Origin of the sequence: Polaromonas sp. CG_9.7, assembly GCF_015752205.1 — a bacterium.
Classification (GTDB): Bacteria; Pseudomonadota; Gammaproteobacteria; order Burkholderiales; family Burkholderiaceae_C; genus Polaromonas.
In genome coordinates, this window is sequence record NZ_JADOVG010000010.1 from 115344 (window position 1) to 172801 (window position 57458).

At 60.7% G+C, this 57458-nt stretch carries 51 protein-coding genes (2 of these 51 cut by a window edge); 24 read left to right on the top strand and 27 right to left on the bottom strand.

The window, feature by feature from the left end; genetic code table 11:
- Positions 1 to 843: the 5' portion of a tartrate dehydrogenase gene (locus IWX87_RS11950; protein WP_196863741.1), read on the bottom strand. 252 nt of this gene lie to the left of the window's left edge; only the first 843 of its 1095 coding nucleotides appear in the window; the start codon lies at positions 841 to 843; its stop codon lies off the left edge, out of view.
- 16 nt (positions 844 to 859) lie between these two features.
- Positions 860 to 1738 carry an alpha/beta fold hydrolase gene (locus IWX87_RS11955; RefSeq protein WP_196863742.1) on the bottom strand — a complete coding sequence of 293 codons (879 nt, stop codon included), beginning with the start codon at positions 1736 to 1738 and terminating at the stop codon, positions 860 to 862.
- A 116-nt stretch (positions 1739 to 1854) separates the two neighbouring features.
- Here IWX87_RS11955 and IWX87_RS11960 point away from each other — a divergent pair, with 116 nt between their 5' ends.
- On the top strand, positions 1855 to 2817 hold the full coding sequence (locus IWX87_RS11960) for a LysR family transcriptional regulator (RefSeq protein WP_196863743.1): 963 nt from the start codon (positions 1855 to 1857) through the stop codon (positions 2815 to 2817).
- Here the strand turns inward: IWX87_RS11960 and IWX87_RS11965 are convergent.
- From IWX87_RS11965 to uvrC, 3 genes are all read right to left on the bottom strand, one after another.
- Positions 2777 to 3658: a DMT family transporter gene (locus IWX87_RS11965; protein ID WP_196863794.1), complete on the bottom strand. Its 882-nt coding sequence runs from the start codon at positions 3656 to 3658 to the stop codon at positions 2777 to 2779. The genes IWX87_RS11960 and IWX87_RS11965 overlap by 41 nt on opposite strands.
- 62 nt (positions 3659 to 3720) lie before the next feature.
- Positions 3721 to 4287, bottom strand: coding sequence for a CDP-diacylglycerol--glycerol-3-phosphate 3-phosphatidyltransferase (gene pgsA / locus IWX87_RS11970; RefSeq protein WP_196863744.1), 567 nt, complete (start codon positions 4285 to 4287; stop codon positions 3721 to 3723).
- A gap of 85 nt (positions 4288 to 4372) precedes the next feature.
- The gene (uvrC, locus tag IWX87_RS11975; protein WP_196863745.1) at positions 4373 to 6322 is read right to left on the bottom strand and encodes an excinuclease ABC subunit UvrC; all 1950 of its coding nucleotides are present in this window, start codon (positions 6320 to 6322) and stop codon (positions 4373 to 4375) included.
- A gap of 43 nt (positions 6323 to 6365) precedes the next feature.
- Here uvrC and earP point away from each other — a divergent pair, with 43 nt between their 5' ends.
- The 3 genes from earP to IWX87_RS11990 all read left to right on the top strand — a co-directional run bounded on the left by earP (position 6366) and on the right by IWX87_RS11990 (position 9268).
- Positions 6366 to 7493, top strand: coding sequence for an elongation factor P maturation arginine rhamnosyltransferase EarP (gene earP / locus IWX87_RS11980; RefSeq protein ID WP_196863746.1), 1128 nt, complete (start codon positions 6366 to 6368; stop codon positions 7491 to 7493).
- Positions 7494 to 7669: 176 nt separating this feature from the next.
- Complete coding sequence (gene efp, locus IWX87_RS11985; protein WP_196863747.1) at positions 7670 to 8224, top strand: elongation factor P; 555 nt, start codon at positions 7670 to 7672, stop codon at positions 8222 to 8224.
- A 180-nt stretch (positions 8225 to 8404) separates the two neighbouring features.
- A complete protein-coding gene (locus IWX87_RS11990; protein WP_196863748.1) occupies positions 8405 to 9268 on the top strand; it encodes a TIGR00730 family Rossman fold protein in 864 nt (287 codons plus the stop codon).
- 44 nt (positions 9269 to 9312) lie between these two features.
- Here IWX87_RS11990 and IWX87_RS11995 read toward each other — a convergent pair whose 3' ends face one another.
- From IWX87_RS11995 to IWX87_RS12050, 12 genes are all read right to left on the bottom strand, one after another.
- Positions 9313 to 10509 (bottom strand): MFS transporter, encoded by a 1197-nt coding sequence (locus IWX87_RS11995; protein WP_196863749.1) that lies wholly within the window; start codon positions 10507 to 10509, stop codon positions 9313 to 9315.
- 13 nt (positions 10510 to 10522) lie between these two features.
- A complete protein-coding gene (gene rmuC / locus IWX87_RS12000) occupies positions 10523 to 11893 on the bottom strand; it encodes a DNA recombination protein RmuC (protein WP_196863750.1) in 1371 nt (456 codons plus the stop codon).
- Positions 11894 to 11896: 3 nt separating this feature from the next.
- A complete protein-coding gene (locus tag IWX87_RS12005; RefSeq protein ID WP_196863751.1) occupies positions 11897 to 12883 on the bottom strand; it encodes a D-glycerate dehydrogenase in 987 nt (328 codons plus the stop codon).
- Between the two features lie 18 nt (positions 12884 to 12901).
- Positions 12902 to 14314: a sodium:proton antiporter gene (locus tag IWX87_RS12010; protein ID WP_196863752.1), complete on the bottom strand. Its 1413-nt coding sequence runs from the start codon at positions 14312 to 14314 to the stop codon at positions 12902 to 12904.
- A 57-nt stretch (positions 14315 to 14371) separates the two neighbouring features.
- A complete protein-coding gene (gene pncB, locus IWX87_RS12015) occupies positions 14372 to 15568 on the bottom strand; it encodes a nicotinate phosphoribosyltransferase (RefSeq protein WP_196863753.1) in 1197 nt (398 codons plus the stop codon).
- An 89-nt stretch (positions 15569 to 15657) separates the two neighbouring features.
- Positions 15658 to 16011 (bottom strand): FKBP-type peptidyl-prolyl cis-trans isomerase, encoded by a 354-nt coding sequence (locus IWX87_RS12020; protein WP_196863754.1) that lies wholly within the window; start codon positions 16009 to 16011, stop codon positions 15658 to 15660.
- Between the two features lie 60 nt (positions 16012 to 16071).
- The gene (locus IWX87_RS12025; RefSeq protein ID WP_196863755.1) at positions 16072 to 16713 is read right to left on the bottom strand and encodes an ABC transporter ATP-binding protein; all 642 of its coding nucleotides are present in this window, start codon (positions 16711 to 16713) and stop codon (positions 16072 to 16074) included.
- Complete coding sequence (locus IWX87_RS12030) at positions 16706 to 17497, bottom strand: ABC transporter ATP-binding protein (protein WP_196863756.1); 792 nt, start codon at positions 17495 to 17497, stop codon at positions 16706 to 16708. Before IWX87_RS12030 ends, IWX87_RS12025 begins: the two co-directional genes overlap by 8 nt.
- A complete protein-coding gene (locus IWX87_RS12035) occupies positions 17497 to 19368 on the bottom strand; it encodes an ABC transporter permease (protein ID WP_196863757.1) in 1872 nt (623 codons plus the stop codon). Before IWX87_RS12035 ends, IWX87_RS12030 begins: the two co-directional genes overlap by 1 nt.
- A gap of 178 nt (positions 19369 to 19546) precedes the next feature.
- Positions 19547 to 20323, bottom strand: a complete 777-nt coding sequence (locus IWX87_RS12040; RefSeq protein ID WP_196863758.1) for a nitroreductase — start codon at positions 20321 to 20323, stop codon at positions 19547 to 19549.
- The gene (locus IWX87_RS12045) at positions 20320 to 20766 is read right to left on the bottom strand and encodes a thioesterase family protein (RefSeq protein WP_196863759.1); all 447 of its coding nucleotides are present in this window, start codon (positions 20764 to 20766) and stop codon (positions 20320 to 20322) included. Before IWX87_RS12045 ends, IWX87_RS12040 begins: the two co-directional genes overlap by 4 nt.
- A gap of 23 nt (positions 20767 to 20789) precedes the next feature.
- Positions 20790 to 21746 carry a histone deacetylase gene (locus tag IWX87_RS12050; RefSeq protein WP_196863760.1) on the bottom strand — a complete coding sequence of 319 codons (957 nt, stop codon included), beginning with the start codon at positions 21744 to 21746 and terminating at the stop codon, positions 20790 to 20792.
- A gap of 174 nt (positions 21747 to 21920) precedes the next feature.
- On the opposite strand from IWX87_RS12050, the gene IWX87_RS12055 reads away from it, so the two are divergent.
- Entirely contained in the window at positions 21921 to 22463 is a 543-nt protein-coding gene (locus IWX87_RS12055) for a phasin family protein (RefSeq protein WP_196863761.1), read from the top strand.
- Positions 22464 to 22707: 244 nt separating this feature from the next.
- Here IWX87_RS12055 and IWX87_RS12060 read toward each other — a convergent pair whose 3' ends face one another.
- Complete coding sequence (locus IWX87_RS12060; protein WP_196863762.1) at positions 22708 to 23709, bottom strand: patatin-like phospholipase family protein; 1002 nt, start codon at positions 23707 to 23709, stop codon at positions 22708 to 22710.
- Positions 23710 to 23739: 30 nt separating this feature from the next.
- On the opposite strand from IWX87_RS12060, the gene IWX87_RS12065 reads away from it, so the two are divergent.
- From IWX87_RS12065 to IWX87_RS12075, 3 genes are all read left to right on the top strand, one after another.
- Complete coding sequence (locus IWX87_RS12065; RefSeq protein ID WP_196863763.1) at positions 23740 to 24798, top strand: extracellular solute-binding protein; 1059 nt, start codon at positions 23740 to 23742, stop codon at positions 24796 to 24798.
- Positions 24799 to 24969: 171 nt separating this feature from the next.
- A complete protein-coding gene (locus tag IWX87_RS12070; protein ID WP_196863764.1) occupies positions 24970 to 25737 on the top strand; it encodes a 3-hydroxyacyl-CoA dehydrogenase in 768 nt (255 codons plus the stop codon).
- A gap of 183 nt (positions 25738 to 25920) precedes the next feature.
- A complete protein-coding gene (locus IWX87_RS12075; protein WP_196863765.1) occupies positions 25921 to 27807 on the top strand; it encodes a gamma-glutamyltransferase family protein in 1887 nt (628 codons plus the stop codon).
- A 537-nt stretch (positions 27808 to 28344) separates the two neighbouring features.
- Here IWX87_RS12075 and IWX87_RS12080 read toward each other — a convergent pair.
- The 4 genes from IWX87_RS12080 to IWX87_RS12095 all read right to left on the bottom strand — a co-directional run bounded on the left by IWX87_RS12080 (position 28345) and on the right by IWX87_RS12095 (position 31745).
- Complete coding sequence (locus IWX87_RS12080; protein WP_196863766.1) at positions 28345 to 28665, bottom strand: cupin domain-containing protein; 321 nt, start codon at positions 28663 to 28665, stop codon at positions 28345 to 28347.
- 28 nt (positions 28666 to 28693) lie between these two features.
- The gene (locus tag IWX87_RS12085; RefSeq protein ID WP_196863767.1) at positions 28694 to 29281 is read right to left on the bottom strand and encodes a YigZ family protein; all 588 of its coding nucleotides are present in this window, start codon (positions 29279 to 29281) and stop codon (positions 28694 to 28696) included.
- A gap of 10 nt (positions 29282 to 29291) precedes the next feature.
- The gene (locus tag IWX87_RS12090) at positions 29292 to 30578 is read right to left on the bottom strand and encodes a mechanosensitive ion channel family protein (RefSeq protein WP_231374755.1); all 1287 of its coding nucleotides are present in this window, start codon (positions 30576 to 30578) and stop codon (positions 29292 to 29294) included.
- 270 nt (positions 30579 to 30848) lie between these two features.
- The gene (locus IWX87_RS12095) at positions 30849 to 31745 is read right to left on the bottom strand and encodes a YihY/virulence factor BrkB family protein (protein WP_196863768.1); all 897 of its coding nucleotides are present in this window, start codon (positions 31743 to 31745) and stop codon (positions 30849 to 30851) included.
- Positions 31746 to 31881: 136 nt separating this feature from the next.
- On the opposite strand from IWX87_RS12095, the gene dnaG reads away from it, so the two are divergent.
- Together dnaG and rpoD are read left to right on the top strand one after the other, a co-directional pair.
- The gene (gene dnaG, locus IWX87_RS12100) at positions 31882 to 33909 is read left to right on the top strand and encodes a DNA primase (protein WP_196863769.1); all 2028 of its coding nucleotides are present in this window, start codon (positions 31882 to 31884) and stop codon (positions 33907 to 33909) included.
- Positions 33910 to 34263: 354 nt separating this feature from the next.
- Complete coding sequence (gene rpoD, locus IWX87_RS12105; RefSeq protein ID WP_370583878.1) at positions 34264 to 36510, top strand: RNA polymerase sigma factor RpoD; 2247 nt, start codon at positions 34264 to 34266, stop codon at positions 36508 to 36510.
- Between the two features lie 124 nt (positions 36511 to 36634).
- Here rpoD and IWX87_RS12110 read toward each other — a convergent pair whose 3' ends face one another.
- Positions 36635 to 36892, bottom strand: coding sequence for a hypothetical protein (locus tag IWX87_RS12110; RefSeq protein ID WP_196863770.1), 258 nt, complete (start codon positions 36890 to 36892; stop codon positions 36635 to 36637).
- A 78-nt stretch (positions 36893 to 36970) separates the two neighbouring features.
- Here IWX87_RS12110 and IWX87_RS12115 point away from each other — a divergent pair, with 78 nt between their 5' ends.
- Both IWX87_RS12115 and IWX87_RS12120 read left to right on the top strand, forming a co-directional pair.
- The gene (locus IWX87_RS12115; RefSeq protein ID WP_196863771.1) at positions 36971 to 37567 is read left to right on the top strand and encodes a 3'-5' exonuclease; all 597 of its coding nucleotides are present in this window, start codon (positions 36971 to 36973) and stop codon (positions 37565 to 37567) included.
- An 84-nt stretch (positions 37568 to 37651) separates the two neighbouring features.
- Complete coding sequence (locus IWX87_RS12120) at positions 37652 to 38068, top strand: RcnB family protein (RefSeq protein ID WP_196863772.1); 417 nt, start codon at positions 37652 to 37654, stop codon at positions 38066 to 38068.
- A gap of 6 nt (positions 38069 to 38074) precedes the next feature.
- Here the strand turns inward: IWX87_RS12120 and IWX87_RS12125 are convergent, their stop codons facing one another.
- Positions 38075 to 38713 carry a DUF6806 family protein gene (locus IWX87_RS12125; protein ID WP_196863773.1) on the bottom strand — a complete coding sequence of 213 codons (639 nt, stop codon included), beginning with the start codon at positions 38711 to 38713 and terminating at the stop codon, positions 38075 to 38077.
- A 334-nt stretch (positions 38714 to 39047) separates the two neighbouring features.
- On the opposite strand from IWX87_RS12125, the gene egtD reads away from it, so the two are divergent.
- A complete protein-coding gene (gene egtD, locus IWX87_RS12130; protein ID WP_370583879.1) occupies positions 39048 to 40073 on the top strand; it encodes an L-histidine N(alpha)-methyltransferase in 1026 nt (341 codons plus the stop codon).
- Between the two features lie 299 nt (positions 40074 to 40372).
- Here egtD and IWX87_RS12135 read toward each other — a convergent pair whose 3' ends face one another.
- The 3 genes from IWX87_RS12135 to IWX87_RS12145 form a co-directional block, all read right to left on the bottom strand.
- Positions 40373 to 40825, bottom strand: coding sequence for an SH3 domain-containing protein (locus tag IWX87_RS12135; protein WP_196863774.1), 453 nt, complete (start codon positions 40823 to 40825; stop codon positions 40373 to 40375).
- 300 nt (positions 40826 to 41125) lie between these two features.
- Entirely contained in the window at positions 41126 to 43750 is a 2625-nt protein-coding gene (gene alaS / locus IWX87_RS12140) for an alanine--tRNA ligase (RefSeq protein WP_196863775.1), read from the bottom strand.
- 72 nt (positions 43751 to 43822) lie between these two features.
- Positions 43823 to 45214 (bottom strand): PLP-dependent aminotransferase family protein, encoded by a 1392-nt coding sequence (locus IWX87_RS12145; RefSeq protein WP_196863776.1) that lies wholly within the window; start codon positions 45212 to 45214, stop codon positions 43823 to 43825.
- Between the two features lie 183 nt (positions 45215 to 45397).
- On the opposite strand from IWX87_RS12145, the gene gabT reads away from it, so the two are divergent.
- The 11 genes from gabT to betB all read left to right on the top strand — a co-directional run.
- Entirely contained in the window at positions 45398 to 46690 is a 1293-nt protein-coding gene (gene gabT / locus IWX87_RS12150) for a 4-aminobutyrate--2-oxoglutarate transaminase (RefSeq protein WP_196863777.1), read from the top strand.
- 122 nt (positions 46691 to 46812) lie between these two features.
- Positions 46813 to 47889, top strand: a complete 1077-nt coding sequence (locus IWX87_RS12155) for an ABC transporter ATP-binding protein (protein ID WP_196863778.1) — start codon at positions 46813 to 46815, stop codon at positions 47887 to 47889.
- A gap of 68 nt (positions 47890 to 47957) precedes the next feature.
- On the top strand, positions 47958 to 48989 hold the full coding sequence (locus IWX87_RS12160; protein ID WP_196863779.1) for an ABC transporter substrate-binding protein: 1032 nt from the start codon (positions 47958 to 47960) through the stop codon (positions 48987 to 48989).
- 30 nt (positions 48990 to 49019) lie between these two features.
- The gene (locus IWX87_RS12165) at positions 49020 to 50297 is read left to right on the top strand and encodes an ABC transporter permease (protein WP_370583875.1); all 1278 of its coding nucleotides are present in this window, start codon (positions 49020 to 49022) and stop codon (positions 50295 to 50297) included.
- 7 nt (positions 50298 to 50304) lie between these two features.
- Positions 50305 to 51132: an ABC transporter permease gene (locus IWX87_RS12170; protein ID WP_196863780.1), complete on the top strand. Its 828-nt coding sequence runs from the start codon at positions 50305 to 50307 to the stop codon at positions 51130 to 51132.
- A gap of 159 nt (positions 51133 to 51291) precedes the next feature.
- Positions 51292 to 52236, top strand: coding sequence for an agmatinase (gene speB / locus IWX87_RS12175; RefSeq protein WP_196863781.1), 945 nt, complete (start codon positions 51292 to 51294; stop codon positions 52234 to 52236).
- A 107-nt stretch (positions 52237 to 52343) separates the two neighbouring features.
- The gene (locus IWX87_RS12180) at positions 52344 to 53816 is read left to right on the top strand and encodes an NAD-dependent succinate-semialdehyde dehydrogenase (protein WP_280757534.1); all 1473 of its coding nucleotides are present in this window, start codon (positions 52344 to 52346) and stop codon (positions 53814 to 53816) included.
- Between the two features lie 382 nt (positions 53817 to 54198).
- Positions 54199 to 55140 (top strand): choline ABC transporter substrate-binding protein, encoded by a 942-nt coding sequence (locus IWX87_RS12185; protein ID WP_196863783.1) that lies wholly within the window; start codon positions 54199 to 54201, stop codon positions 55138 to 55140.
- Between the two features lie 101 nt (positions 55141 to 55241).
- Entirely contained in the window at positions 55242 to 56084 is an 843-nt protein-coding gene (gene choW, locus IWX87_RS12190; protein ID WP_196863784.1) for a choline ABC transporter permease subunit, read from the top strand.
- Positions 56081 to 57262, top strand: a complete 1182-nt coding sequence (gene choV / locus IWX87_RS12195) for a choline ABC transporter ATP-binding protein (protein WP_196863785.1) — start codon at positions 56081 to 56083, stop codon at positions 57260 to 57262. Before choW ends, choV begins: the two co-directional genes overlap by 4 nt.
- An 81-nt stretch (positions 57263 to 57343) precedes the next feature.
- A protein-coding gene (betB, locus tag IWX87_RS12200; protein ID WP_196863786.1) for a betaine-aldehyde dehydrogenase crosses the window boundary here: on the top strand, positions 57344 to 57458 show its start. Its footprint extends 1355 nt past the window's final position; 115 of the gene's 1470 nt are visible here — the first part of the coding sequence; the start codon lies at positions 57344 to 57346; its stop codon lies off the right edge, out of view.

A 57458-nucleotide genomic window follows, 5' to 3' on the forward strand; every position in this document is an offset into this window, starting at 1 on the left:
CGACGGAAATTTGCGCTCCGGATTGAGGTTGGCACTGGGCGCAATGCCAATGGTGCCTGTGCAAGCAGGGCCCAGATCGCTCAGGATGTCTCCAAACAGATTGCTGGCCACGACCACGTCGAAAAAGTCTGGTCGTTGTACAAAATGCGCCGTCAGGATGTCGATGTGAAACTTGTCGAGCTGAATTGCCGGATAGTTTTTGGCCATTTCAGCGACACGTTCATCCCAATAAGGCATCGAAATTGAAATACCGTTGGATTTGGTTGCGCTCGTCAGGTGTTTTTTGGGTCGGGTTTGAGCCAACTCAAAGGCAAACTTCAGTACCCGATCAACGCCGATGCGTGTAAATACCGACTCTTGCAGCACAAACTCCCGTTCGGTTCCGGGAAATGCCCTGCCGCCGATGCTGGAATATTCGCCTTCGGTGTTTTCGCGGACGATGTAGAAATCAATCTCTCCGGGCTGACGCGGGCTGCCATCGCGCCGCACGACCGGCGCAATGATGCCGGGCATCAGACGTGCAGGCCGCAGGTTGATGTACTGGTCAAATTCGCGCCGAAACATCAGCAGCGAACCCCAGAGCGACACATGGTCGGCAATCTTGTCGGGCCAGCCCACCGCGCCAAAATAAACGGCATCGTGTCCGCCAATCTGGTCTTTCCAGTCGTCGGGCAGCATTTTTCCGTGCTTTTCAAAATAGTCCCAGCTGGAAAAATCGAAGTGGTCGAACTGCAGGTCAATGCCGTACTTGACCGCTGCGGCTTCCAACACGCGAATGCCTTCAGGCATCACTTCCTTGCCGATGCCGTCCCCTGCGATGACGGCGATTCTTTTTTTACCCATGGTGATTTCCTTTGATTCAGTTTTCGAAAAACTCAAGCGCCTGCGCCAGCACTTGTTCAGGCGCCTCTTCCGCGATGTAGTGCCCGCTCGCAATGCTTGCTCCGGATACATCACTGGCACGTTCCCGCCACAGATGCATGACGTCAAAATACCGGCCAACCGCGCCATGCTCGGCCCAGAGAACGCGAAGCGGCTGCCTCAATTTCAGGCCTGCAGCCACGTCGGCACGGTCATGCACGAGGTCAATCGTCGCCGCAGCGCGGTAGTCTTCGCAAATGCTCAGGCCTGTGCCCGGAATCTTCGCGCAGCGCTCGTATTCAGCCCATGCGCCAGGCGCAAAAGCTGCGAGTCCCGCATGCCGCTGGCCCATCACGCTGCGGAGATAGCGAACAGGATCCGAATCGATCAGCGCCTCGGGCAATGGCGACGGCTGGATCAGGAAAAACCAGTGCCAGTAAGCGCGGGCAAAAGCGTCTGAAGTGTTGTCATACATTCCCAAGGTGGGCGCAACATCGAGTAACATCAACCGTAGAACCGCCTCAGGATGGTCTGCCGCCAGTCGGTGCGCCACCCGGGCGCCCCGGTCATGGGCCAGCACCTGGAATTGCATAAATCCGTGGTGATGCATCACAGCCATGGCATCAAGCGCCATAGCGCGCTTGGAATACGCCTTGTGTTCCGCATCGGCAGGCGCGCGAACCGAATCGCCGTAGCCGCGCAAATCCATCAACACCACGGTGAATTTCTTTGCCAGCGCATCGGCCACGGCATGCCACATCACATGCGTTTGCGGATGCCCGTGCATCAGCAGTAGCGGAGCACCGGACCCACCCCGCAACGTGTGCAGGATTCCGGCTGGCCCAACTATGTCACTGGCAACGAAATCTTCAAACATCGATCGACCTCAAGTTTTAACCGTCTGCATATGCAACAACCAGAATGAATTTTGTCGCAATCAAAGAGATGATTCAAGCAATAATTTGGCAATCAATTATTTCTACCAAGGCAACAATGGAGCGCAGCGATCTTGAACTGGTGGTGGCGGTACGAAACCAAGGCAGCATGGCAGCAGCCGCGCGCAGTCTGGATCTGGCGGCGCCTGTCGTCACCAAACGACTCGCGGCACTTGAAGCACGGTTGGGGCAGCGATTGTTCCAGCGGACCACCCGGCGTATCAGCACCACAGCGGAGGGCGAAACCGTTTATGAACGGGCGTTGGTATTGCTGCAGGGCTTCGACGCGCTTGAGGCCGAGCTTCAAGAGCGCAAGGCCGAGCCTTGCGGTCTGATACGGCTGGCCGCGACTTTTGGCTTTGGACGCCTGTGGCTGGGACCGGCGCTGGCGCTGTTTCAGGAACGCTATCCACGAATTGACATTCAGCTGCAGCTCACCGAGCAATTGCCGGACCTTGGCAGCGAAGGCTTTGACGGCGCCATCTGGCTGTGGCAAGTGCGCGGCAGGCAGGCTGCCCAATGGGTGTCACGCCGGCTGGGGCCCAACCGGCGCGTGCTGGCAGCGTCGCCCGACTACCTGCGGCTGCACGGTGAACCGTTGACGTTGAGCGCCCTGCGCGACCATGACTGCCTGATCGTGCGCGAAAACGCTCCCGCACAGAGTCAGAGCTTCGATACCTGGACGCTGCACAAAAGCGACAGCAAGACACCCGAGCAAGTCAGGGTGCGGGGTCCGCTGTCGAGCAACTCCGGTGAACTCGTGCGTGACTGGTGCCTGGATAGCCGCGGCATCATGCTCCGCAGCCTGTGGGATATTGAGCCCTGGCTGGCTTCTGGCCAGTTGGTCCAGGTGCTCCGGGACTATGCCATGCCGGATGCCGACATTCACTGGCTGGCGCCTTACCGCACGGATTCGCCGCGCCGCATTCGGCTGCTGATCGATTTTCTGGTCGCGCAGTTCCAAGACGAGCCCTGGAAAACTACACGGCCTGCGGCTTCGCGGGCCGCACCACCAGGCTGACGCCCAGCGCTGTGAGTGCCGTACCGGCGACAGTCGCCAGCGTGATGGCTTCTCCAAACAGCAGCCAGGCCATCACGGCCGTGGTGGGCGGCACCAGGTAAAGGAGGCTGGTGACTGCCGTGGCCGCGCCGCGCTGTATCAGCAGGTACAGCAGCGAACTGCCGCCCAGCGTCAACGCCAGCACTGACCAGGCCATGGCGCCGATAAAATCAGTGTTCCAGACAATCGCCTCGGTTTCCAGGAAGGAAAAAGGCAGCGTCACCAGCAAGGCAGCGGCCAGCTGTATAGCATTGGCCGTGCGCACGTCGGTTGGCTGGACAAAGTGTTTCTGGTACAGGGTGCCCACGGTGATGCAACCCAAGGCAAAGACGGTGCAACCCAGGGTGAGCGCGGTCACTTCGCTGCCGCTGCCGAATTTGCGCGCCACCACCAGCAGCAGGCCGCCCAGTCCCAGGGCCAGCCCGGCCCACTGGCGGGGCGTGACCTGCGTTTTTGTCGCGGTGGAAGAACCAGATGCGCCGGCCCATGAAAGCCACAGGGCAGTCAGCACTGGCTGCAGCCCAACGATCAATGCTGTCAAGCCAGAGCCCATACCGCTTTTCACCGCGACCCAGACGCCGCCAAGGTAACCGGCATGCATCAGCACCCCGGTCAGGGCCAGGTGCAGCCACTGCTGGCGCACGCGCGGCCAGCGGGCGCGGCTGAAACCGATCCAGATCAAAAAGCAGGCAATGGAAAACACATAGCGCAGCACCAGAAAGGTCAGCGGCGGCGCGTAGGGCAGGCCGAACTTGGCCACGATAAAGCCGGTGCTCCAGATCAGCACAAACACGGCGGGCATGGCCCGGATCAGAGGGCTGGAGGGCTGCGAAAGGCTCACGACCGGCTTGCGTCAGGAAACATTCATTTGGCCCGAGCGCGGATTTCGGGAATCGCTTTTTGCAGGTAATAGACCATTGACCAGACCGTCAAAATGGCCGAAATCCAGATCAGCCAGGTTCCCCAGACCGGGGTGTTGATGATGCCAAACAGGCGGCCGTCATACAGCAGGAAAGGAATGGCGATCATTTGTACCGTCGTTTTGACCTTACCGAGCATGTGAACCGCCACACTGCGCGAGGCGCCAATTTGCGCCATCCATTCGCGCAATGCCGAAATGGCAATCTCGCGGCCAATGATGATGAGGGCTACGAACACATCGGCCCGTTGCAGATGCACCAGTACCAGCAGCGAGGCGCAAACCAGGAACTTGTCGGCCACCGGGTCAAGAAAAGCGCCAAAGGACGATGTCTGGTTCAGCTTGCGTGCCAGATAACCGTCAAGCCAGTCGGTCGCGGCAAACACGACGAACATCACCGTGGCGATCAGGTTGCGTTCAACCGCAGGAATGTCCAGGTAGAAGACTCCCACGATCAGCGGAATCGCGATGATGCGAGTCCAGGTCATTAGGGTGGGTATCGTCAGGAACATGGCACCGATTTTGGCATGAGCGGCAAGCAATCTGCGTAAGCCATGCAGCCGTCCTGTGCGCTGCAAGCTGCGCTGCGATGCGCCGTCAATGCAGCGCCCGGTAAATTTCCTCGGCCAGTTCGGTTGAAATGCCATCGACCATGGCGATGTCCTCGACGCTGGCCGACGCAATGCCGCGCACGCCGCCAAAGCGCTGCAGCAGGCTGGCACGCTTTTTCGGGCCAATGCCGGCAATGTCTTCGAGCCGGCTACCGCCCACACGCACCTTGGCCCGCTTGGCGCGCATGCCGGTGATGGCGAAGCGGTGCGCCTCATCGCGAATCTGGGCAATCAGCATCAACGCAGCCGAATCGCGGCCCAGGTAGACCTTGTCCCGGCCGTCCGCAAACACCAGTTCTTCCAGCCCCACCTTGCGGCCCTCGCCTTTTTCAACGCCGGCAATCAGCCCCAGGTCCAGCCCGAGTTCGACAAACACCTCGCGCGCCATCGACACCTGGCCCTTGCCGCCATCGACCAGCACCAGGTCGGGCAATGTGGCCTCGCCATTGCGCGCGGCCTCGGCCAGCTTGCTGTAGCGCCGCGTCAGCACCTGGCGCATGGCGGCATAGTCGTCGCCCGGGGTGATGCCTTCGATGTTGTAGCGGCGGTATTCGCTGTTCTGCATCTTGTGTTCCTTGAACACCACGCACGACGCCTGGGTCGCCTCGCCCGCGGTGTGCGAAATGTCGAAGCACTCGATGCGCAGCGTGTCCAGGTTGTCCATCGGCAGTTCCAGCGCTTCGGCCAGTGCCCGCGTGCGCGCCTGTTGCGAGCCCTGCTCGGCCAGCAGGCGCGCCAGTTGCAGACCGGCATTTTTCTGCGCCATTTCCAGCCAGACGCGGCGCTGCTCGCGCGGCTGGTGGACGGCAGTGACGCGGCTGCCGGTTTGCTCTGCCAGCGCAGACATCAGATCCTTGTCGACCGGCTCGCTGACCACCAGCGTGGGCGGCACCGGCACGTCGATGTAATGCTGGGCAATAAAGGCTTCAAGCACCAGCGCCTCCAGCGACTTTTCCTTCAGCGCAACGGCTGGCGACTCGAGCTCGGCGTCCAGCGCGGCCACGTCGGCGGCATGCTCCACATGCGTTGGAAAGTACGGCCGGTCGCCCAGGTGCCGGCCGCCCCGCACCATGGCCAGGTTGACGCAGGCCTTGCCGCCCTGCACTTTCACCGCCAGGATATCCACGTCCACATCGCCGTTCTTGCCGCCAATTTCCATCGACTGCTGGTGCAGGATTTTCGACAGCGCCGACATCTGGTTGCGCAACTCGGCCGCCTGCTCAAACTCCAGCCGCTCTGAATGCGCGAGCATTTTCTTTTCCAGCTCACCCAGAATTTCCTGTGTCTGGCCTTGCAGGAAGCGCTCGGCGTTCGCCGTGTCCAGCGCATATTGCTCGGGCGACACATGGCCCACGCACGGCGCGGAGCAGCGCTTGATCTGGTACAGCAAGCAGGGCCGCGTGCGGTTGTTGAAGACCGTGTCTTCGCAGGTGCGCAGCCTGAACACCTTTTGCAGCAAAAGAATAGTGTCCTTCACTGCCCAGGCGCTGGGGTACGGGCCGAAATAACGGTGCTTTTTCTCGACCGCGCCCCGGTAATAGGCAATGCGTGGAAAGGCGATGGCCGCCAGCGCGTCGCCCTCGGGCCGGGACTGGGCGGCGGTCAGCTTGAGATAAGGGTAGCTCTTGTCGTCCCGGAACAGGATGTTGTACTTCGGATGGAGCGTCTTGATCAGGTTGTTTTCCAGCAGCAGCGCCTCGGCCTCGGAGCGCACCACCGTGGTTTCCAAACGCACGATCTTGGTGATCATGTGGCCGATCCGGGTGCCGCCATGGTTTTTCTGGAAATAGCTGGTGACGCGCTTTTTCAGGTTGCGCGCCTTGCCGACATAGAGCACGCCGCCCTGTTCGTCGTAGTAGCGGTAAACACCGGGCAAGGGCGGCAATGCCGCCACTTCGCTGAGCAGTTGGGGATCGAATTCGTGGGTTGGTGTCATGGTGTCAAGGTTGCGCAATGGCCGTATTGTGGACAATCCTTTCATGAATCACCGCCTGCAATGGGACATTTTTTGCAAAGTCATCGACAACTACGGGGACATTGGCGTGTGCTGGCGCCTGGCCGCCGACCTGGCGACGCGCGGTCATCGCGTGCGCCTGTGGGTGGATGACGCTTGCGCGCTGCAGTGGATGGCGCCTGGGGGTTGCGACAATGTCCGGGTCATCGCCTGGACACCGCCGCTCGCCCTGCAGGCAGCCGACTTTGCCTTGCAACCGTGCGATGTACTGGTCGAAGCCTTCGGCTGTGATGCAGCGCCTGAATTCATAGCTGCTTGTGCAGACCAGCAAAGCGCAAACGGCCTGAAACCCGTATGGATCAACCTCGAATACCTGTCTGCCGAGGCGTATGTCGAGCGTTGCCATGCCCTGCCCTCACGGGTCCAGCGGGGCCCGGCGGCGGGCTGGGAAAAATGGTTTTTCTACCCCGGCTTCACGGCAGCCACCGGCGGCTTGTTGCGCGAACCCGGGCTGGCCGACCGGCAGTCTCGCTTTGACGCTCCAGCCTGGCTGGCCGCGCAGGGCATCACATTCAGCAGGGAAAAGCGGGTGTCACTGTTTTGCTACGAACCCGGCGCGCTGCCAGGCCTGCTGAAACAACTGGCGCAGCATGGACTTGACGGCGAGGCGGTGCGCCTGTTTGTGGCAGCGGGCCGGGCCAGCCATGCCGTTAAAGCCGTTTTTAATGATGAAAAATGCCTTTTGCGCAATACCAGCGGGCGAAGTCAGCTATCAATATCATATTTACCGCTGTTGACCCAGAATGGGTTTGACCAGCTGCTCTGGGCCTGCGATCTGAATTTCGTGCGCGGCGAGGACTCGCTGGTGCGTGCGCTATGGGCCGGCAAACCATTGGTCTGGCAAATCTACCCGCAGGATGATGCGGCGCACCTGGACAAGCTGGCCGCCTTTCTCGACATGCTCGAAGCCCCGGCTTCGCTGCGCCACTTTCACCAGGCGTGGAACCGCGCGGGCACAGGCCATGAAGCACCTTTGGTACTGCAGCGCGACCTGCAAGACTGGCAAACCTGCTTGGGCAATGCCCGAGAGCGCTTGATGCGCCAGAACGACCTGTGCACCAGCCTGCTTAGCTTTGTGGCAAAAAACCGCTAAAATCGTGGGCTTTGCGATCCAGCCTGTTGAGGCAAGACGCATGAATGGCCTGGAAACCGGCCCTGTCACTGGCGCCATCACTGGCCCCGTGACCGGTCCTGGTCTGGCCCTATAACCCGCCGCAGAACCTGCACCACAACTGCAAAGGGTCAGCGGTTCACCACACTGAAATTGCTATGAAAATCGCTCAAGAAATCCGCGTCGGTAACGTCATCATGCACGGCAAGGACCCGATGGTCGTGCTGAAAACCGAATACAGCCGGGGCGGGCGCAACTCTGCCACCGTGCGCATGAAGCTCAAAAGCCTGATTGCCACGTTCAACACCGAGCAGGTCTTCAAGGCCGACGACAAGCTTGACCAGGTTTTCCTGGACAAGAAGGAATGCACCTACTCCTACTTTGCCGACCCGATGTACGTCTGCATGGACGCCGACTTCAACCAGTATGAAGTCGAAGCCGAAAACATGGGCGACTCGCTGAACTACCTCCAGGACGGCATGGAACTTGAAGTCGTCTTCTATGACGGCAAGGCCATTTCGGTCGAGGTGCCGACCAGTGTGCAGCGCGAGATCACCTGGACCGAGCCCGCCGTCAAGGGCGACACGTCCGGCAAGGTGCTCAAGCCAGCCAAGCTGGCCACCGGTTTTGAAATCGGCGTGCCAATCTTCGTGGCGCAGGGCGACGTGGTCGAAATCGACACGCGTACTGGCGAATACCGCAAGCGTGTCTGATCCGGCACTGCCCTGCCCCGTCAAAAGGCTCCCGTTGGGAGCCTTTTTTATTTTCCCGCAGCAAGCCGGACACAAACCGTCTTTATGATGATTCCGTTACCGGTTGCTTGCCTTGCGCGAGAGCGAGTGGTCAAACACCGGTTTCATGCCTCACCCAAACATAAGCCCAAGCCCCAGCCCATGAAACAAACACAAGACTTATCCGAAGACCGGCTGGCCCATGCCTGGTCTGAGCTGCATGCCCTGTCCAGTGACAGCACGCCACTGCGGCCCGATGCCAACCGGCTGGCTTTTGCCGATCCGGAATTCCTGCTGCGGCGCGAAACCCGCGCCATCCGCATCCAGCTTGAAATGCTCAAGCCCGAAATTGACCAACAGGCCCAAGGCATTGAAAACACCATCGTGGTGTTTGGCAGCGCCCGCTTTCCGGCGCCCGAGCAGGCCCAGGCAGCGCTCGTCCTGGCCGAGCAAGGCGATGACGAAGCCGCACTGACGCTGGCCCAGCGTCATATGCGCAATGCCAGGTATTACGACCAGGCGCGCCTCTTCGCCCGCATCGTGGCGGGCTACAGCAACCCGCGTCCGTCGGCCGAGCAGTTGTTCATCTGCACCGGCGGCGGCCCGGGCATCATGGAAGCGGCCAACCGCGGCGCGCAGGAAATGGGCGCGCTGACCGTCGGCCTGAACATTGTGCTGCCGCACGAGCAAGGCTCGAACCCCTATGTATCACCGTCGCTGAACTTCAAGTTCCATTACTTTGCCTTGCGCAAAATGCATTTCATGATGCGTGCCAAGGCCTTGGTGGCCTTCCCGGGCGGCTTCGGAACGCTCGACGAGTTGTTCGAGGTCATCACGCTGGTGCAAACCAAGAAGGCCAAACCCGTGCCGATCATTCTTTTTGGTACTGAATACTGGAAACGGCTGTTCAACTTCGACGTGATGATCGAGGAAGGCACGATTTCACCGCAAGACCTGGACCTGATCCAGTATGTCGATGAGCCCCAAGCCGCCTGGGACGCGATCAAGAGCTTTTACGAACTTTGAGTTTTCTGCCCCGCTGAAAGATGCGGCGACATGCCGGTCATTGATCAGCGCGGCGTGTCGCCATGCGGCGCAGCGGCAATGCCGTCCCGGAGCCGCCAGGCCAGGCGAGAGCCCATGCCCACCAGGGCGCCGGTTGCCCAGAACACGCCGGCAATGCCGACCAAGGCACCGGCCGATCCGAACAGCATCGGCATCACCACGCTGGAAGCATTGATGGCCATCAGCCGCAGGCCCAAGGCCTCGCCGTGGCGTGCCTCGGGCGTGATCTGGTGCAGCATGCTCATGATCATCGGCTGCACCATGCCCAGCGAAAACCCCAGCAGCACTGAACAAATGCCCATGCCGAGCGCCGAGCGCGTCAGGGGATAGGCCGCAAACAGCAAGGCCGTTGCCAGCATCGAAGCGGCCAGCACCTTCCATTCCTTCAGGTGTGCGGCCAGCCACGGCATCAGCAGGCGAATGGCGGCGGCGGCCAGCGCAAAAGCGCCCAGGATCGTACCGATCACCGAGGCGCTGATGCCTCGCTCGAACCCCAGCACCGGCACGACAAAAGTGTGCACATCCCAGCACGACGACAACAACCAGTTCACGCCCATCAGGCGGCGAAACATAGGCTCGCGCAGCAAGTCCCAGGCCTTGGGCCGTGTGCCATCGTTGGCCGCCAGCAGCGCTGGCAGTTCGCGGGTTTGGCGCACCAAAAACCAGGTGACGAGGGGCAGCAGCGCCATCAGGAAAAATGCTGCCCGGTAGCCCGTCAGGCTGCCCGGTGACGAGCCAGCATGGTCAATCAGCAGGCCGGCGGAAAACGGGCCGACAAAATTGGAAATGGCCGGGCCGATCGCCAGCCAGCTGAACACCTTGCGCAACTGCAAGACGCCGCCGGCAGCCCGCCCGACATGGCGCTGCAAAGCAATGGTGGCCACGCCGGTGGCGCCGCCCGTCAGCAGCGCGGCCAGGCAAAGCACCGGAAACACCGGAAAAGCAACGGCAGTGCCCGCCCCGGCCACAGCGGCCAGTACGCCGTAGCTGACCGGACGCCGCAGGCCATGCCGGTCGGCAAAACGGCCCGCCGGCAGCGCCAGGAACACCTGCGTCAGGGCAAACAGCGCCAGCAGCACCCCCACGGCCGCCGGGCTGTAGCCTTCGCGCAGCGCCAGCAGGGGCGCTGACAAGCGGGTGCCGGCCATGCAGGCGTGCAGGCAGATCTGCGCCAGAATCAGCCGGGCCAACTCGGGCGTCATGCGGCGGCTGTGCTCATTCCGGCTCCAGGTCTTTGTCCAGGGGAATCATCCGGACCGCTTCCGAGTCAGGCAGCGCTTCGACGTTGCGCAAGGCCTTGCCCATGACCCGGCTGCGCTGCTCGGCGCTGCTGAGTGTGTTGAGCACGGTTTCGGTTTGCGACTTGGCCTTGGCCAGCACGTCGCCGAACTTGCCGAACTCGGTCTTGACCGCGCCCAGCACCTGCCAGACTTCGCTGGAGCGCTTTTCCAGCGCCAGCGTGCGAAAGCCCATCTGCAGGGAGTTGAGCATGGCCAGCAGCGTGGTCGGGCCGGCCAGCGTGATGCGGTGCTCGCGCTGCAGGCATTCAATCAGGCCCGGGCGGCGCAGCACCTCGGCATACAGGCCCTCGGTTGGCAAAAACAGGATGGCAAAGTCGGTGGTGTACGGCGGCTCGATGTATTTTTCGGAGATCGACTTGGCTTCCAGCCGGATGCGCATTTCCAGCGCCTTGCCGGCCACCTCAGCGCCCGGACCGTCGGCGCGCTGCTGCGCATCGAGCAGGCGTTCGTAGTCTTCGTTCGGAAACTTGGCATCGATGGGCAGCCACAGTGGCTCGCCTGAATCGGACCGGCCCGGCAGCTTGATGGCGAAATCGACCGGGTTCTTGCCGCCGCGCCGGGTCACAACCTGGGCGGCATACTGCTCCACGGTGAACACCTGCTCCAGCAGTGCGGCCAGCTGGGCTTCGCCAAAAATGCCGCGCGTTTTCACATTCGTCAGCAAATGCTTGAGGTCGCCCACGCCCTGCGCCAGCGTCTGCATTTCGCCCAGGCCCTTGTGCACCTGCTCGAGCCGGTCAGCCACCTGCTTGAAGCTCTGGCCCAGCCGGGCTTCCAGCGTGTTCTGCAGTTTTTCATCGACGGTGCGGCGCATTTCGTCGAGCTTGGCGGAATTGGTCTGCTGCAGCTGCGCCAGCTGGTGCGCCAGCGTTTCACGCACCTCGCCCATGCGCCGGGCATTCGATTCGCTGACCGACTGCAGCTGGGTCGTCAGCGTGTCGGAAACGCTTTGCTGCAGCACGCTGAGCTGGCGGGAAAAGGCATCGATTTGGGAGTTTTGTGTGCGCGTGGCTTCGGCGCTTTGCTGCACCAGCGTTTGCTGGAAAGTGGCCAGCGTCGAAGCCAGTTCCTGGCGGCTGCTGCGCGCACTGTCGCTGATCTCGCGCCGCAGTTCGCGCTCCAGCCGGTCGCTGATCTCGGCAAACCCGTTGAGCAGTTCGGCATGCCCTTCCCCAGGTGCGGCAACCGCTACGGGCGCGGGATTGCGCACCAGCAGCCAGACCAGCAGCAGCAAATTGACCAGCAGCAACGCCGCTGCCAGCCAGAATTCAAGTGGATAAGTCACTCTTTATTTAATAGCTAACACCGCAGCATTCAAGGGCGTAAGAGGCTTATTTCCTGTAAAAAAAGCGATCAGGTTGTCAGCCGCCAGGCTGGCCATGGCCAGCCGCGTTGGCATCGTGGCGCTGGCGATGTGCGGCGTCAGCACCACGTTGGGCACGCTCAAGAGGTCCGGATGCACCGACGGTTCGCCCTCGAACACATCGAGGCCCGCCGCCGCAATCGTACGGTTGCGCAGCGCCGCCGCCAACGCCGCGTCATCGACAATGCCGCCGCGCGCAATGTTGACGAGGGTGGCGGTCGGCTTCATCAGCGCCAGTTCGCTAGCGCCGATGGCGTGGTGCGATGCCGGCGAATACGGCAGCACCAGCACCAGGTGGTCGGCGGTCTTGAGGAGTTCTTCCTTGTCGACATAGCGGGCCTGGCATTCGGCTTCCAGGGCGGCGTCGAGCCTTGAGCGGTTGTGGTAAATGACCTTCATGCCAAAGCCGAGCGCGCCGCGCTTGGCGATGCCCTGCCCGATGCGGCCCATGCCCAGAATGCCCAGTGTGGCGCCGTGGATATCGGCGCCGGCGAACATGTCGTAGCGCCATTTCGTCCATTTTCCGGCGCGCAGGAAATGCTCGCTTTCGGTGATGCGCCGGGCCGTGGCCATCAGCAAGGCAAAGCCGAAGTCGGCGGTGGTTTCGGTCAGCACGTCGGGCGCATTCGTGGCCAGCACGCCGGCAGCGGTCATCGCGTCCAGGTCAAAATTGTTGTAACCGACCGCCATGTTGGCGCACATTTTCAGTTCTGGGCAAGCGGCCAGCACATCGCTGTCGATGCGGTCGCCGCCCGTGGTGAAGGCACCGGCCTTGCCTTGCAGGTGCGCAATCAGTTCGGCCTTGGACCAGGTGTGGTCGTCCTGGTTGGACTCGACATCGAAATGCTGCTCAAGCCGGGCAATGACTTCAGGAAAAACGGCGCGGGCGATCAGGATCTTGGGTTTGCTCATGGGGAAGGGTTGCTTTCTTTACTTGAACCAGAGGAAGGTCATGAGGATGAACAGGGGAATCAGGACACCGCCTGACCACAGCATGTAGCCAAAGAAGCTCGGCATTTTCACATTACGGTCTTCGGCAATGGCCTTGACCATCAAATTGGGCGCGTTGCCAATGTAGGTGTTGGCCCCCATGAACACCGCGCCGGCCGAAATGGCGGCCAGCGTCGGGGCAAAAGTGGTCATCAGCGCCTGCGGGTCGCCGCTGGCGGTGTTGAAAAACACCAGGTAGGTCGGCGCGTTGTCCAAAAAGGAACTGAGCGCGCCGGTGGCCCAAAAGTACATCGCCGGGTCGGGCGAGCCGTCTGGCCGGGTCACGCTGGCCACCACCGCGCCGAAGGGGCCATTGGCGCCCGCCTTAAGCATGGCGATCACCGGGATGATGGTCAGGAAGATGCCGGCGAACAGCTTGGCGACTTCCACCATCGGTCCCCAGGCAAACTGGTTGTCTGCATGCACTTTTTTGGAGGTGATGCCCAGCGAAATAAAGGTGATGGCGACCAGGCCCGCGTCCCGCACCAGCCCGGGCAGACCGACTCGGGTGCCGGCAATATCGAACGCCACGGGCGACTTCCAAATGCCGCTGAGCAGCACCAAGCCGGCAATGGCGCCCAGCAGCCAGAAGTTGGCGCCGCCGTCAAATCCGACGCGCCCGGTGTCGGGGGTCGGGTCGAGAGGCAGCGTTTTTGTCGGGTGACGGTAAAACCACGAATCCAGCGCAAAGAAGATGACCAGCAGCGAACCGACAAGAAACAGCGTTGCGGGAAAAATATGCCGGACGGTCCAGAAAAAATCCACGCCTTTGAGGAATCCCAGGAACAGCGGCGGGTCGCCCAGCGGCGTCAGCGAGCCGCCCGCGTTGGAGACGATGAAGATAAAGAACACCACCACATGCGCCTTGTGCGAGCGGTTGTCGTTGGCCCGGATCAATGGCCGGATCAGCAGCATCGACGCGCCGGTGGTGCCCATGAAGCTGGCCAGAACCGCGCCAATGCCCAGTAGGGCGGTGTTCAACCCCGGGCTGCCGTGCAGGTTGCCCCGGATGTGGATGCCGCCGGCGACGGTAAACAGAGCCGTCAGCAACAAAATGAAGGGAATGTATTCCTCCAGCAGCGCATGCAAGAAGCTGAACGCCGCCAGCCCCGGGCCGTACAGGGCGGCAAAGGGCAACAAGAAAGCCAGCGACCAGCCGGCCGACACCTTGCCGAAATGGTGGTGCCAGAAGCATGGCGCCAGCAGCGGCAGCAGCGCAATCGACAGCAGCAGGCCGGCAAACGGCACGGCATACAGCACCGGCAGCACACTGCCATCAAGCGCTGCAGCGAACGACAGGCCGGGCAACAGGCAAAGCAGCGCGAAGGCGGCCATGCAGCGAAAAAATGTCATGCAAAAGTCCGATGAAAAACGCAAAGATCCGTGGCAGCCAATCGCAGGCCGCAACGGTCAGGACAGCGAAGTCACATCAAACACCTGGCGCAGGTAGGCCAGGTATTTTTCGTCGTCACACATGTTCTTGGACGGTGTGTCGGACAGCTTGGCCACTGGCTGGCCATTGCAGCGCACCATCTTGATGACGATCTGCAGCGGCTCGTAGCCCAGGTCGTTGGTCAGGTTGGTGCCGATGCCGAAAGCCAGCTGGCAGCGGCCCCTGAATTGCCGGTACAGCTCGATGGTCCGGGGTACCGTGAGGCCGTCGCTGAAAATCAGGGTTTTGGTCTTGGGATCGACCCGGTTTTCCACATAGTGGCCAATCATGCGTTCGCCCCACTGGAACGGGTCGCCGCTGTCATGGCGGGCGCCATCGAACAGCTTGCAAAAGTACAGGTCAAAGTCGCGCAAAAAGGCGCTCATGCCGTACACGTCAGACAGCGCAATGCCCAGGTCACCCCGGTACTCCTTGGCCCACACTTCAAAGCCGAACACCTGGCTGTCGCGCAGGCGTGGCCCCAGCGCCTGGCAGGCCTGCAGGTATTCGTGCGCCATGGTTCCCAGCGGAATCAAGCCGAGCTTCATGGCATACAGCACGTTGCTGGTGCCGGCCAGTTGCCCTTCGGCGCCGCTGCCCAGGCCGGTCACCAGGGTGCGCAGCACTTCTTCATGCCAGGCCTTGCTGAAACGCCGGCGGGTGCCGTAGTCGGCAATCTTGAGTTCAGTCAGGTTGCTGGCCTGCAACTGTCCGATCTTGGTTTCCAGCCGCTTGCGGCCTTCGTCAAGATCAGGCTGCTTTTGGGTGTTGCGGAAATACACCTCGTTGATGATGGCCAGCACCGGAATCTCGAACAGGATGGTGTGCAGCCACGGGCCCTTGATCAACACTTCTATCTCGCCCGAAGGCAGGGCTTTGACGCTGACATACTTTTCGTTGAGCTGGAAGATGCCCAGAAAATCGACAAAGTCGCTCTTGATGAAGCGCATGGCCTTCAAGTAGCCCAACTCGGCATCCTGGAACTGCAGGCTGCACAGTCCGCGAATTTCCTCGCGTATCTCGTGCACGTAGAACGACAGGTCGCCAATGCCGGGCGCGCCGGCGTTACGGCACTTGAACTTGTATTCCACCTCGGCAGCGGGGAACTGGTGCAGCACCACCTGCATCATGGTGAACTTGTACAGGTCGGTGTCGAGCAGGCTGGTGATGATCATGGTGAACCCTGGAGCCCTGTGGAGCTAAATGCGATGCACCAGGCCCGTCGCCGGACCTGGCGCTTCTTGACGATGGTTGCCAGGGGCAATCAGGTGCCGAGGAAGTCCACTTCGAACAGCAAGGTGGCATTTGGCGGAATTGCGCCGCCTGCGCCGCGAGCGCCATAGCCGAGTTCTGAAGGAATGACCAGACGGCGGGTTCCACCGACCGACATGCCCTGCACGCCCTCGTCCCAGCCGCGAATCACCTCGCCAGCGCCCAGCGAAAACTGGAAGGGCTGGCCACGGTCCTTGCTGGAATCGAATTTCTTGCCCTGCACGCCGTCGTTGTACAGCCAGCCGGTGTAATGCACCTTGACGCGCTGGCCGGCCTTGGCGATGGCGCCGGTGCCCAGCACGGTGTCTTCATACTGCAGTCCCGAGTCGGTGGTGGTCGTCGTCATGGCAATGTCCTTTGTAGCGATAAATTGAAAAATGAATGAGCACCCGAAATGGCGCCTGTTTCACGAGTCTCTGACTTTACCCGCAACCAGCCACAGCAAGCGGTCGGCGCGCGAGGCCAGCAAACGATTTTGCTCGACCACCAGCAACGCCAGGCCTTCGGACCTGAGGGCCAGCAGGGCATCGCGGATCGACGCCACCAGCACCGGCGCAATGCCTTCGCACGGTTCGTCGAGCAGCAGGACTTTCGGGCCGGTCATCAGGGTGCGGGCAATGGCCAGCATCTGCTGCTGGCCACCGCTCATCTGCGCTGCGGGCCGGTTCAGCAGGGTTTTAAGGACCGGAAACAAATCGAGCACCCGGGCTTCATGCGCCTTGGCATCGCGTCCGGCGGCGACATGCAGGTTTTCGCGCACCGTCAGTTCGGAGAACAGCCGTCGGTCCTCGGCCACATAACCCAGGCCTGCCTGCGCGCGACGGTGGGTTTCCCAGCGTTCGACATTCGCCAGGCCAGACGGCATCTGGTAACGGATCGTGCCTTCGCTGCGCACCTCCAGTCCCATCACTGCTTTTAACAATGTTGACTTGCCAGCGCCGTTCAGCCCCTGCAGCACGACCATCTCGCCCGCGGCCACGCGAAGCGACACCTCGAACAGCGCTTGCGCCGATCCATGGAAAGCGCTGAGCGTGTCGATCTCAAGCATGGGCTGCTCCAATGGAATTTGCGCGATCCGCGCCATAACCGGCATCTTCCAGGCCATCGCCCAGATAGAGCCGGCGCACCTCGGCATCGCGGGAAATCTCTTCAAACGAACCCTGCGCGGCCAGTCGGCCTTCGATCAGCACCAGCACCCGGTCGGCGACACCGGCCACCGCGTCCATGTTGTGCTCGGTATACAGCACGGCCATGCCTTGAGCGGCCAGATTTTTCACCAGCTGCATCAGGCTGGCGCGTTCGGCCTCTGCCAGGCCCGCAGCCGGTTCGTCGAGCAGCAGCAGCCGGGGCGAGGCGGCAAGGGCAATGGCCAGTTCAAGCCGCTTTTTGGCACCGTAGGCCAGGCTCGCCACATCCTCGCCAGCGGCATCGCGCAGACCGGTCTGGTCCAGCAGCGCCTTGGCCGCCTCGACCGACTGCCGGTCGAGAAGCTTGAAGGTTGAAATGGCTTTTTCCCCAATGCTGGCCTGTATCGCCAGCTGCACATTTTGTAGCACGGTCAACGCCTCAAAAACCTGCGCCACCTGAAAGGTGCGCGCCACGCCATGCCGCAGCCGCGCGGCCGGCGACAGTTTTTCCAGCGCCTGGCCATTCCACAGGATGCGGCCACCCGTGAGCGGGTACTGGCCGGCAATGCACGCAAAGCAGGTTGATTTTCCAGCGCCATTGGGGCCGATCAGCGCGACACATTCACCCGCCGCCACGTCGAAGCTCACACCATCGACCGCATGGATGCCGCCAAAATGCTTCACCAGCCCTTGCACCTGCAGCATCAGCGTGTCCCCTCGATGGCGCGCCAGCCGTTTGCGCGGTGCAGCAAGCCAAGCAGCCCGGACGGCGAAGCCACCATGATCAGCATGATGAACACGCCCAGCAGGCCGCGCCAGTACGTGACTTCACGGCCCAGTTCGGCGCCCAGATAGGTCAGCACCACGCTGCCTACCACTGCCCCCCAGAGCTGGTGCACGCCGCCGAGCAACACCACCAGCAACGCATCGACCGAGGTAGAAACCGCCGCCAGCGACGGAAACACCGCCCCCTTGTGCGCCGCAAACAAACCGCCCGCCAGGCCTGCCAGCACCGCACTTTCGACAAACACCCGGTACTTGAGCCAGCCCACCGACAGTCCGGACGCGGCGGCGCGCAGTGGCGCATCGCGCATCGCCTGCAGCGCCGCGCCCATCACCGAGCGACCCAGGAAACGCAGCGCAAACACAGCCATCAGCGCCAGCGCCACCAGCAGCGCATAAAACACCGGCCGGCCGTCATCGCCTACCAGCTGCAGGCCAATCAATCCGTTGTCGCCGCCCGTCAGGCTGACCCATTGCGTCGCGCCGGCCCAGACCACCTGCGCCAGGGCGAGCGACAGCATCGCCAGATAAACGCCGCTGCTGCGAACCACCGCCGCACCAAACACCGCCGCCACGGCCAGTGCAGCGCCGCAGCCCACGGCCAGCGCAACCGGAAGCGATGCGCCCCACAGGCTGTGCGACAGCGCCGCGCCATAGGCGCCGAGCGCAAAAAATGCCGCATGGCCAAAGCTGACCAGCCCGCCCAGCGCCATCATGGCCTGCAGGCTGATGCCGAAAATCATCAGGATCAAGCCGTCGGCAGCCAGTGTCTGCCAGTAAGGCCCTCCGGACCAGGCCAGCGCAGCGAGCAACACAAAAGCCAGCACCACACCCGATGTCCAGCCACGTCCCAGCCGAAGGCCGCGAAACTTTTGCGCCGCCTCGCGACTGCCGCCATGTTCCAGCGACATGGCCGGCTTGCCCATGAGCCCCTGCGGCCTGAACACCAGCACCACTGCCATCGTCAAAAACACCACCACCAGCGTCGCCTGCGGAAACCAGGCGGTGCCAAAGGCATGTACCAGGCCAATCAGCAGCGCGGCGACAAAGGCACCGCCAATGCTGCCCAGCCCGCCGGTGACAACGACCACGAAGGTCTCGACAATGACGTTCATGTCCATCTGCAGGTGCGCCGGCTCGCGCGGCAGCTGCAGCGCGCCGCCCAACCCGGCCAATGCGCAGCCCAGCACCACCGCGCCCAGCATCAGCGGCTTGGGGTTGACGCCCAGCGCCGCCAGCATGGTGCGGTCCTGCGTGGCGGCGCGCAGGCGCTGGCCAAACAGCGAACGGCGCAGCAACATATGCAGACCCCACCAGACCAGCGGCCCCAGCGCAATCATCGCCAACTGGTAGACCGGGAAAAATTCGTCGCCAATCTGCACCGAGCCCTTGAGCCCGGGAAAGCGCGGCGCAAACACCTCGTCCGGCCCGAACCCCCACTGCATCGCGTCATGCATGGCCAGGCTCAGCCCAAAGGTCGCGACCAGCTGGTACAGCTCGGGCGCGCCCGACATTCGCCGCAACAAGAAGAATTCGGCAATGGCGCCCGCCAGTCCTGCGCAAGCAGCTCCCAAAAGAATAGCAAGCAGGTAGAGCGGCAGACTTTCGCCCCACGCCGGAAACCAGTTGGTCACCCAATGCGCGGTGAACAGCGCCCCCAGCATGAAAAAGCTGCCATGCGCAAAATTGACAATCCGCGTGACGCCAAAAATCAGCGTCAGCCCCGCCGCCATGAGGAACAGCGTGGTTGCGTAAGACAGCCCGCCAAGCAGCTGGACGACGGAAAACGTCATCGGTCAGCCGGCCTGGCACCCCGCTCCGAGGCCGAGCGCAGCAAGCCACACAAAATGGGGGAACAGGGTGAAACCCCCTCGCCATCAGCAGGGGCCGCGGAACCGGCTTTGCCGGGCCGCAGGCGCAGCGCCCCCCCGGGGGGCAGCGAGCCACACGCAGTAGGGAGCGTGGGGGCCATCACTCCAGCCAAGTTGTGAATTCAGCAGCGCTCACGCGCGGCGTGCGAAAGGTGTTGACCAGCGCCGATTCGTCGGCATAGCCCAGGGACATGCCGCACACCAGCATTTCAGCGTCGCCTGCGCCGATGTGCGGCAGGATGATCTTGGCAAAGCCGTTCCAGGCCGCCTGCGGGCAGGTGTGCAGGCCATGGCCGCGCGCGGCGACCATGAAGTTTTGCATGAACATGCCGTAGTCCAGCAGCGAGCCCCGGCCCATCACCCGGTCCAGGGTGAACATCAGCCCGACCGGCGCATCGAAAAAACGGTAGTTGCGCTGGTGCTGCGCATGCATCTTGTCCTTGTCCCCCTTGGTGATGCCGAGCAGGCCGTACAGCCCCCAGCCATTCTCGCGCCGGCGGTCGATGTAGGGCGATACCCATTTTTCAGGGTAATAGTCGTATTCCTCCCTGTACTCGGCCGCGAGCGACGGGTTTTCTCGCAGCGCGTCATGCGCGCGGCAGACTTTTTCAGCCAGGCTGTCCTTGCTTGCGCCCTGGAGCACATAGGCTTTCCAAGGCTGGGTGTTGGTGCCCGACGGCGCGCGGCTGGCCAGTTCGAGCAAATGCACGATGAGTGCGCGCGGCACGGGCGCCGGCAAAAATTCGCGCATCGACTGGCGGCTTTCGATGGCGTGGTCCACCGCATTGACCGGCGGCTGGAAGGCGCTGCTTGGCGCATCGTCGGATGCGAAATCGCCTGCAACGACAGGGTGGACGGAAGAATCGTTTGGGTTCATTTCAACAGCTCCAGGACAGACAATAATTCAGGCGGCAATTGGCTTGCTGGCCGGCGCGTGGTCCGGTCAACATACACATGGATGAAATGGCCCCGGGCCGCACATGGCAGGCGCTCATCGGCCGGAAACAGCGCCACCTCGTAGCGCACGCTGGAGCCGCCGGCATGCGCCACGCGGATGCCGGCCACCACCGGCTCGGGAAACGCCAGCGGTGAAAAGTAATTGCATTGCGTCTCGACCACCAGGCCAATCACGCTGCCGGCATGGATGTCCAGGGCGCCGCGCTCAATCAGCAGGCCATTGACGGCGGTGTCGAACCAGCTGTAATAAACGACGTTGTTGACATGACCGTACAGGTCGTTGTCGGACCAGCGTGTCCCGATGGCCCGAAAGGCCCGGTAGTCGCTGCGGTATTCAGGCTGGGGTCGGGGGGTGGGGCTCATGGGAACGCTATTTTGCCAGCGCATCAGCCGGCCGATTGCCACCGGCGCCAATATTCAAGCGCTACGCGGTAAGTGTTGACCTGCACCTGCACGGTTTCGTCAATGTTGTTGCCGTAGCCGCCAGCCATGGAAAACGCCAGCGGAATGCGCCGTTGCCAAGCCCAGTCAAACACCCGCCGGTCGCGCGCCTCCAGGCCGTCGAAGCTCAGGCTCAGCCGCCCCAGACGGTCGCCTTCGTACGGATCGGCGCCCGCCAAAAACAGGACAAGGCCAGGCTCAAAGCGCCGGTCCAGCTCGTCCAGCGCGTGTTCCAGCGCCTGAAGGTAAGGCGCGTCCAGACAACCATCCGGGAGTTCGACATCCAGGTCGCTCGCCTCCTTGCGAAACGGAAAATTCTTTTCTCCGTGCAGCGACAGCGTGAACACACTGGCGTCACTGGTAAAAATGCTGGCTGTGCCATTGCCTTGGTGAACGTCCAGGTCAATCACGGCCACTTGCAGCGGCTGGCGCGCCTGGCGGTGCCGCCGCGCCCACTCCGCCTGCATCAGCCGAGCGGCCACCGCCGCGTCGTTGAACACGCAAAATCCGCCGCCCTTGCCTGCATAGGCATGGTGGGTTCCGCCTGCAAGATTGGCAGCAAGGCCCTCGGGCCGGACGCCCGGCACCAAGCCCAACGCGATCCGTGCCGCCATCACAGTGGCGCCGACCGAACGCCTGGCGCGCTCGGCCATCGCCGGGCTCCAGGGAAAGCCTATCTCTCGCTGCGCCAACACCGGCAGCGTGCCGTGGGCGATGGCCTCTATATAGGCGGGCGCGTGCACCAATGCCAGTTCGCCATCGCTGGCGGCTGGGGCTTGGCCCAGCCGCACCCCGGGCAACTCACCCGCCAGACGCTCGCGCAGCAGCTGGTATTTGGGCATGGGAAAGCGGTGTCCGGCGGGCAGCGGCAAGACAAAGTGGTCGGCGTAGAAAGCTTGCACGAGGCGTGATCCTGAAATATCTGATTCAAATCAGAGTAACCCATCTAAATTGTTGCATTGCAGCAAAATAAATTTGCAAAAGCGCTGGTTTCTCCTATAATTAATTCCATGTTGCAGTGCAGCAATTCAGCGCAAAGCAACTATCAACCTTAACAACACATTTGGAGATTACCTATGCTGACCGCTGAACAACTCATGGCTTCCCACAAAGCAAACATCGAAACCCTTTTTGGTTTGACCCAAAAAGCCTTTGAAGGCGTCGAAAAACTGGTTGAACTGAACGTTCAAGCCACCAAGGCTGCCTTGGCCGAAACCGCCAACAACGCACAAGCCGTCATGGGCGTCAAGGACGCACAGGAACTGCTCGCGCTGCAAGCCAGCATGGTCCAGCCCCTGGCTGAAAAGACCGCTGCCTACAGCCGCCACCTGTACGAAATCGCCCAGTCTGCTGGCGCCGAACTCGGCAAGACCTTTGAAGGCCAAACCGCCGAAGCCCAGAAAAAATTTGCCGACCTGGTCGAAAACGCCACCCAAAATGCACCTGCCGGTTCTGAAACCGCAGTGTCCATGATGAAAAATGCCATGACCGCTGCCAACTCGGCTTTCGAGTCGGTGCAAAAAGCCGTCAAACAAGCCGGTGACATGGCAGAAACCAACTTCAACACGGTGTCCGAGTCTGCCTTGAGCGCCACCAAGAACGCCTCTAAAAAGCGTTAATTTTAATTTTCTGTGTTCAAGGTGCCCGGCGCACTTTGAAGCACACGGAGCCTGCTTAGTGAGACAGGTCCGAACCGACCGGTCCCAACCAGTTGTCTCCTCGGTTCCTTGCAGAAACGTCTGGTTTCGCGGTTCCGTTCAAGCCCAGTCTCGCGACTGGGCTTTTTTTTGATCAAATCAGCTCAATTCGCAGGCGCAGCAAGGATAAGCAGCTATTAAAAGATGGGTAAACCTGTATGCAACCTCAGGGCCTGGTGGCAATACCCTCAGCCAGCCGGGTCCTTAGTGCCGGAAGCGCTGCCAGCATGGCCGCCCTGCCCGACTCGATCGCCAGCTTGCGGGCCGAAAAATCGGCACTCCTAAGCCCTGCCTGCGAAGGCCGCACCACCACATCGGCGTCCTTCAACTCGTAGTGGTTGATGCTTTTGCCCATGATGGCAAAGGTCTGCAGCAGGATCTGCAAAGTGCCTTCAGCCGGGTTGCTTTCGGGCGGATTTGAAATATCGACCGCAATCACGATGTCGGCGCCCATCTGCCGGGCAAAACGCACCGGCACAGGCGACACCAGGCCACCATCGACATATTCGTGCCCGCTGATCCTGACCGGCACGAACACCGCCGGCACCGCGCTTGACGCCCGCACCGCCGTGCCGGTGTCGCCGCTGCGAAACAGCACCGCCTGGCCGCTGTTGAGGTCGGTGGCCACGATGCCCAGCGGAATCGCCATGTTCTCGATCAGGCGCCCGCCGACCAGCTGGTTGACATAGCGGCCCAGCGCATCGCCCCGAAACATGCCCTTGCCGATGATGGGCAGCATCCAGTCGGTGATGGCGACTTCTTCCATGCTCAAAGCAGTTTGCTGCAACTGCGCGCTGGTCTTGCCAGTGGCATAAATTGCCGCAACCAGGCTGCCGGCCGAAGTTCCGACCACCATTTGCGGCCGCAGCCCGGCTTCTTCGAGCACCGCGATCACGCCGACATGGGCAAAGCCGCGCGCCGCGCCGCCGCCCAGCGCCAGGCCGATCTTCAGCGGCTTTTTGACGCCGGGCAAAGTGACTGCGTCTGGTGGCTTGACAGGCACCACTGGCGCGGTGGTACAGCCAGCGACCAGCAGGGCGGGAAGCAGCAGTTTGCCCAGCCACGCCGCAGAAAACCTGTATTTCAGTGGTCCACTCGAAACAAAGCCCGGATTTGATCTGCCAGCCGAAAAGATATTGCGACTTATTCGCATTTGCATTAAACTCATTAACTTTAAAGCCTTCAGGAATTTTTCAACATGATCAAAAGTGCGCCAATTTTTACCTGTCTTGCCCTTGCGGCCGCTGCCCTGATGGGCGCTGCAGGCAGCGCAAGCGCCCAGGAACAGGTGGTCAACCTGTATTCTGCCCGCCACTACCAGACCGACGAGGCGCTTTACAGCAATTTCACAAAGGCAACCGGCATCAAGGTGAATCGGGTCGATGCCGACGATGCCGGCATCCTGGCGCGCCTGAAGGCTGAAGGCACGGCGTCACCAGCCGACGTGATCCTGCTGGTCGATGCCGCCCGCCTGTGGAAAGGCGATGAAGAGGGGTTGTTCAAGCCAATCAAGTCTCCCACGCTTGAAGCGAATATTCCGGTCAATCTGCGCGCCAAGGCAAGCACTGAAGGCACGACCTGGTTCGGTTTTTCCACACGCGCCCGTATCGTGGTGTATGACAAGCTGAAGGTCAAGAAAGCCGATGTCGACACCTACGAAGAACTGGCCGACCCGAAGAACAAAGGCCTGCTGTGCACCCGTTCCGGTGCGCATCCGTACAACCTGTCATTGTTTTCAGCCGTCACCGAGCATCTGGGCGAAGCCAAAACCGAGCAGTGGCTCAAGGGTCTGGTCGCCAACATGGCACGCGACCCCAAGGGCGGCGACACCGACCAGATCAAGGCTGTGGCCAGCGGTGAATGCGGCGTGGCACTGACCAACTCGTATTACCTGGCGCGCATCATGCGCTCCAGCGCACCCGAGGACAAACTGGTGGCCGAGCGTATTGGCGTGGTGTTTCCCAACCAGGAAACCTGGGGCACACATGTGAATATTGCCGGGGCAGCCGTGGCGAAAAATGCCAAGCATGAGGCGAATGCCATCAAGTTCATGGAATACCTGGCCACCCCTGAGGCGCAAAACTACTTTGCCAACGGCAACAACGAGTGGCCCGCCGTACCCAGTGTGAAGGTGAGCAACCCGGCGCTGCAAGCCATGACCGGCGGCAGTTTCAAGTCAGAAACCATTCCCGTCAGCGCCATCGGCTACAACCAGGTAAAGGTGCAGCAGATGCTGGACCGCGTGGGTTACAAATAATCGAACCAATGGTTCATGCCTGAGCAAAAGCCCGGCCGTTGAAAGACCGCCGGGCTTTTTCATGCGCGATAATTGGCGGCTGGATTGACGTTAACGTCAACGTAAGCTTCAAACCGCTTGACCGACTTTCGTATCCCCTTTTTTCAACCTTTCAATTTCAAGGAACATCCCATGGACATCGCAGGCAAGGTATTTATCGTCACTGGTGGCGCATCCGGACTGGGCGAAGGCACGGCACGCATGCTGGTCGCCAACGGCGGCAAGGTCGTGATTGCCGACATGCAGGCTGAAAAAGGCGAAGCCATTGCCAAAGAGCTGGGCGAAGGCGTTGCTGCATTCGTCAAGTGCGACGTGAGCCAGGAAGCCGACGGCCAGGCCGTGGTGGCCAAGGCCGTGTCCATGGGAAAGCTGATGGGCCTGGTCAACTGCGCCGGCATTGCACCGGCAGAAAAGACCGTCGGCAAGAACGGCGCGCACAGCCTGGCCGTGTTCAGCAAGACCATCACGGTCAACCTGATCGGCAGCTTCAACATGATTCGCCTGGCGTCCGAAGCCATGTCCAAGAACGAACCCGATGCCACCGGCGAGCGCGGCGTGCTGATTTCCACCGCGTCAGTGGCGGCGTATGACGGCCAGATGGGCCAGGCCGCCTACAGCGCTTCCAAAGGCGGCGTGGTCGGCATGACGCTGCCCATTGCCCGTGACCTGGCGCGTAACGGCATTCGCAACATGACGATTGCCCCCGGCATTTTCGGTACGCCGATGATGTTCGGCATGCCGCAGGAAGTACAGGATTCGCTGGCTGCCTCTGTGCCCTTCCCTTCACGCCTTGGAACACCGCAGGACTACGCCAAGTTGGCCAAGCACATCATTGAAAATGACATGCTCAACGGCGAAGTGATCCGCCTTGATGGCGCGATCCGTCTGGCACCGCGCTAAAAAGCCATTGGCATGCGCGGCCAGCTCCAGTTTCGCATGCTCTGTTTTTGATAGCTGAAAGTGCACGCTGTGCTTGCGAAAAGTGCAAAAGAAAACACTAAAACCATAGCACGGATACTGCAAACCACACAAACGCAACGCGTTGCCGTAGCATGAAGACTCACCCAACCCGGAGGAGATCGCATGAAACGTCTGTTGAGTACCGTTGCTTTTGCCAGCCTGCTGGCTGCCTGCGCCAGTTCACCCCCTATCGGTCCGCCGTCCGCCACTGCACCGTCCAGCCCCCCAGCCCCAGGCGCGACCGTACAGCAGCCTGAAAGCGCGACCGGCTTCACGCCCAAGCCCGGCTGGGCCACCAGCAAATTCGCTGTTGCAGCGGCTAATCCGCTGGCCACCGAGGCAGGCTACCAGGTGCTCAAGGCGGGCGGCTCGGCGATTGATGCGGCCATTGCCGTGCAAATGGTGCTGACGCTGGTCGAGCCCCAGTCCAGCGGCATTGGTGGCGGCGCTTTTCTGTTGCATTCCAGCGGCACCAAGGTTGAAGCCTTTGATGGCCGCGAGACCGCGCCCGCATCGGCCAATGAAAACCTGTTCATGGGCGCTGACGGCAAGCCTATGCCGTTTTACGACGGCGTGGTCGGCGGACGTTCGGTGGGCACGCCGGGCACAGTGCGCATGCTGGAGATGGCCCACAAGCAATACGGCAAGCTGCCGTGGGCTAAATTATTCGAGCCGGCCATCGCACTGGCCGACAACGGCTTCAAGGTCAGCGCCCGGCTGGGCACCTTGCTCAAGGACGAAAAATACCTGAAGAACGACCGCACCGCGGCCGCCTACTTTTACAAGCCTGACGGCTCGCCGGTCGACATTGGCACCACGCTGCGCAACCCGGCGCTGGCTGACGTGCTTCGGCAAATTGCCAGCAAGGGTTCCAGCGCACTGTTGACCGGTGCGGTGGCGCAATCGATCGTGGCCAAGGTGCAAGGCCACACCAGCAACCCCGGCAAGCTGTCTATGGGCGACCTGGCCGGCTACCAAGCTAAAAAGCGCGAGCCGATTTGCTCCGATTACAGCGCACGCGGCAAGGCTTACGTGCTGTGCGGCATGCCGCCGCCCAGTTCAGGCGCCATTGCCGTCGGGCAAATCCTGGGCATGCTGGACAACACGCCAGCGTCCACGCTCGGCCTCGTCACCGGCATGGGCGGCGTGCCCGGTACCACCGGTCCCACGCCTTCAGCCGACTGGCTGCACCTGTACACCGAAGCCTCGCGCCTGGCCTTTGCCGACCGCGCTCAATACCTGGGCGACCCGGATTTCGTACAACCGCCCGGCGGCAGCTGGATGAGCCTGCTCGACCCTGCCTACCTCAAGTCGCGTGCCAGCCTGATCCAGCCCAGCGGCCCGAGCATGAAAGTGGCCAAACCGGGCGTGCCCGGCATGGTCAAGACCGCTTACGCGCCCATGCCGGACCAGATTGAGCACGGCACCTCGCACATCAGCATCGTGGACAGTTTTGGCAATGCGCTTGCCATGACTACCACGATCGAGGACCAGTTTGGCTCGCGCCTGATGACCGACGGCGGCACCGGCAAGGCGGGCGGCTTTTTGCTGAACAACGAACTGACCGACTTCAGCTTTGCGCCCACCGACGCCGAAGGCAAGCCGGTTGCCAACCGCGTACAGGCCAACAAACGTCCACGCTCGTCCATGGCACCCACGCTGGTGTTCGACAAGGCGACTGGCCAGCTGGTCATGAGCGGCGGCAGCCCCGGCGGCGCGCTGATCATCCACTTCACCGCCAAGACGCTGTATGGCGTGCTGAACTGGGGCATGCTGCCCCAGCAGGCTATCGACCTGCCCAACTTTGGGTCGCTGAACGGGCCGACGCTGCTGGAAGAAAAGCGCTTTGCGCCCACCACTGTCGAAGCGCTGCGCACACGCGGCGCCGAAGTGCGTGAACTGGCCATGACCAGCGGCCTGCAAGCCATCACGCGCAGCGTGATCCACGGCAAGCCGATGTGGCTGGGCGGCGCCGATCCTAGGCGCGAAGGCCTGGTGATGGGAGATTGAGCGGAGCGAGGGGAATATCAGATAAATAGTGTCCCAGCGCTTGATGGACGGGCGCTGATAGCTACCAAAAAAAGAGCACGCTGGCAGTCTATGCAAGCGTGCTCATTTTCATTGGTCTCTAAAACCATCCTTTCCTCGGTCGCTTCGGTAGAGTTCCCTGGAGGGCCTGCGTCACTTGCCCAAAATGCTCTCCCAAAGGGAGGATCGTCAGGTTGTCAACCAGGACGGCGCTCACCCAATTTGTCATGTTCGACACGGCCCCCTGCTCCTGGCGCGGAGGGTCATTCGTCAGACCCTTGGCATCTGGCCTTCCAGACCTGGAAAACGACGGCTGCAGTTCGGTATCCTTGCCGGCGAATTTTCAGCACCACCAGCGTCATCGCACTTATTGGAGACGACGGGAGAATTGACCTCGCTCGATGTCAATGCACTTGAAGCGCTGTACGGGAAAGCTATTCCAGCCCCTATCCGTCCCGTCGGATTTGCCTTCTCTCCAGCGCCTGCGTGCACTACGGGTCGAGACCAGAAGTCTGCCCTTCAATAAAACACCGCCAGCCAAACCGTTTCCTCATTGGCCGTGGTCCACTCGACCCGGTGCTTTTCATGTGCGGCGATGTTGACGTAGCTGCCGGGCGTCAGGTGGAGGGTCTTGTTGCCTTGCTCGAAACGCAGCGTGGCTTCGCCCTTGACCAGCAGCACCCATTCAGCCTCGCTCTGGTCGTACCAGAAGCCGGGCGGTGAATGCTGGCCATTGGACACGATGCGCTCAATCCTGACGTGGCTTGATTGCAGCAGGCAATCGCTGATTTCGTCCGGCAGGCTGGCCGGGAGGGCGTGAAGTAATTGGCCGGTTTGCATGTTGCACATCCTTGGGTTGCAGGCGGCCTCAGGCGGCCTGGCTGAACTTCAGCGCGCCTCGCAGCAGGTTGCACGCCGCCTCTTCAAACGCCTCGGCCTGACTGGCCTTCATGCGCAGCACGAGGGTGACGACTTCGGCATACGCGGCATCCAGCACCGTGACCTGCTGCTGTTCGCACAGCCGGCGCAAACTGGATTCATCGGCAAACTGCAGCACGCAGCGCCGCTCGCACTCGGGCTCGACCGGCTGCAGTTCAGCATTCTTGACCGCCTCTGAAATAGCCTGTCCGTAGGCGCGCGACAGGCCACCGGCACCCAGCTTGATGCCGCCCCAGTAGCGCACGACCACGGCCAGCACGTTCATCAAGTCCTTGTGAATCAGCACGTTGTACATGGGCCTGGCTGCTGTGCCTGAAGGCTCGCCGTCATCGTCCAGCCCCGAATCACCGTCGCAGACCAGCGCCCAGCACACATGGCAGGCACCGGGATGCTGCTGGCGTTGCCCGGCCAGCAGCCGTTGCGCTTCAGCACGGCTGCCAGCAGCGAACAGCATGCCGATGAAGCGGCTTTTCTTGATGACAATTTCAGCACTGGCGGGCGCGGCTACCTTGTACATGGCAGAAAGTTCAGGCGTTCTCTAAGACCTGTCCGGTTTGGGTCCGCTGCGCCATGCCAAGCCGCAAGTCGTTGCCGGTGGGGCTTTGGTAGAGGCGCAGGCCGAACTCGGGGAGGATGGCCAGCAGGTGGTCAAAGATGTCGCCCTGCGTGCCTTCATACACGGTCCAGTCGGTGCTGGCTGTAAAACAATACACCTCGATCGGCACACCCTCAGGCGTGGGCTCCATGGTCCGCACCATCAACATCATGGCCTGGTGAACAGCTGGGTTGCCGCGCAGGTAAACCTCAGCGTAGGCTCTAAAAGTGCCAATATTGGTCAGGCGGTACTGGTTGGCCGGAAACTCTCCTTTTTCACCAAGCTGAACCCTGGCCTGGCTGTTGCGCTGGGTCAGCGATGCGCGTTTGCCTTGCAGATAAGGACGCAACAACGCAATGTTGCTCAGGTAAACCAGGTCGATTTCCTCCAGAAAGCGCACGGAACTTGCATCCAGCCGCAAGGTGCGCTTGATGCGCCGGCCACCCGACTCGCTCATGCCGCGCCAGTTGCGATAACTTTCCGACATCAGCCGCCAGGTGGGAATGGTGGTGATGGTCTTGTCCCAGTTCTGCACCTTGACCGTGTGCAGCGCAATGTCGATGACATCGCCGTCTGCCCCGACCTGCGGCATTTCGATCCAGTCGCCCAGTCGCAGCATGTCGTTTGACGAGAGCAGCACGCCGGCGGTGAAAGACAAGATGGTGTCCTTGAACACCAGCATCAGGACGGCTGACATGGCACCCAACCCGGACAGAACGATAAAAGGCGAGCGGTTGAACAGCGTGGCCGCCGCAATAATGGCGGCGGCCACCATCAAAATCAATTTTCCCAGTTGCACATAACTCTTGATGGATCGCACTTTCATGGCGACCGTCTGGCCGTCACCTGACACGCCCTGGTGTTGCGCCAGCAGCAGCGCATCGAGCATGGCGAGCAGCGAGCGCACCACTTGAATGACCATGAAGGCCATGGCCACATTGCCCATCACCGTGGCCAACTTCAAACTCAGGTGCGGCACTTCCTCGATGCCCATCAGAATCACCACCAGCGGCAAGACCTGCGCCATGCGGCGTATCGCGGCATCGGCCAGAACCACATCGGTCAGGGGCGAATCAGCCCGGCTGCGGATGCGCCGCAGCACCGGCATGAACACCAGCACCACAACAAAGCGCACCACCACGGCCAGTGCCAGCAGGACTGCCAGCCCCGCAAAGGCCTGCAGCCAGGGTTCCAGTTTGATGAAATACGTAAGATTCAATGCGGGCTCGTCGTTGTGTTGGTGAGCCGGTCAGACCGGCAAGAATGCGCTTGATTCAAAAGTAACGGTGCGGGGCTGCTGCAGCGTTAAAAATCAATGAAAAGTGACTTTTGCGCATGTAAGTGAATCGCAAGTAGCTATTAAATTCATAGCAAAGTCCTGTTATCGATTCATACAGTCAAAACCGTTTTTCGGATTCGAACCACAGGAGTTTACCGGCCGGGCTTATTGGCCGGTCGCCCAAAACCATTGGGCAGGCTATACAAGCGGCTAGTTCGTACGCAGGGACTGAGGCGGCGTTTTCGGCCCTTCGGTGCCAATACGTTCATATTCTGAAATCACCTGCGCGCCCAGCAGCAGCAGCGTCGCGGCAATTTCAAGGCTCAGCAAGACCACGATGGCAGTGGTCAGTGAGCCGTACACCAGACCGACCTGTGACAGCGTGGCGAAGTACCAGACCAGCACATGGCGGGTGACTTCCCACAGCAGCGCGGCCGTCACACCGCCCAGCAGCGCCTTGCGCAGCGACAGATGGCCCACCGGCATCACCATGTAGACCGAGGTCAGCACAAAGATCTCGCCGGTCAGGCCCAAGAGGTAAAGCAAAATGCCTGAAAAGCCGCTCAGCGACCAGCTCGCGCCCAGAAATTCAATACTCTTGTCGCCCAGCGCCTGAAAACTTCCAGCCACCATCGTCATCAGCAAGAAACCCAGACCAAGGCAAAAAATATAGCAATACGGCAGCACGGCCGACACCAGGAAATGCCGTCGCCGGATCGCCACCCGGTGCAAGAAAATCACCGACATGGCGTTTTCCAGCACGGTAAAGGCGAGCGAACTGAAAAACAGCATCGTGCACAGCAGCACCCAGCCCATGACGTCACGGTGCTCCAGGAAATTGGTCAGTTCATTGACGATGAAACTCGATTCGCCCGGTGCCAGCCAGCCGATGTAACGGCTCAGCGACGCCAGCAAGGCCGACTGGTCAATTACATGCGAAAGCGCAATCGCAATCAGGATCAGCAGCGGAACAATGGAGAGCAAGGCGTAGTAGGCCACCGCACCGGCCAGCAGCAGACCCTGGTTGGCGCGAAAGCCCTTGAGGATCTGCCAGGCAAAGGCGCCTGGGTGGCGCATCACGTAGGCGGCCTGCGGTTCAAGCTTCATGAAGCGGTCCTGCGATGGAGCACAGGTAAAAAAAGAATCCATTATGTGGGGCACGCAGCAAGCCGGACGACGCCTTCGGCCCAATCGGTTGTAGGCAGCGAGCTGTGCTTAAATTGGCTTTCAACTTCTTTCCCCCATGGCCATCCCCCAATCATTCATTCAGGAACTGCTGTCACGCACCGACGTGGTCGACATCGTCGGCCGTTACGTGCAGCTCAAAAAAGGCGGCGCCAACTTCATGGGCCTGTGCCCGTTCCACGGCGAAAAATCGCCCTCCTTCAGCGTCAGCCCGTCCAAGCAGTTCTACCACTGCTTTGGCTGCGGCAAGAACGGCAACGCCATCAGTTTCCTGATGGACCATGCCGGCATGACCTTTATCGAAGCGGTGAAAGACCTGGCCCAGCAATACGGCCTGCAGGTACCCGAAGACGACGTTTCACCCCAGGACCGCGCACGGGCAGCGCAGGTGCGCGAGCAGCAGGCGACGCTGACCAGCGTGCTCGAAAAGGCCGGACTCGCCTACATCAGGAGCCTGCGCACGTCCGACCGTGCCATCCAGTATTTCAAGCGGCGCGGCGTGTCGGGCGAAATTGCCAAAACCTTCGGACTCGGCTATGCCCCGGAAGGCTGGCGCAGCCTGGCCAGCGTGTTCCCTGACTACAACGACCCGTTGCTGGTTGAAAGCGGACTGGTCATCACCGGCGAGCCCGGTGAAGAAAACACCGCTGGCGAAGCCAAGCGCTACGATCGTTTCCGGGACCGGATCATGTTTCCGATCCGCAATGTCAAGGGTGAATGCATCGGCTTTGGCGGCCGGGTGCTGGGCGACGACAAGCCCAAATACCTCAATTCGCCCGAAACGCCAGTGTTCAGCAAGGGCCGCGAACTGTACGGCCTGTTCGAGGCACGCACCGCCCTGCGCCAGCACGGCTACGCGCTGGTCACCGAAGGCTATATGGATGTGGTGGCGCTGGCGCAGCTGGGCTTTCCCAATGCGGTGGCCACGCTGGGCACCGCCTGCACCTCGGAGCATGTGCAAAAGCTGTTCCGCTTCACCGATTCTGTGGTGTTCAGCTTTGATGGCGACAGCGCCGGCCGGCGCGCAGCACACAAGGCGCTTGGCGCTGCCCTGCCCTTTGCCAGCGACGTGCGAACCGTCAAGTTCCTGTTTTTGCCAGCCGAACACGACCCGGACAGCTTTATCCGCGAACACGGCCAGGAAGGCTTTGCCGCCTATGTGGGCAAGGCGGTGCCGCTGAGCCGTTTTCTGCTGGAAGCCGCGGGCGAAGGCTGCGACCTGGACACTGCCGAGGGGCGCGCGCACATGGCCAGCAATGCCCGGCCGCTTTGGACCGCGCTGCCTGAAGGCGCGCTCAAGCCGCAGTTGCTGGCAGAAATTGCCGACCAGGTGATGATTGACAGCCGCGAACTGTTGCATCTTTGGCAACCGGCACAGGGCGGACGCAAGGCCCCATACAAAAAATCCGGCGGGTCGTCTTCGTCCGGCGCGGGCTTCGTTGCCAAGGCAGTGCCCGACCTGGACCACGGAATGCCCGAGTTCGGAGATTACCTGCCGGTGGATCGGCATGACGACGCCGATTACGGCGCGTCGGAGCCTTACTTTTCACAGCCGTCTTCTTATGCGGCGTCACCGGCAGCCCCTTCGGACAAGCCGGGAAAATTCGGCCGCAAGCCTTTCTCCACCCGCAGCGCGCCGCGACGGGTGACAGGCCGTATCCTGCCGACCAGCCGCGAGGATCGGGTGCTTAGACGGTTGCTGACCGAGCCGCAAAGCTGGGACCGGCTCAGCACCGAAGAGCACCAGTTGCTGTTGGGGCTGCCAGCGCCGCACGGCGCGCTGTTTGCCTGGCTGGAAAGCCAGTTGCATGAGCACGGCCCGCAATCCTGGGCCGTGCTGCGCGAAGGCCTGCGCGGCCATGCCCATGAACACCATGCCGTGGCGCAGTTTGCCGAAGTGCTCGAAGGCGTGGACTACGACTGGGGCGAAACCCGGCGGATATTGGCGCAACTTCAGCAAATCAGGCTCGACACTGAAATTGCCGATTTAGCCGCGCGCGCGCCGAATGACCCAGCCGTTCTTGAACGATTGCGTGAGCTTCTGGCCCAATCACGCAACCGAAGCGTCCCCTCCAAACCCGCATGAACATTGAATTAATTCGAAATTGATGGTATAATCCGATTTTTTCCGGTAAGCGCGACAGCAACACCTCCGGCACCGGCCCCCTTTCAGTCAAGGGAAACTCCACAGGAGACGGCCAACGCATCGCAAGGACTGCATTCCAAATGTTCGCCCAAACAGCTTGCCTAAAACTATTAGCGTTCTTGTGCAAAAGCACAAGCTGTCCTGATTTATTACTGCATCCGATTTGAATCCTGATTTTTTGCCTCGTGCGTCCTGACCGTGGTCAGTGCAACAGTGCGTGAATGGCCTGCGGATTTAAAGGTTGAAAAAGCCAAAAAAAACGCCATATCCATTACAGCCTGTTTTTAGTCAGCCCTGCTGGCCAAAAAATCCTTGAATTCTGCAAAAACCGATACGCCCTTGAAGAAAGTTCCTGCCGTGCAGCCAAAATCCACCCAAGCCCAACTTCTCGCCGCTGCAGACGCCCTGCTCAAAGGCGCTGCACCTGCCAAAAAGAAAGCCGGTCGTCCACCCAAGGCGGCTGCCACCGAAGGCGTGCCACCGACAGCCGCAGCCGTACCGAAGCGTGGCCGGAAAATAAATGAATCCGGGCTGGATGGTGACGAAGACATGTCGGACATCGAAGCCGAATTTGCCGAAGAGCCGGCAGCGGTCGAAGTAACGGCCACAGTCGAGAAGGTCAAGCCTCTGCGCATGAAGATCAGCAAGGCCAAAGAGCGCGCCTTGATGAAGGAATTCGGCCTGGACGAAACCGTGCTGTCCGAAGAAGACATCCTCAAACGCCGCGTGCGCCTGAAAACCCTGATCAAGCTCGGCAAGACCCGCGGCTACCTGACACACGGTGAAATCTCCGACCACCTTCCCGACAAGTTGGTCGATGCCGAAACGCTGGAAGTCGTCATCAACATGCTCAACGACATGGGCGTGGCGGTGTACGAGCAGGCGCCGGACGCCGAAACGCTGTTGCTGAACAATACCGGCGCCACCGTGGCGACCGAAGAAGAGGCTGAGGAAGAAGCCGAAGCCGCCCTGTCCACCGTGGACAGCGAATTTGGCCGCACCACCGACCCGGTCCGCATGTACATGCGTGAAATGGGCACAGTCGAGCTGCTGACGCGAGAAGGCGAGATCGAGATTGCCAAGCGCATCGAGGGCGGCCTGATGCGCATGATGGAAGCCATCTCGGAAAGCCCGGCAACGATTGCCGAAATCATGCGGCTGGCCGAAGAGATCCGCGAAGGCAAGGTTGTCATTTCGACGGTCGTCGACGGCTTTACTGTGGCCAACGAGGCCGACGACTATGTGGCCGAGGAAGACTTCGACGAATTCGACGAAGACGACGACGACGACGGCAAGGGTGGCTCCAAGGCGCTGACCAAAAAGCTCGAAGAGCTGAAAAAGGAAGCGCTCAGCCGCTTTGAGAAAGTTGGCGCGTATGCCGAAAAAGTCCAGAAAACCTACGAAAAAGAAGGCTACGGCACGCCGGTTTACCTGAAAACGCAAAAAGCCCTCAGCGACGAGTTGATGACAGTGCGGTTTACCGCCAAGACGATTGAAAAGCTGTGCGATCTGCTGCGCGGCCAGGTGCTCGATGTGCGCAAGAAGGAACGTGAGCTGCGCAAGATCATTGTTGAAAAGTGCGGCATGCCGCAGGAAACCTTTATCAAGGATTTTCCGCCCAACCTGTTGAACCTGAAATGGGTTGAAAAACAGGTGGCTTCGGCCAAGCCCTGGTCCACCGTGATGGCGCGCAACATTCCGCCGATTCAGGAACTGCAGACCAAGCTTGGCGAATTGCAGGCGCGCGTCGTGGTGCCATTGCTGCACTTGAAGGACATCAACAAGCGCATGAACGAGGGCGAATCGAACTCGCGCGATGCCAAGAAGGAAATGATCGAGGCCAATTTGCGGCTGGTGATTTCGATTGCCAAAAAATACACCAACCGTGGCCTGCAATTCCTCGACCTGATCCAGGAAGGCAACATTGGCCTGATGAAGGCGGTGGACAAGTTCGAATACCGCCGGGGCTACAAGTTCTCGACCTATGCAACCTGGTGGATTCGCCAGGCCATCACCCGCTCGATTGCCGACCAGGCGCGCACCATCCGCATTCCGGTGCACATGATCGAGACCATCAACAAGATGAACCGCCTGAGCCGCCAGCACTTGCAGGAGTTCGGCTTTGAGCCCGACGCCAGCATCCTGGCCGAGAAGATGGAGATTCCGGAAGAAAAAATCCGCAAGATCATGAAGATCGCCAAAGAGCCGATCTCGATGGAAACGCCCATTGGCGATGACGATGACAGCCACCTGGGCGACTTCATCGAGGACGGCGCCAACACCGCGCCGCTTGAAGCGGCGATGCAGGCCGGCTTGCGCGATGTGGTGAAAGACATCCTCGACAGCCTGACGCCGCGCGAAGCCAAAGTGTTGCGCATGCGCTTCGGCATCGAAATGTCCACCGACCATACGCTGGAAGAGGTCGGCAAGCAGTTCGACGTGACACGCGAGCGCATTCGCCAGATCGAAGCGAAGGCACTGCGCAAGCTCAAGCACCCAAGCCGCAGCGACAAGCTGCGCAGCTTTATCGACACGCTGTAAACCGATAGCACGGCGTTACGCGCTGTCAAATCTACAAAGAAATAGCTGGTTAGCGCCCGTCCAGCGGGCGTTTCCAGCTATTTTTTTTAGAGCAACGCCACCAGCTGGGCTTGAATGTTCGGACTCAATCCGGCACAAACCGGGTGTTGAACCGGGCTTCGTCTTCGGGCAGGTCAACAGTGACCAGCTGACCCATTTTCTGGTCGCTCAGCCGGTAGGCGGCAAACAGGCTGTACTTGCCTTGAAAGTTATAGCTTTCCAGGTCGATGAGCATGTAGGGATAAGGCACGAACACCTCGTACTGGAACAACGCCCGGTGCCGGTTTCTCGGCGACGGGAAAAGCTTGTAGTGTTCGGTGGTGATGCTTTTGGCTGTGGCCATGGTTGGGTCAATGCTGGAGTTGATGGATTTGCAAACGGGGGCGGTAAGCTCTACCCTTATTTTCACGCATTGGATTTCATGACTGAATTGCACCCCACCCCGGACAAGGACCAGATCGCGCTGCTGGCGCCTTTCGAGCGCCTTGAATTGGGCCAGATTCATCTGGTGGCAACGGCGCAGCAGGCTACGCGTGCGCTGAAAGAACTTGACGGCGTCACGGCGCTGGGATTTGACACCGAGTCGAAACCGACGTTTGCCAAGAACGAAGCCTCTACCGGGCCGCACATCGTCCAGCTTTCCACACTGGACCGGGCCTATATCTTTCAGCTGGAAGACGCTGAATGCCGGCGAGCCGTCGCCTTGCTGCTGGAGGCGCAAGAGGTCGTCAAGGCCGGCTTCGGGCTGGGCGACGACCGCCGCCGCATCATCCACAAGCTCGGCGTCGACCCACAGGGCGTGCTTGACCTGAACACCGTTTTCAGGGAACGCGGCTATCGCAAGGACATGGGCGTGCGCGGCGCGGTGGCCGTGATGTTCAACCAGCGTTTCATCAAGTCTCGCAAGGCCACCACCTCGAACTGGGCCAATGTCCATTTGCAGGAATCCCAGCTGATCTATGCGGCCAACGATGCTTATGCGGCGCTGCGCGTTTACCAGGCGCTGGGGCTGGGCTGATCTTTACAAAACGAGTCTGAATATTTGCGCGGGCGATATATGGACAGGTCAAGATGAGGTTTCACCAACCACTGGAGTGACTCCATGACATCTAAAACTATCATTTGCGCCATTGCTGCCGCATCCTTCAGCTTTGCTTCGCTGTCTTTAGCAGACAACGACGACCGGCGCGGCCCGGGGAAGAAAGGGCATGATTCGAGTCACCGGAATATTGACCGGCATGATCAGCGCCATGGCAACGCCAACTATTACGGCAACCACGGCGGCCACAAGCGTCATGATGCGCGCGGCGAGCGGAACTACGGTGCCCGGGGTCCACACTACCATCGTGGCGGCTATATCCCACGGGAATACCGCAACCGCCAGTATGTCGTGACCAACTGGCGTGACCATCACCTGAATGCGCCACCGCGTGGCCAGCAATGGGTGCAGGTCGGCTCCGACTATGTATTGATTGCGATCGCCACCGGCATCATTGCGCAACTGGTGCTGAGCCGATAAACCGGTTCAGTGAAGATGGCGCGGTTTGCGCCCACCGTTACCATGGCCGGAGCCGCCCTGCGAGCCGCCTGAGCCGCGGGGCGGCCGTCCCAACTGCATGGAATTGACCAGGTCGTCAAAACGGCGGCCGAACAGCTTGTCGACGGCCTCGACGACCTCGCCTAGTTCGGAGCCGTCGAAATGCCGCTCCATCAGGCCGATCAGGTCTTGCACCAGCAGGTCTCGCTGGACCTGCATGATGGCCGCCGGTGTCGGGCCGACAAAGAAGATGACGAAGTCATCGCGCGCCTCTTCTTCCTCACTGCCCTCTTCTTCCTCGTCGAAGTCGGCATCGTAGAAAGTGACTTCAATCGGCGCGCCAACTTCAGCCAGTTCGTTCAGCCCCATGCACATTTCGTCGAGGGACTGGCGGAAATCGTCGCCGCCAGGAACTGTCCAGCACATTTGCAATAAATGCTTGGCAGCGTCAAACCGGATACCTGGCTCTTCCTCGTAAACGCTGGCAGCGCCTGCAGCCAGCGACTTGGAACCGGAATATTTCCACAAAGGCTTGAGTGCTTCCTGAATTTGCTCGAAGGTAACATCGGCGCGCAGGGGCACTTCGCCGTGGACGTGAATTTCAAAAGGGGTGTTGTAACGCGACATGGAATTATCTTATCCAGTTTCAATGGGTCTATGGGACCGAAATACCGCCCCATGCATTTTGTACGCCTGCAAAGCGTGAGCCTGTTGACAGATACGGCTCAAAACATGGAGCGCTCCCGTGGTGAGCGATTTCGATTCGGGGCTTGGGCCGCTCCTGAAACGTTTGAATGGTATTGTGCCATCCACACGCCCGTGTAAAAGCGGTATGGTGAGAGACTGAACGTGGTGGCTTGTTCGCCCACTGCCCCTAAACGACACAGTCCTACAGAGCGCAAGCTGAAAACGTTTTCCAATCAAACGCTGTTTGCATTACACGCCAAGGCCCCCCGTGAAAATTAACGACCTGCTTTTCAAACTGCCGTCTGCGGCATCGTCCGTGCCAACGCCCCGCTTCATCAATCTGCGCGAAAGCGAATCCAGCGAGCTTCAAACCGGCAGCATCGCCAGTGAATTGACGCAAGGCTTGACCGCGCAATCGGCTGCGCTGTCGCCGAAATTTTTTTACAACACCCTGGGCTCCAAACTGTTTGAAGCCATCACGGTCCTGGACGAGTACTACCCGACGCGCACAGAAGCCGGCATTTTCCAGGCCGCTTCGACACAGATCGCAAGCGCACTGGCACAAACCGGCCTGAATGATCCGTGCCTGATCGACTTGGGTGCGGGCAACTGCGCCAAGGCGCTGGCATTGATGCCGGTGATCACGCCGCGTCAGTATGTGCCAGTCGATATTTCGGCAGATTTTTTGCGGGATGCGGCTGGCCAGGTGCAAAACAGTTTTCCGGCGCTCGACATTGTTGGCGTTGGCATGGATTTTTCAGCCGGTTTGCGCCTGCCCGATGAAGTGCAACTGCATGACCGTGTGTATTTTTACCCCGGCTCCAGCCTGGGAAACTTTCAGCCGGCACAGGCACTGGCATTCTTACGCAACATTGCCGACAAGGCGCAAGGCAAGGCGCGCGGCCTGCTGCTCGGCATCGACCTGGTCAAGGACACCGCCACACTGGAAGCGGCATACGACGATGCGCTTGGGGTGACAGCGGCTTTCAATAAAAACCTGCTGCGCAACGTGAACGAACTGCTGGCTGCAGACTTCGATGTGCGCCAGTGGAAGCATGTTGCGGTGTTCAACGCTGAACATTCGCGCATTGAAATGCACCTGGAGGCCCTGAGCGACCTGAGGGTCACCTGGCCTGGCCATTCGCGTCATTTCGTTGCGGGCGAGCGGATTCACACCGAAAGCTCGTACAAATACACGGTCGAATCGATGACTGACTTGCTGAAGCAGGCCGGATTTAGCCAGGTACGCCACTGGACCGATCCACAGCAGTGGTTTGCGGTGTTCTGGGCTGCGGCATAGCAACGCGCTACGGCTTTACGCCGTCTTCCTGCTTTTTGTCGCCAAGCCAATCACTCATGCCTGTAGCGCCGCACTGAATCCCGTTTTCCAGCAAGCTGATCAGTGCACCAGCCTCTTGCCCTGAACGGCAGCGGGTGCCTGGATTGCCCCTTCCACATCTCCTGGCAACTGACCCGCAGCCATAGTGACGCCATTCACGGCATCAAATACGCCTGCTACACCGCCGCCTGCTTGAGAACCTAATCCACGCGAGCCTGCGGCCCTCATGCGCTGCGTGAAAATCAACCTGCGAGGTTGACCTACCAGCCCCAAACCAGCCCACGAGAGATCCAGCCCTTGGTTCCTCCATCGCGCTGCACCTTCACCCACTGGCTTTGGCTTTCCAATGTGCGCAAAACCTCACCGTATTCAGCCTTGCCGAGAATGCGGCTGTTGGTGCTCGGCGCGCTGCGAACATTCACCACACGCCCCTTCACAATCACATGCGCTTTTTTACTCACCATTGGCCGGTAAACCCAGCCTTTGTCATTCTCAAAGTCGCGCACCTGCAACCAGTTGCCCTGGCGGCGGGTCACTTCGAGTGGATAGCCCTTGCTGAGTGCCCACAAAACAGGGTGCTTGGTGCTGCTGCCCGAACGCATGTTGACCACTGCGCGGTCCACGCTCACCATCTCCTTGGCTTGTACTCCTGCGGCAAACACCACCAGCGACAGGGCGGCCAGAACGCCGGACAGGCTTTTCAATCGGGACATGAGACTCCAGTTGTATGACTTGAAACAAAAAAACGACGTTTCATTGTTTCACCTTATGCCGATACAGCCAAACCGGCCCTATCGCGCAGTCGCACACGGGGAATTACCCAGCGCGATGACGCGTCAATCTCCCGGGTGTGTTATCCGCACCCGCGCCCAGGAAACCCCACACCGTCCATGCACTTGAGCGCTATTTTTTACTCGAACAATATAAAGTTCTTGTTCAATAAAAACGGGCACTTGCAGCTCTTGAATAAAAAGCTGCAAGTGCCCGCTGTAGGGACCGTTCCAGTTTTATTTTCAGACGCGATCAGCGACCCATGCTTGCACGGATTTGAGCGCCGCCTCCAGCCCTGACGGATCGGTGCCGCCAGCCATCGCCATGTCGGCCTTGCCGCCGCCCTTGCCGCCGACCTGGCTGGCAACAAAATTGACCAGTTCGCCAGCCTTGACCTTGGACGTAGCGTTGCTGGTCACACCCGCCGCGATCTGCACCTTGCTGCCATCGACCGCCGCCAGCACGATGACGGCCGTTTTCAGCTTGTCTTTGAGCTTGTCCATGGTGTCGCGCAGTGTCTTGGCGTCCGCCCCTTCGAGCTGGGCAGCCAGCACCTTCAGGCCATTCACATCGACTGCTTGCAGCATCAATTCGTCGCCTTGCGACGAAGCGAGTTTGCCCTTGAGCGCAGTGACTTCCTTTTCAAGCGACCTGACCTGCTCAAGCACCTGGCCAATACGGTTCTGCAATTCGGATGGGCTGGCCTTGAGACTGCCGGCAGCCGACTGCACCGTGGACTCGAGCGACTGCAGGTAAGCCAGCGCGTTTTGACCGGTGACAGCCTCGACACGGCGCACGCCCGAGGCGACACCGCTCTCGGCGACGATCTTGAACAGGCCGATGTCGCCGGTGCGCCCCACATGGGTGCCGCCGCACAGTTCCTTGCTCGAACCGATGCTGAGCACGCGCACGGTTTCGCCGTATTTCTCGCCAAACAGCATCATGGCGCCGGATTGCTGCGCAGACTCCATGTCCATTTCGCTGGCATCGGTGGCGCTGTTGGCCAGGATTTCGGCATTGACCAGAACTTCGACCTCGCGAACCTGCGCATCGGTCATGGGCGCGTTGTGCGCAAAGTCAAAGCGGGTGCGCTCGGCATTCACCAGACTGCCCTTTTGCTGCACATGCGTTCCCAGCACTTCGCGCAGCGCCTTGTGCATCAGGTGCGTGGCGCTGTGGTTGCGCACGGTGGCAGCGCGTACCGCCTTGTTGACCTGTGCGTTCACAGAGTCGCCCACATTGAGCGTGCCTTCTTCCAGCGTGCCGTGGTGACCAAACACGTCGGCCTTGATTCTGAGCGTGTCGCTGACGGCAAAATGGGCTGAACCGCTGATGAGTTCACCTTCGTCACCCGTCTGGCCGCCGCTTTCAGCGTAAAACGGTGTCGAGTCCAGCACCACCACACCGCCTTGACCACCTTTTAAGGCTTGTGCGCTTATCCCGTCTATATAAATTGCTATGATTTTTGAACTTTCTTCCAGTTGTCCGTAACCAGTAAAAAGGTTGATGTTGCCGGTGTAATCAAGCGCGCGGTCCATCTTGAACTTGCCGGCGGCTCTGGCCTGGGCTTTTTGCTGGTTCATGGCGACAGCAAAACCGGCTTCGTCCACGCTCAGGCCGCGCTCCCGGCACACATCGGCGGACAGGTCAAGCGGAAAGCCGTAGGTGTCGTGCAGCTTGAAAGCCACTTCGCCCGGCAACACCTGAACGCCATCGGCCAGCGCGGCATCCAGAATCTGCATGCCGGTTTCCAGCGTCTCGAAGAAGCGCTCTTCCTCGGCCTTGAGCACGGCGGTGATGCGCACCTCTTGTTCGCGAAGCTTGGGATAAGCATCGCCCATGAGTCGCACCAGGTCGGTCACCAGCTTGTGGAAAAACGGTGTTTTCTTGCCCAGCAGGTAACCGTGGCGAATCGCGCGGCGGATGATGCGGCGCTGCACGTAGCCGCGTCCTTCGTTTGACGGGTTCACGCCGTCGCTGACGAGGAAAGACGTGGCGCGGATGTGGTCGGCAATCACGCGCAAACTCTTGTGGCCCAGGTCTTTTTCGCCGGTTTCGCGCGAAGCGGCCTTCACCAGCGCATCAAAAATATCGATTTCGTAATTGCTGTGGACGTGCTGCAGGATGGCCGCCAGCCGCTCCAGCCCCATACCGGTGTCAACGCAAGGTGCGGGCAGCGGCGTTACCGAGCCGTCTTCGGCCATGTTGAACTGCATGAACACGTTGTTCCAGATTTCGATGAAGCGGTCGCCGTCTTCACCGGGGCTGCCAGGCGGGCCGCCGGGAATGTGGTCGCCGTGGTCATAGAAGATTTCGCTGCAGGGGCCGCAGGGGCCGGTGTCGGCCATCATCCAGAAGTTGTCGGACTTGTAGCGCCCGCCCTTGTTGTCGCCGATGCGAATCACGCGCTCGGGCGGCAAGCCGATTTCCTTCGTCCAGATGTCGTAGGCCTCGTCATCCTCTTCATAGACGGTGGCCAGCAGGCGGTCGGCGGGCAGCTTGTACACCTCTGTGAGCAACTCCCACGCCCATTTCAACGATTCGCGCTTGAAGTAGTCGCCAAAGCTCCAATTACCGAGCATTTCAAAGAAGGTGTGGTGGCGCGCGGTGTAGCCGACGTTTTCCAGGTCGTTGTGCTTGCCGCCGGCGCGCAGGCAAGCCTGCACCGAGGTGGCGCGCACATACGGCCGCTTGTCGGTGCCAAGGAACACGTCCTTGAACTGGACCATGCCCGAGTTGACAAACATCAGCGTCGGGTCATTGCCCGGCACCAGCGAGCTGGAGGGCACCACGGTGTGGCCCTTGGAGGCGAAGAAGTCGAGAAAGGTCTTGCGGATGTCGGCAACGGTGAAGTCGGGTGTGCTCATGGGTGGGTTCAACTCTCAGGAAATGGCATAAAACAGAATCGGGCTGCTGCAAATGCAGGCAAGCGGCTGATTTTAGGCGGCTTTGAGGGTCACGAGGAAACGCAGCAAGGCATCGTCGTCGGACCAGGCGACATTGAAACGCAGCCACGGGCTGGGCTCCAGATCGACTGAAAACAGGTGGCCCGGTCCCAGCAGGATGTCCTGCTCGGCCGCTTTATAAGCCAGCTCGCCGGCGTTCTGGATGGCCGGGTGGCGCGCCCACAGGAACATGCCGGCCTTGGGTTCGCAGAACAGCTCGAAGCCAATCGCCAGCAGCAGGCTGGCCAGGCGCCGCTGGCCCAGCGCCAGCCGGTCGCGCAGGGTCTTGATGTGCTTGCGCCAGCGGCCGTCCACCAGCGCGCCATACGCCAGGCGCTCGGTGAATTCGGAGGAGGTCAGGCCCGAGATCATCTTCAGCCGCGCCAGGTCTTCCAGCAGTTCGGGGGCGGCGGCGAGGTAGCCGGTGCGGATATTGGGGGAGATGGTCTTGGAAAAGCTGCTGATGTAGATCACCCGCTTCAACTGGTCCAGGCTGGCGAGCGAAGGGCGCGACTCGGGGTCGAGGTCGGCATAGATGTCGTTTTCCACCACCACAAAATCGTACTTTTCAGCCAGCTGCAGCACCCTGTGCAGGTGCGACAGCACGGCGGTGGAGCCGGTCGGGCTTTGCATGCGCGGCTGGGTAAAAAACACCTTGGGCCGGTGCTGGATGATCCGCGCTTCCAGCGTGTCCAGGTCGTAGCCCGCCGGGGTGCGTGGCGCACCCACCAGCCGGGCGCCCAGAAAGCGCAGCGAGAATAGCAAGTTGGCATAGCCCGGCTCATCGACCAGCACGGCGTCGCCGGGTCGCACCAGCTGGCGCGCGGCCAAGTCCAGGCCCTGGCTGGAACCCTGGGTCAGCAGCACCTGCTCGACATTGACCACGACTTCGCGGCTGGCCAGCAGGTCACGCACCACCTGACGCAGCGGAGAATAGCCCTTGGGCTCGCCGTAGCCACCCAGATCGACGCCCTCGGCCGCCAGGTTGCGCAAGCTGCGGCGCATGCCTTCGGTGAACAGCCAGTCGCCAGGCAGCCAGCCACAGCCGGGTTTGCAGCGCAGTGCACGGTTTTCAAAAATGCGCCGCAGATACCACATCGAGTCAAAGCTGTAAGGGCCTGAAGCGTCCACGAACAGTGCGGCCGGAATGACGCGGTTGCGAACAAAAAAACCTGAATTGGCCTGCGACTGGAAATAACCGAGGGCCACCAGCCGGTCATAGGCATCAACCACGGTATAGACGCTCACGCCATGGGCATGGGCAAACTGGCGGATGGATGGCAGCTTGGCGCCGGGGCGCAATGCACCATCATCGACCATCTGCCGGAATCCCCCGACGATCTGGGTGACCAGCGCAACGGATGACTGGGGATCAAGTACGAACATGGAAAAGCAGGCCCCAACAAGGGGCAAAGGGTTTGTATGTACAGGTGGTGCTGGCAGCACAGTACACCGCGCAGCAGAGGTTATCTGTATATGGTAACGCCGGGCTGCCGTGCCTAAAGTACAGGCATAAGCTCAACAACCGATGACGAGCCCGGACGTCAACTACCCACAAGGATGTTTCCCATGCACCGTGAACCTCATTTGACCAATGCCACCCTGTTTGCCCGACGCGAAGCCGCCATTCCGCGTGGCGTGGGCCACAGCCACCAGATTTTCATTGCGCGCGGCGAAAATGCGGAAATATGGGATGTCGAAGGCCGGCGCTTCGTCGACTTTGCCGGCGGCATTGCCGTTCTCAACACAGGCCACCGTCACCCAGCCGTGATCCAGGCGGTAAAAGACCAGCTCGACAAATACACCCACACCTGTTTCCAGGTGCTGGCCTATGAGCCTTATATAGAGCTGGCCGAACGCATCAACGCCAAAGCGCCAGGCGATTTCCTCAAAAAAACCCTGTTTTTGACCACCGGCTCGGAAGCGGTTGAAAACGCCATCAAGATCGCCCGCGCTTTTACCGGCCGTTCGGGCGTGATCTGTTTCAGCGGCGGCTACCATGGCCGCACGCTACTGACGCTCGCCATGACCGGCAAGGTGGTTCCGTATAAAGCCGGCTTCGGTCCTTTTCCGGCAGAAGTTTTTCATGCCACCTTCCCGAACGCGCTGCACGGCGTGACGGTCGAGGACTCCATCGCATCGGTGGAAGCGATTTTCAAGAACGACATCGAGGCCAGACGCGTGGCCGCCATCATCATCGAGCCGGTGCAGGGCGAAGGCGGTTTTACCGTGGCGCCGCCCGAAATGCTGCAGCGCCTGCGTGCCTTGTGCGACCAGCACGGCATCTTGATGATCTGCGACGAGGTGCAAACCGGCGCCGGACGCACCGGCACCTGGTTTGCCGTGGAGCAAAGCGGCGTGGCGCCTGACCTGATCACCATGGCCAAGTCGATGGCGGGCGGCTTCCCCATTTCAGCCGTGGTGGGCCGCGCCGACGTCATGGATGCGGCCGCGCCCGGCGGCCTGGGCGGCACCTACGCTGGAAGCCCGATTGCCTGCGCCGCTGCGCTGGCCGTGCTGGACGTATTCGACAAGGAAGATCTGCTGCAGCGCAGCCGCGATGTCGGCGAACGTTTGACAGCAGCGCTCAAGGCAATGGCCGCCCGCCACGCCTGCATTGGCGACGTGCGCGGCATGGGCGCCATGGTGGCTGTAGAGCTGTTCAAGAACGGCGATGTGAAGCAGCCCGACGCCGACCTGGCCAGGCGCATCACCGCCGAGGCCACTGCGCGCGGCCTGATATTGCTGACCTGTGGCACTTACGGCAATGTCATCCGCATCCTGGTGCCGCTGACCGCCAGTGACGCGTTGCTTGACGAAGGGCTGGCCATCATGGCGGACTGCTTTGACGCTGCGGCCTGATCGGTCCATGATGCGCAGGCATGCTATTGAACAAACATCGTCAGTCATTCTGGCATGCATGTTGCGCGTACGGTTGCAGCACGGCGACCGCCCTTAGCCCTCCAGAATCAGGCCTTACACGAATGACAAGCAACCCCACACTGGTAAGTTTCAGCGGTGTCCAGAAAACCTACGACGGCATCCACCTGGTGGTTCGAGACCTGAACCTGGACATCCGGCAAGGCGAATTTTTGTCATTGCTCGGTCCCTCGGGTTCGGGCAAAACCACCACCCTGATGATGCTGGCAGGATTCGAGTCGCCCACGGCGGGCGATATTTTGCTCAATGGCCGGCAAATTACCCGCACGCCACCGCACAAGCGCAATTTCGGCATGGTGTTCCAGAACTACGCCTTGTTTCCGCACATGACGCTGGCCGAGAACATCGCCTATCCGCTGACGGTGCGCAAGCTGCCCAAGGCCGAGCGCGAGGCCAAGGTGCTGCAAGCGCTGGACATGGTGCAGCTCGGCCGCATGGGCAGCCGCTACCCCGGCCAGCTTTCGGGCGGCCAGCAGCAGCGCGTGGCGCTCGCTCGGGCGCTGGTGTTCGACCCGCAGCTGGTGCTCATGGACGAGCCGCTGGGCGCGCTTGACAAGCAGCTGCGCGAGCACATGCAGATCGAACTCAAGGCGCTGCACCGACGGCTGGGCGTGACGTTTGTGTATGTCACCCACGACCAGACCGAGGCCCTGACCATGTCCGACCGGGTCGCCGTGTTCAACGACGGAGCCATCCAGCAGATCGACGTGGTAGGCAATCTGTATGAAACGCCCAGCAACCGCTTCGTGGCCGGATTTGTCGGCGACAGCACGGTACTGCAGGCCGAAGTGACCCGGCTGGACGGCGCGCATTGCGAGGTTCGCCTGCCCTGCGGCATTGTGCTGCGCGGCCTGAATGTCAATGCATCCCGCGTTGGAGACACCGTGCAATGCGGCACGCGTCCCGAGCGCCTGAAGCTTGCCGAAGGTGCTGGCAGCAACACCTTTCAGAGCAAGGTGCTCGACGTGATTTATTTCGGCGACCACCTGCGCCTGCGCTGCGAACTGCCCGGCCAGCCAGACGCAACCATCAAGATGCCGCTGGGCCACCACCAGCTGCCCGAGCCTGGCCAGACCATCCATGTGCATGCGCCGGTTGAACACCTGCGCATGTACCGCTGAGCTTTAGTCCCGCCTGACATACCCCGTTTTCTTTCGCCCTAGCCAACCTCCCACCAAAGGAATTCCCGATGAAACTCAAGCCCCTGATCATTGCAATTGCAGCCGGTATCTGCCTGCCGGCACTGGCCCAAAGCCAGCTGACCGTGGTCAATTTCGGTGGCGCCAACGGCGCGGCCCAGAAGAAAGCTTATTTCGAGGCCTTCGAGAAATCGGGCGCCGGCAAGATCCAGCAGGTCGAATACAACGGCGAGCAGGCCAAGATCAAGGCCATGGTCGAAGCCAAGAAAATCACCTGGGATGTGGTGGAGGTCGAAAGCCCCGACGTGAACCGCGGCTGCGACGAAGGCCTGTTTGAAAAAATCGACTGGTCCAAGGTCGGCAACAAGGCCGACTTCCAGCCCGCCGCCGTTCATGAATGCGGCGTTGGCACCTTCATTTGGTCCACCGTCATGGCCTACGACGCTGACAAGCTAAAGACCGCACCCGTCACCTGGGCCGACTTCTGGAACACCCAGAAATTTCCCGGCAAGCGCGGCATGCGCAAGGGCGCCCGCTACAACCTGGAATTTGCCCTGATGGCCGACGGCGTGAAGACCGCCGATGTGTACAAAGTGCTGGCCACCAAAGACGGCGCCGACCGCGCTTTCAAGAAGATGACCGAACTCAAGCCCAGCATCCAGTTCTGGGAAGCCGGTGCGCAGCCGCCGCAGTTCCTGGTTGCCGGCGATGTGGCACTGACCACCGCCTACAACGGGCGCATCGACGCTGCCCAGCGCGAAGGCAAGAACCTGCAAATCGCCTGGACCGGCGGCATCTACGACCTCGACTACTGGGTCATGCCCAAGGGTGGCGCGAACAAGGACCTGGCACTGAAATTCATCAGCATGGCGTCCAGCCCCGATGCGCAGGCCGAATACGCCCGGAACATCTCCTATGGTCCGACCAACAACAAGGCCCTGGCCAAGTTAGATGCCAAGGTGCTGGCGCTGCTGCCGACCTCGCCGGCCAACGGCAAGGATGCACTGCAGTTCAACATTTCCTTTTGGGCTGACCAGGGCGAAGCGCTCGAAAAGCGTTTTGCCGCGTGGTCTGCGCAGTAAGCGCTGGTTAACAGCTCAAGGAACACTGCAATGAACGCAACGGCTTCGGCTTCCCTTCCCCTGATGCCATCGGCAACCGATGGCGCCACCGGACCGGCCCTGGCCGCCCAGTTGCGGCGGGTGGAGCGCCGCAAGCGGCTGCGCGCCATTGCACTGACCTTGCCGCTGCTGATCTTCCTGGCGTTCACCTTCCTCGTGCCGCTGGGCGCCCTGCTCGTCAGGGCGGTCGAAAACCCGGAAGTCGCCGGCACCCTGAGCCGGACCGGCGATGCGCTGGCCGGCTGGGACCGCAAGGCCGCGCCACCCGATGCCGCCTATGCCGCATTGCTGGCCGACCTGGCGGCCATTCCCGAAACCGCGCAGGCTGGCGTACTGGCGCGGCGGCTGAACAGCGAAGTCAGCGGCGCCCGCTCGCTCATCATGGGCACCTACCGCGCCTTGCCGCTGGGCACCAATCTGAGCCCCGCCGAGGCAAAAGACAAGCTGCTGGCACATGACCCACGTTGGGCCGAGCTGCCCTACTGGTGGGCGATTGCCAAGAACAGCTCGCGCTGGACCCCCGACTACCTGCTGGCCTCGGTCGACTTGAAACGCGATGCGCAAGGCCAGGTCATTCGCGTGGGCGCCGATGAAGCCGCCTTCAGCAGCATTTTGCTGCGCACCTTTTCCATCAGCGCGGTGGTCACGCTGATCTGCATCTTGCTGGGTTATCCGCTGGCCTACTGGCTGGCCACGCTGAATGAACGCAAGGCCAACCTGATGATGATCCTGGTGCTGCTGCCCTTCTGGACATCTGTGCTGGTGCGCATCGCCGCCTGGATCGTGCTGCTGCAGACCAACGGGCTGGTCAACCGCTTTTTGATGTTCACCGGCTTGACCGGCGAGCCGGTGCCGCTGCTGTTCAACCGGCTGGGTGTCATCATTGCCATGGTGCACATCCTGCTGCCCTTCATGATCCTGCCGCTCTACAGCGTGATGAAGTCGGTGCCCGGCAACTATGTGCGTGCCGCCGTGTCGCTGGGCAGCACGCCGCTGGCCGCATTTTTCCGCGTGTACGTGCCGCAAACCTATCCCGGCGTGGCCGCCGGCGGCCTGCTGGTGTTCATCACCTCGATTGGCTACTACGTCACGCCAGCCCTGCTGGGCGGCCCGGCCGACCAGATGCTGAGCTACTACGTCGCCCAGTACACCAATGTGGATGTGAACTGGGGCATGGCCTGCGCGCTGGGCTCGGTCTTGCTGGTCACCACATTGATCCTGTATGCGGTGTACCGCCGATTTGCCAAAGCCGAACTGAGTCTGGGCTGAACACACCATGAAACTTGTTGCCGTTCCTGTTTTTCCCGCCTACTACACGCCGCTGGACAAGCTCGGCTGGTATGGCCTGCGCGTGCTGTGCGGCGCGGTGCTGCTGTTTTTGCTGCTGCCGATCATCGTCATCATTCCCCTGTCGTTCAGCGACTCATCGTTCCTGTCGTACCCGATTCCGGGCTGGTCGCTGCGCTGGTACCACGAACTGTTTGCCTCCAGCGACTGGGCGCGCGCCACACGCAACAGCTTCATAGTGGCACCGCTGGCCACCTTGCTGGCCACAGCGCTCGGCACAATGGCCGCCGTCGGCCTGGCGCGGGTGCAGTTTGCCGGCAAGGGCCTGCTGACCGCCCTGCTGATCTCGCCCATGGTCGTGCCCATCGTGGTGGTGGGCGTCAGCACCTACCTGTTCTTTGCACAGATCGGCCTGTCGGACTCCTACACCGGCCTGGTGCTGGTGCATGCCGCGCTCGGCGCGCCGTTTGTCGTCACCACCGTGATGGCGACGCTGCAGGGCTTCAACCAAAACCTGGTCAAGGCCAGCCTGAGCCTGGGCGCCGGGCCGCTGCAGACCTTCTTTCGCATCACGCTGCCGGTGATTGCGCCCGGCGTGATCTCGGGCGCGCTGTTTGCCTTCGCCACGTCCTTCGACGAGGTCGTCGTCACGCTGTTCCTGGCCGGGCCGACGCAAACCACGCTGCCGCGCCAGATGTTCACCGGCATCCGCGAGAACATCTCGCCGACGATTGCCGCCGTGGCGACCTTGCTGATTTTGTTCACCGCCTGCCTGATGATGACGCTCGAATGGCTGCGCGGACGCGTGAAGAAATAGCGTCATGGCGTGGAATCCACCAGGGTGACATTTGCTACTTAATCAATAGCTGCTCGAGCTTTCCTAGCATGCGCAAACGGCCTTTTTGATGCCTAACATTTGTTTTCAGGTCAAGCCCAAGGCGTTTTGGCCACCTCACTTTTTTGAGAACGGAGATTCATGACCTTCAACCAACCCTTGAGCGGCAACGCCATGCCGCGTTTCGGCGGCTGGGCCAGCATGATGCGCTTGCCAATGTGCAACGAGGCCCATGGCCTGAATGCCGGCTTCATCGGCGTGCCGCTGGACATTGGCACCAGCCACCGGCCCGGCGCGCGTTTCGGCCCCCGGCAGATCCGCGCCGAGTCGAGCCTGATCCGCCCCTACAACATGGCCACCGGCGCCGCGCCTTTCGATGCGCTGCAGGTCGCCGACCTGGGCGACGTGGCGATCAACACCTATAACCTGCAAAAGTCGGTCGAGATCATCGAGCAGCATTACCGGCCCATCATCGACACCGGCTGCATTCCGCTGACGCTGGGCGGCGACCACACCATCGTGCTGCCCATATTGCGCGCCCTCGCCCGCAAGCACGGGCCGGTGGCGCTGGTGCATGTCGATGCCCATGCCGATGTGAACGACGACATGTTCGGCGAGCGCATCGCCCACGGTACGCCGTTTCGCCGCGCCGTGGAAGAAGGCCTGCTGCAGGGCAACAAAGTCTGGCAAATCGGCCTGCGAGGCACCGGTTACGGCATGGATGATTTCGACTGGCCGCGCCAGCAGGGTTTTACCGTGGTGCCGGCGCACGAGGTCTGGTACCAGTCGCTTGCGCCACTGATGGCCCGGGTGCGCGAATCAATCGGCCAGGCGCCCTGCTACCTGAGCTTTGACATCGACGGCATCGACCCGTCCTTTGCCGGCGGCACCGGCACACCCGAGGTCGGGGGCTTAAGCGTGCCGCAGGCGCTGGAGATCATTCGCGGCTGTCGGGGCCTGAACCTGGTCGGCGCCGACCTGGTCGAGGTGTCGCCACCCTATGACACGTCGGGCAACACCGCCCTGCTGGGCGCCAACCTGCTGTATGAAATGCTGTGCGTGCTGCCCGGCGTTCACTACCGGTAACACCCTCAGGTTACATCAAGCAGCCACGCGCGGTATCCTTGCCCGTTGAAACCGCCCTTTAGCCGTCCGTCTCTTCGTCAGCGGCAAGCTCTTCAGAAAGAACCTCCATGGACATGAAAACTTCTCCCCTTTCGCTGCTCAACGACCCGAGCCTGCTCAAGACCGATTCACTGGTGAATGGTCAGTGGCTGGCCGGCACTTCGCGGTTTGATGTATTCGACCCGTCCAATGGCCAGAAGCTGGCCGACGTGGCCAACCTGGGCATGGCCGATGCCGAAGCGGCGATTGCCGCCGCCAATGCCGCCTGGCCCGCCTGGCGAAGCAAGACCGGCAAGGAGCGCCATGCCATTTTGATGAAGTGGTTCCAGCTGCTGATGGCCAACCAGGAAGACCTGGCACGCATCATGACCGCCGAACAAGGCAAGCCGTTTGCCGAAGCCAAGGGCGAAGTGGCTTACGGCGCAAGCTTTGTCGAATGGTTTGCCGAGGAAGCCAAGCGCGTCAACGGCGAAACCTTGCCGCAGTTCGACAACAACCGCCGCCTGACGGTGCTCAAGCAGCCCATCGGCGTGTGCGTGGCCATCACACCCTGGAACTTCCCGCTGGCCATGATCACCCGCAAGGTGGCGCCCGCGCTGGCCGCAGGTTGCACGGTCGTCATCAAGCCGGCAGAACTCACGCCGCTGACCGCCTTGGCGGCGGTCGAGCTGGCCGTGCGCGCCGGGATTCCCTCGGGCGTGCTCAACATCCTCACGACGGACGACAGCGCTGAGGTCGGCAAGGTGTTTTGCGCCAGCGACGTGGTGCGCCACATCAGCTTTACCGGTTCCACCGAAGTGGGCCGCATCCTGATGGCACAAAGCGCTCCGTCAATCAAGAAGCTGTCGCTGGAGCTCGGCGGCAATGCGCCGTTCATCGTGTTCGACGATGCCGACATCGACTCGGCCGTGGAAGGCGCCATGGCCAGCAAATACCGCAATGCCGGACAGACCTGCGTCTGCGCCAACCGCCTCTATGTCCAGGAAGGCGTGTACGACCAGTTCGTGACCAAGTTTGCAGAGAAGGTCAAATTGCTCAAAGTCGGCAATGGCTTTGAGGACGGCGTGGGCCAGGGCCCGTTGATCGAGGACTCCGCGATTGAAAAAGTACAGCGCCATGTGCAGGATGCGCTGGCCAAGGGTGGCAAGCTGCTGGTCGGAGGCCACAAGCTTGAAGGCCAGTTCTTCGAGCCAACGGTTATTTCAGAAGCCACTGCCGACATGCTGTGCGCCAGAGAAGAAACGTTCGGCCCCTTTGCGCCGATATTTCGCTTCAAGCTGGAGCAGGAAGCCATTGACGCGGCCAACAACACCGAATTCGGCCTTGCGAGCTATTTCTACAGCCGCGACATCGGCCGCATCTACCGTGTAGCGGAAGCGCTGGAGTACGGCATGGTCGGCATCAACGCGGGCGTGATAGCCACCGAGCATGTGCCGTTTGGCGGCGTCAAGCAGTCCGGCCTGGGCCGCGAAGGCTCACACCACGGCATGGATGATTACGTCGAGCTCAAGTACCTGTGTATGGGTGACATCCTGAGCTAATCAGCACCGACAACCAGAACGTCCGGATTTCGAGGCATGACTGCCTTCACTCATTAAAAAAAGGGCTTTCAGTAGCCCTTTTTTTATGCGCGCGCGGAAGGCACTTTGTCGCTAATCGGATAGCTGACTCAAATCCTTGGCTTTTTACCGCCACAGCGAATAAATATGTTAAATATGAAATAATTGGTTTTATCGATTTATTCACCAACTTTATGTTGCGCGGTTGTTGTGCTCAGCCTTTATCGCTTTCAACTTATGGCCAGTCCCGTGTAGTGCGCGAAACTGCCGGACAGCGCTGGGCGATATTGTTTTGTTGCCACTGCAGTCAGTCAATGCGCGTTTTTTCATGATGCGCAGGGCTATCACCCAGGAATTTACGCTTATGAATATTGCCCAATCCGTGTTGCTCGCGGCCGTACTCGGCTCGCCCCTGTTGGTCCAGGCCGCCGAACCTGCCACATGCAAAAATGTGCGCTTTGCCGACGTCGGCTGGACCGACATCACCGTCACCTCTGCGGTTACCAGCAAAATCCTGAATACCTTTGGATACAAGACCAAGACCCACCTGGTCTCGGTACCCGTGACCTACAAGTCGCTGGAAAACAATGACATCGATGTGTTCCTGGGCAACTGGATGCCCACCATGGAAGCCGACATCAAGCCTTACCGCGACAACGGCAGCGTAGAAACAGTGCGTGCCAATCTGGAAGGCGCCAAGTACACGCTGGCCGTGTCTGCTGCCGCATACGATGCCGGATTGAAGTCGTTCGCCGACATCGCCAAGTTTCAGAAAAAACTCGGTGGCAAGATCTATGGCATAGAACCCGGCAACGATGGGAACCGCCTGATCCAGGGCATCATCGACGAAAACAAATTTGAATTGGGCAAATTCAAGCTGGTCGAGTCCAGCGAAGCCGGCATGATGTCGCAGGTTGAGCGCGCCGAGCGCCGCAACAAGTGGGTGGTATTCCTGGGATGGGAGCCGCATCCCATGAACAGCCGCTTCAAGATGAGGTATCTCGAAGGGGGCGACGACGTGTTCGGCCCCAATCTCGGCGGCGCCACCATCTATACCAACGTGCGCAAGGGCTATGTCGCAGAGTGCGCCAATGTAGGCAAGCTGCTGAGCAACCTCAAATTCAACCTGAAGATGGAAAATGAGCTTATGGGCGCTGTCTTGAACGACAAGAAAAAGCCCCGTGCCGCAGCCACCGCCTGGCTCAAAGCCAACCCATCCGTGCTGGAAGCCTGGCTCGACGGCGTAACCAATTTTGACGGCAGCAAGCCGGCCCTTGGCGTGGTGAATGCCGCGCTGGCTAAATAAGGCCGCTCCCTGAGCCTTGGTGGTCACAAGCCGCAAAGAGCTCAAAAGCCCTCACCCGCATCACCAGGTGAGCCCGCCTTTTGGCGATCTTTCTTCGCTCCATGGAAATTCAAAAAATCCCCCTTGGCAATTACATTGCTAACTTCATCGACTGGCTCACGCTGCACGGCGCCGACTATTTCGACGCTTTCGCTGACACCCTCGGTGCAGCCATTAATGGTTCCACTCAATCGCTGCTCTGGTTTCATCCCTTGGCGCTGATCGCCATTTTTGGTTTGATTGCCCATGGCATTCAGCGCAAATGGATGTTGACCCTCTTTTGCGTTGCCTCGTTTTTGTTGATCCTTAACCTGGGTTACTGGCAAGAAACCATTGAAACACTGGCCCAAGTGCTGTTTGCCACTTTGGTGTGCGTGATCATTGGTGTACCGATTGGCATTTACGCTGCCCACAAACCCCGCTTTTATATGGTCATACAGCCGGTGCTGGACCTGATGCAAACGGTGCCGACGTTTGTTTACCTGATACCCACACTGACCCTGTTTGGACTGGGTGTCGTGCCCGGCTTGATTTCTACAGTGGTCTTTGCCTTGGCCGCGCCAATTCGCCTCACCTATCTTGGCATCAGCGATGTGCCCACCGACCTGATGGACGCTGGCAAGGCCTTTGGCTGCTCGCGCACCCAATTACTCACCCGTATCGAGTTGCCCCATGCCATGCCCAGCATTTCCGCGGGCATCACTCAGTGCATCATGTTGTCACTGTCCATGGTGGTGGTGGCGGCCCTGGTGGGCGCTGATGGCCTGGGCAAGCCGGTCGTGCGCGCCTTGAACACGGCGGACATTTCTGTGGGTTTTGAAGCTGGTCTGGCAATTGTGTTGCTGGCCATCATCCTGGACCGCGTGTGTAAACAGCGCGCTCCATCGAAGGGAGGAGCCGCATGAGCCTGATCCAGATTCAAGACCTTGATGTCGTTTTCTCCAACTCGCCCAAGCCCGCGCTCGATCTGCTCGATCAAGGTTTTTCACGCGATGAAATATTCAAAAAAACCGGTCTGATCGTTGGGGTGGAAAAAGCCAACTTGTCGGTTGAACGTGGCGAGATTTGCGTGCTCATGGGCCTGTCGGGCTCCGGCAAGTCCAGCCTGCTGCGCTGCATCAATGGCCTTAACACCGTGAGCCGTGGCCGCCTGCTGATTGAGCATGAAGGTGTCCAGGTAGACATGGCCAATTGTTCGGCCGCACAGATGAAAGCCATGCGCACTCAGCGCATTGCAATGGTTTTCCAGAAGTTCGCGCTCATGCCGTGGCTGACCGTGGCAGAAAACGTGAGCCTGGGCCTGGAAATGCAAGGCTTGCCCAGCGGTGAGCGCAAGAAGCGCATCAACGACAAGCTTGAATTGGTGGGTCTTTCTCAATGGCGCGACAAACGCCCCGACGCGCTATCGGGCGGCATGCAGCAGCGCGTCGGCCTGGCCAGGGCGCTTGCCATGGATGCCGACATCTTGCTGATGGACGAGCCGTTTTCGGCACTTGATCCACTGATCCGCCAAGGTTTGCAAGACGAGTTACTGGGCCTGCAACGCCAATTGAACATGACCATCGTATTCGTGAGCCACGATCTGGATGAAGCGCTCAAATTGGGAAACAACATTGTCATCATGAAAGGTGGCCAGATTGTTCAGCACAGCAAGCCGGAAGAAATCGTGCTCAACCCGGCCAATGATTACGTACGCTCCTTTGTTGCGCACACCAATCCTTTGAACGTGCTCAGAGGCCACAGCCTGATGCGACCGATTGCCGAGTTTGAACAATGCGATGGTGAAATCTGTGTCGATGACGTGGCCCACATCTGGCTCAAGCTCAACGATCAGGGCGCACTGGACAGCGTTCGCCGTGGAGACGACGCCATCAGTTTGCAACACTGGTCGGCCGGTGACAGCATTGAAGCGCTCAACTCCCGACTGCCTACGGTCGTCAATGCCAAGATTGGCATGCGCGACGCGCTGCACATCCGCTACCAGACTGGCCAGAAACTGGTGCTGTGCGATGGCGATCGGTTGGTCGGCATCCTGGGTGATCGCGAGCTCTACCACGCCCTGCTGGGCAAAGCCATGGGCTGACCTGCGTGTCTGCACTGCAATCGGCTTTTAAGGGCTGTTGCGCTTTGCTATTTTTTTGAACACTGAACAAGGAGGCCTTTCATGCCTGCCATTTCCCTGCAACAACTCTATATTGGTGGCGTCCGCGTGAATGCCACCAGCGGCGACACGTTCGACACACTCAACCCGGCTACAGGTGCCGTTCTCGCCACCCTGC

Bases quoted from the DNA above. Each gene is read 5' to 3' on its own strand.
- IWX87_RS11955 (WP_196863742.1), bottom strand. From the start codon at position 1,738: ATGTTTGAAGATTTCGTTGCCAGTGACATAGTTGGGCCAGCCGGAATC.
- IWX87_RS11960 (WP_196863743.1), top strand. From the start codon at position 1,855: ATGGAGCGCAGCGATCTTGAACTGGTGGTGGCGGTACGAAACCAAGGC.
- IWX87_RS11965 (WP_196863794.1), bottom strand. From the start codon at position 3,658: ATGCCCGCCGTGTTTGTGCTGATCTGGAGCACCGGCTTTATCGTGGCC.
- pgsA (WP_196863744.1), bottom strand. From the start codon at position 4,287: ATGTTCCTGACGATACCCACCCTAATGACCTGGACTCGCATCATCGCG.
- uvrC (WP_196863745.1), bottom strand. From the start codon at position 6,322: ATGACACCAACCCACGAATTCGATCCCCAACTGCTCAGCGAAGTGGCG.
- earP (WP_196863746.1), top strand. From the start codon at position 6,366: ATGAATCACCGCCTGCAATGGGACATTTTTTGCAAAGTCATCGACAAC.
- efp (WP_196863747.1), top strand. From the start codon at position 7,670: ATGAAAATCGCTCAAGAAATCCGCGTCGGTAACGTCATCATGCACGGC.
- IWX87_RS11990 (WP_196863748.1), top strand. From the start codon at position 8,405: ATGAAACAAACACAAGACTTATCCGAAGACCGGCTGGCCCATGCCTGG.
- IWX87_RS11995 (WP_196863749.1), bottom strand. From the start codon at position 10,509: ATGACGCCCGAGTTGGCCCGGCTGATTCTGGCGCAGATCTGCCTGCAC.
- IWX87_RS12005 (WP_196863751.1), bottom strand. From the start codon at position 12,883: ATGAGCAAACCCAAGATCCTGATCGCCCGCGCCGTTTTTCCTGAAGTC.
- IWX87_RS12010 (WP_196863752.1), bottom strand. From the start codon at position 14,314: ATGACATTTTTTCGCTGCATGGCCGCCTTCGCGCTGCTTTGCCTGTTG.
- pncB (WP_196863753.1), bottom strand. From the start codon at position 15,568: ATGATCATCACCAGCCTGCTCGACACCGACCTGTACAAGTTCACCATG.
- IWX87_RS12020 (WP_196863754.1), bottom strand. From the start codon at position 16,011: ATGACGACGACCACCACCGACTCGGGACTGCAGTATGAAGACACCGTG.
- IWX87_RS12025 (WP_196863755.1), bottom strand. From the start codon at position 16,713: ATGCTTGAGATCGACACGCTCAGCGCTTTCCATGGATCGGCGCAAGCG.
- IWX87_RS12030 (WP_196863756.1), bottom strand. From the start codon at position 17,497: ATGCTGCAGGTGCAAGGGCTGGTGAAGCATTTTGGCGGCATCCATGCG.
- IWX87_RS12035 (WP_196863757.1), bottom strand. From the start codon at position 19,368: ATGACGTTTTCCGTCGTCCAGCTGCTTGGCGGGCTGTCTTACGCAACC.
- IWX87_RS12040 (WP_196863758.1), bottom strand. From the start codon at position 20,323: ATGAACCCAAACGATTCTTCCGTCCACCCTGTCGTTGCAGGCGATTTC.
- IWX87_RS12045 (WP_196863759.1), bottom strand. From the start codon at position 20,766: ATGAGCCCCACCCCCCGACCCCAGCCTGAATACCGCAGCGACTACCGG.
- IWX87_RS12055 (WP_196863761.1), top strand. From the start codon at position 21,921: ATGCTGACCGCTGAACAACTCATGGCTTCCCACAAAGCAAACATCGAA.
- IWX87_RS12060 (WP_196863762.1), bottom strand. From the start codon at position 23,709: ATGAGTTTAATGCAAATGCGAATAAGTCGCAATATCTTTTCGGCTGGC.
- IWX87_RS12065 (WP_196863763.1), top strand. From the start codon at position 23,740: ATGATCAAAAGTGCGCCAATTTTTACCTGTCTTGCCCTTGCGGCCGCT.
- IWX87_RS12070 (WP_196863764.1), top strand. From the start codon at position 24,970: ATGGACATCGCAGGCAAGGTATTTATCGTCACTGGTGGCGCATCCGGA.
- IWX87_RS12075 (WP_196863765.1), top strand. From the start codon at position 25,921: ATGAAACGTCTGTTGAGTACCGTTGCTTTTGCCAGCCTGCTGGCTGCC.
- IWX87_RS12080 (WP_196863766.1), bottom strand. From the start codon at position 28,665: ATGCAAACCGGCCAATTACTTCACGCCCTCCCGGCCAGCCTGCCGGAC.
- IWX87_RS12085 (WP_196863767.1), bottom strand. From the start codon at position 29,281: ATGTACAAGGTAGCCGCGCCCGCCAGTGCTGAAATTGTCATCAAGAAA.
- IWX87_RS12095 (WP_196863768.1), bottom strand. From the start codon at position 31,745: ATGAAGCTTGAACCGCAGGCCGCCTACGTGATGCGCCACCCAGGCGCC.
- dnaG (WP_196863769.1), top strand. From the start codon at position 31,882: ATGGCCATCCCCCAATCATTCATTCAGGAACTGCTGTCACGCACCGAC.
- IWX87_RS12110 (WP_196863770.1), bottom strand. From the start codon at position 36,892: ATGGCCACAGCCAAAAGCATCACCACCGAACACTACAAGCTTTTCCCG.
- IWX87_RS12115 (WP_196863771.1), top strand. From the start codon at position 36,971: ATGACTGAATTGCACCCCACCCCGGACAAGGACCAGATCGCGCTGCTG.
- IWX87_RS12120 (WP_196863772.1), top strand. From the start codon at position 37,652: ATGACATCTAAAACTATCATTTGCGCCATTGCTGCCGCATCCTTCAGC.
- IWX87_RS12125 (WP_196863773.1), bottom strand. From the start codon at position 38,713: ATGTCGCGTTACAACACCCCTTTTGAAATTCACGTCCACGGCGAAGTG.
- IWX87_RS12135 (WP_196863774.1), bottom strand. From the start codon at position 40,825: ATGTCCCGATTGAAAAGCCTGTCCGGCGTTCTGGCCGCCCTGTCGCTG.
- alaS (WP_196863775.1), bottom strand. From the start codon at position 43,750: ATGAGCACACCCGACTTCACCGTTGCCGACATCCGCAAGACCTTTCTC.
- IWX87_RS12145 (WP_196863776.1), bottom strand. From the start codon at position 45,214: ATGTTCGTACTTGATCCCCAGTCATCCGTTGCGCTGGTCACCCAGATC.
- gabT (WP_196863777.1), top strand. From the start codon at position 45,398: ATGCACCGTGAACCTCATTTGACCAATGCCACCCTGTTTGCCCGACGC.
- IWX87_RS12155 (WP_196863778.1), top strand. From the start codon at position 46,813: ATGACAAGCAACCCCACACTGGTAAGTTTCAGCGGTGTCCAGAAAACC.
- IWX87_RS12160 (WP_196863779.1), top strand. From the start codon at position 47,958: ATGAAACTCAAGCCCCTGATCATTGCAATTGCAGCCGGTATCTGCCTG.
- IWX87_RS12165 (WP_370583875.1), top strand. From the start codon at position 49,020: ATGAACGCAACGGCTTCGGCTTCCCTTCCCCTGATGCCATCGGCAACC.
- IWX87_RS12170 (WP_196863780.1), top strand. From the start codon at position 50,305: ATGAAACTTGTTGCCGTTCCTGTTTTTCCCGCCTACTACACGCCGCTG.
- speB (WP_196863781.1), top strand. From the start codon at position 51,292: ATGACCTTCAACCAACCCTTGAGCGGCAACGCCATGCCGCGTTTCGGC.
- IWX87_RS12180 (WP_280757534.1), top strand. From the start codon at position 52,344: ATGGACATGAAAACTTCTCCCCTTTCGCTGCTCAACGACCCGAGCCTG.
- IWX87_RS12185 (WP_196863783.1), top strand. From the start codon at position 54,199: ATGAATATTGCCCAATCCGTGTTGCTCGCGGCCGTACTCGGCTCGCCC.
- choW (WP_196863784.1), top strand. From the start codon at position 55,242: ATGGAAATTCAAAAAATCCCCCTTGGCAATTACATTGCTAACTTCATC.
- choV (WP_196863785.1), top strand. From the start codon at position 56,081: ATGAGCCTGATCCAGATTCAAGACCTTGATGTCGTTTTCTCCAACTCG.